The sequence below is a fragment of the Rhodococcus sp. IEGM 1305 genome (genome assembly GCF_030058635.1).
GTDB lineage: Bacteria > Actinomycetota > Actinomycetes > Mycobacteriales > Mycobacteriaceae > Rhodococcus_F > Rhodococcus_F opacus_D.
Genome location: NZ_JASHKX010000048.1, coordinates 1 through 52,019 on the forward strand (window position 1 = coordinate 1; position 52,019 = coordinate 52,019).

Sequence of the window (52,019 nt, forward strand, 5' to 3'; positions counted from 1 at the left end):
TCTCACGTGAGGCAACGAAGGGGCTCACGCGGGCATTTCGGATGAGTCAACGCGCGCTCTTGACATCGAGTGTGATCGCCCTCACGATGATTCATAACTGGCCCACCAGCCAACTATCCGACACCCTCTGTCCTGTCATCCGCGAGGAGCGTTCATGAAGACTGTGCACGATGGATCGACCACGGAGGACACGATGATGTCCTCGGCGGGAAGCACCGACGCCGAGGACGGTCAGCTGCCGCGCGGAATCCTCCCGACGTGGGCAGTGTTCGGCGTATCGCTCGGCATTCTGGCGCCCGCGTCCACGCTTGCCCTCGCGATCGGTGTCGTCGTCACGATCGCCGGCAACCTCAGCTGGATCACCTGGGCCGTGACCTCGGTGCTGGTCCTCGGGTTCGCCGGGGGCATCGGCTGGCTGGCCAAACGCTTCACCACCACCGGCGGAACGTACGGACTCGCGGCTCGCGCGGCGGGCAAACCGGCCGGATTCTTCGTCATGGTCACCCACCTCGCGTCGTCACTCGTCGCGGGACCCGCGTGCGTGATCGGCTCGGCGATCTACCTCGACGCATTCCTCCAGAAGGTGGGTCTGCCCGCGAGCACGTGGACGCTGGGCATCTGCGCCGGGGCCGTCGCGGTCGCGGTGACCGCCCTGAACCTTCGTGAGGTGAAGCTGTCCGCGAAGCTGCTGCTGGTGATCGAATTCTTCACGGTGGCAGTGATCGTCGTGCTCCTGATCGTGGTCCTCGCGAATTCGGACACCGGTCCGATCGACAGCAGGCAGTTCGACTTCCACGGCTTCAGTGCCACAGCGATACTCGCGACCGCGGGCTTCTCCGTGTTCTCCCTCGCCGGATTCGACCACGCCGCCACCTTGGGTCGGGAGGCGCGTCATCCCAAGCGGGCCATCAGCTTCGCCGTTGTCGGGTCGGTCCTGGCCTGCGGGGTGCTCTACATCGTCGCCACCTACATCATCGTGCTCGGCTTCCGCGGGTTGCCGATCGACAACATGAACGCACCCCTCGACACCCTGGCCGAGCACAACGGCGTCGGATGGCTCGGCTACCTGATCGACATCGGTGTCGCCATCAGCTTCTTCGGATCCACTCTCGGAGTCATGGCAGGCACCAGCCGGACCGTGTACACCCTGGCCCGCGACGGTCTGCTGCCCGCTCGCCTCGGCAAGGTCAGCGCCCGCCACGGAACTCCCGTCGGTGCGGTGACCACCCTCGGCGTCATCTACCTGGTGGCCGGGCTCCTCGGCGTGGTGGTGACCGCGGCGGAGACGTCGTACGGCCTGCTCGGGACGTACGCCGGCTACATGCTGATCGCCGCCTACGGACTCACAGCACTGGCGGCCGGCTACTGCGCGATCCGGTCGCGGTCGCTGCGCCTGGGTATCGGACTGGCGACCGTCCTCGCCGCGATCGGGTCCGTGCTCGTGTACTGGTACAGCTTCAACCCGTTCCCGTCCGGAGCGCGAGGTGTGGTCGCGTGGATCTTCTTCGCGACCGTGCTCGGCTACATCGCCCTGTACTGCTACCTGCGGCTCCGCAAGCCGCTCGTCTTCGCGCGGATCGGTGAGTCCGACCGGAAGACGACTCTCGAGGTCGATGCCGACGAGCACGCGGGCGCGGTGCGCTGACGTTGCTTCCCCGGACCTTCCCCGGACGAACGGGACGCTCGTTGTGTCAGATCGAACGAGCGTCCCGTTCGTCCGGGCGGTGGCAGGTGTCAGGCGCGTCCGGAGTCGTGCTCGGCGAGTGCCGGCGCGACGAACTGCTCGAGCATCGTGCGTTCGTCGGTGTCGTCGACGCCCGGGACGGTGAGCAGAGAGACGATGATCCGGACGAGCCACCGTGCCTTCCGGGACGTCTCCTCTCCGGAGAACCCCGCCTGCCCCAGGAAGGCGGTGCCCAGCGATTCGATGACGTCCGACGAGTGCGCGATCTGCGCGGCGAGGCCGGAGTCGCCGAGCTGGAACCAGGCGGCCAGAATCGGGTCGGCGCGCACCAGCCGGATCGCGGCCAGCATCGCCTCCACGATCACGTCCTTCGGGTCGCCGGCCGCGGACACCTCCTCCGCGACCAGCGCGCCGATGCGCCGGGCCTCGCGGTGAACGAACGCCAGCTGCAACGACTGCCTGCTGTCGAAGTAGCGGTACAGCGTGGCCCGGGAACATCCGGCCGCCCGGGCGACCTCGGCCATACCGACGGCGGCGATGCCGTTCTCGACGTACAGCTGGGCCGCGACGTCGAGGATTCGCTCGGCGGCGAGGCGGGGGCGCTCGTCCCGCATCCAGTCGGCGGTCATGCTTCGCGCACCCGGAACGGAACGCTCGTCGGGCGGCGCACGTAATTGCCGTCCGCGTAGACGACGGCGTCGATGTCGACGGTGAAGTCGGGGCACCGGGCCAGCAGTTCCTCGAGCGCGATCCGCGCCTGCATCCGTGCCGCGGCCGCACCCAGGCAGTGGTGGGCCCCGTGGCTGAACGTGAGGATCTGCTTCGGACTGCGACGCACGTCCAGGACCTCGGAATCCGGTCCGAACCGGCGCGGATCGCGGTTCGCGGAGCCGTACAGCAGGAGTACCTTCCGTCCCTCGGGAACGACGGTGCCGTCGATCTCGACGTCGCGGGTCACCGTGCGGGCGAGGCCCTGGACGGGGGCGGTGAGCCGGAGCAATTCTTCGACGGCTTCGCCGACGAGCTCCGGATGTTCGATCAGATCGCGGCGCTGATCCCGGTGTTCGGTGAGCAACTGGACTGCGCCGCCGAGCATCCCGGTGGTGGTGTCGTTGCCGCCGGTGACCATCGTGAACGCGAAACCGAGGATGGAGAGCAGGCCGGTGATGTCGCCGTCGGCTCCCATCCCGCCCGCGACGAGGTGCGAGATCGTGTCGTCTCCGGGGTCGGTGCGCCGCCGCTCGATCAGTCCGGTGAAGTAGCCCATCAGTTCGGTGACCGCACCCGTCGCCTGCAGCGTGTCGCCCTGCGCATTGGCCGCGACGATGGCCTCGGTCCACCCGTCGAACTGCGCCCGGTCCTCGTCGGGGACACCGAGGTAGTGGGCGACGACCATGCTCGGCAGCGGCTTGAACAGTTCCTTCACCACATCGCCCTCACCTGCCTCCCGCAGTCGTTCGATGCGCTCCACCACGAACGCCCGGACGTCCGGCTCGACGGCGGTGACCTGCCGAGGGGTGAATCCCTTCGACACTTGACGGCGGAACGCGGTGTGGTCGGGCGGGTCGAGCATCACCAGCGGCGGATTGTCCTGCAGGCCGATCTTCTCCAGCTCGCCGTATGTCGTGGTGAGGCCGGCTGCGGAGGAGAAGGTCTCGGCGTCCCTGGCCGCCGCGTAGACGTCGGCGTGCCGGGACAACACCCAGTAGTCGTCGCCGGGTGCGCCCTCGGGGACGACGTGATGGACGGGGTCGTGGTCGCGCAGGCCTGCGTACATCGGCCACGGGGCGCGCCACGACTGTCCGGACCTCGGCACGAACGAGACACTCGACACATGTGCGGTCATGTATCGATGGTGAGACACATTGACCATTGTGTCAATGGTGCGGCTGTGACCTCTCTAGCCGAACAGGGCGAATGCCACGACAGCGAGGACCAGCACGAGTACCGGGGTGAGGATGAGCAGCAACCCGAGCAGCCCGGGATTCTTCACCGGCCGATGGTCGATGGCGCCCTTGCTGAAACTGCTGAACGGCGACGCGTAGTACACCGGGGGAGCCGGGTGGTACCGGTTGTCGACGGTGATCTGCGCCCTGCCCTGCTCCCAGATCCACGGGACCGAGATCTGGATGTGGTGCACGCCCGGCGGTGCCGGAATTTCGTTGTGTCCCCACCGAAGCGGCACGGGATGGCCATTGATGCGGGCATTGGGGGTCACCAGCATCGGGCCCATCGGCGGCTTCTTCGCGTCGATGACGAGCGCGGTGGGTGAGGAGGCGGGCTGCATGAAGGGCGAGAGTATCACCCGGCCGCAGCCCGAAAAGTATGGCCTACTGGCCGGCTGCGATCCGGGCCTTCTCCAGAGCCGCGAGGGTGCGGAGCACCGTGGCGCGCTGCTTCTCGAGATCGCTGATTCGAGCACGCGCGGCGAGGCCGGCGGGCTCACCGATCAGGTTCATCTGGGCGTCGATGGCCGAGAGCTGATCCAGCAAGCCCGTGACACGCGATTCGAGTGCGGCGACGTCGACGACATCGGTGCGCACCGGTGCCACCGGCGGGGTGGCCGACGTGCGGGACGCACTCGGGCGGGTCGACGCGGCGGCAGACGACGTTCCGGAATGAGCGGTGCTGCGCGGCTCCGACACCACACTGGCCGCCCGGGGACGAAGGGCCTTGCGCACCGCGGCCGGGTCCGGGAGTTCCGCGAGCTTCATCTCGTTGAGTTCGCGGCGGGCATCGCGGGCGTTGACCCGGTGCTCACGCTCCTCGTCGTCGTCCGACTGCAACGTTCCGCCGAGCGGACGCAGACCGTACATGCCCAGGAAGCGGCGGGCCTCGTCGATGACCGATTCCTTCTCGCGGCAAGTGCCACAGCGAGGTTCGTTACGGAACATCTCGACGGCGTTGTCGTCTCCGCACCACACGCACGCCCCCGGCGACCAACGCCGGACGTTTCGAATTGCAGCGATATCGATAGGGCCGGAGAGAGTCTGCGCGTCGATCACGACGAGCCACAGTAGGGGAATTCGGGCGTGCGAGTCACATCGCCGTAAGTACGACCTGCGGTTCTGCGGCCGAGCGTGACGAAGATCATGCCGAGGCGCGCAAACTGCTCCGCAAACGCTGTGTGCCACACCTGTTTTCCCGACCGGTAAGTTTCATTCTCCGGCACCGATGACGGTGGTCAACCACTCTACGAGCGGCCGCATCGAACGCCAGGCGGTGCGCACTTCGTCAGCGGCGCGGGGAGTTTCGATCCAGTCGGGGGAGAGGTAGGTCCGGCTGGCCGTGAGCGACTTGTGACGCATCAGGTCGAGTCGCGGGTGGTCCTCGGCGACGCCGCGAGGGCGGGTCTTGAGTGTGTCGCCGCCGATCTCGAATCCCGCCGACCGGACCTTCTTCACGAGCCGGACGAGTTCGCGGCCCTTGCGGTCGTCGTCGACGGCGTCACGGAAACGCCCGACCTGCAGCGGGGTATGCGAGTAGAAGCCACCCGCCACGAACAGCCCGGCGGCATCGATCTGCACGTAGTAGCCCACGCCGGGGCGAGTTTCGACGAATCCACCCTGATGGGTCTTGTAAGGCGTCTTGTCCTTCGAGAACCGGACGTCGCGGTAGGGGCGAAACACCTTGCCCGCGCCGAACTCCGATTCGAGTTCCGCGAGCAGGGCGGTCATGGGTGCGCGCACGGAGTCGTCATAGACGGATTTGTGCGCGGTCCAGAAGCTCTTACTGTTGTCTGCCTCGAGGTCCTCGTAGAAGTCGAGAGCAGCGGTGGGGATCCCGGTGAACACAGGGAAAGGCTACGCCCGTGCGCCTTTCTGGTCGCTTCAGCTACCAAAAAGGCGCACGGGTGCGAAGCGCCTAGGCGTTGCCGTTGAACAGCGACGTGACCGAGCCGTTCTCGAAAACTTCCTTGATGGTGCGAGCCAGCAGCGGCGCGATGGACAGAACCGTGAGAGTCGGGAACTTCTTCGACTCGTCGATCGGCAGGGTGTTGGTGACGATGACTTCCTTGGCACCACACGCGGCGAGACGCTCGGCCGCCGGATCGGACAGGACACCGTGGGTGGCGGCGATGATCACGTCGCCCGCGCCGGCCTCCTTGAGGATCTTCACGGCGCCGGCGATGGTTCCACCGGTGTCGATCATGTCGTCGATCAGGATGCAGGTGTGGCCTTCGACGTCACCGACGACGCGGTTGGACTTCACCTGGTTGGGCACCAGCGGGTCGCGTGTCTTGTGGATGAATGCCAGCGGCGCGCCACCGAGGGTGTCGGCCCACTTCTCGGCGACCCGGACGCGACCGGAGTCGGGGGAGACGACGGCGATGTTCTCGGTGCCGTAGTTGCCGCGGATGTACTCGGCGAGCTGACCCTGGGCGTGCATGTGGTCGACGGGGCCGTCGAAGAAGCCCTGGATCTGGTCGGTGTGGAGGTCGACCGTGATGATGCGGTCGGCGCCTGCCGTCTTGAGGAGGTCGGCGATCAGGCGAGCCGAGATGGGCTCACGGCCGCGGTGCTTCTTGTCCTGGCGTGCGTACGGGTAGAACGGCAGGACCGCGGTGATGCGCTTGGCCGATCCGCGCTTGAGTGCGTCGATCATGATCAGCTGTTCCATCACCCACGTGTTCAGCGGGGCCGGGTGGCTCTGCAGCACGAAGGCGTCGGAGCCGCGGACCGACTCCTCGAAACGGACGAAGATCTCGCCGTTCGCGAAGTCACGGGCAGTCTGCGGGGTGACCCGCACGTCGAGTTCCTTCGCTACCTGTTCGGCCAGCTCCGGATGCGCGCGACCAGAAAAAAGCATGAGGTTCTTCTGGTTGTCGATCCAATTCGCGGTCACTGCTCTATGCCATCCTTTAAATCTTGCTTCTCGGTTTCGTGCAGATCTGAACTGTGGTGCAGTCCCGCGGCGGCTGCCGCCTCGGCGGCGGCGGTACCGGGCCGATTTCGTTGCACCCAGCCGTCAATATTGCGCTGCTTCCCGCCGGAGACCGCGAGTGCCCCCGGTGGTACGTCGAAACGCAGCACCGTGCCGGCGCCGGTGTAAGCACCGTCACCGACCTGTACCGGAGCGACGAACATGGTGTCCGACCCGGTCCGGACGTGTGACCCCACCACCGTACGGCTCTTGGCGACGCCGTCGTAATTGACGAACACGCTCGACGCACCGATGTTGCTGTGCTCGCCGATCGTGGCGTCGCCCACGTAGGTCAGGTGAGGAACTTTGGAGTGCGCCCCGATGTCGGCGTTCTTCGTCTCGACGAATGCGCCGAGCTTGCCGGACGCACCGAGGACGGTGCCGGGACGTAGGTAGGAGAACGGGCCGACGGTGGCGCCTGCGCCGATCGTCGATTCCGAGCCGTGGGTGCGCACCACGCTGGCGCCTTCGCCGACCGTCACGTCGGTGAGGGTGGTGTCGGGACCGATCACGGCGTCCTCGCCGACGGCGGTGGTGCCGAGCAGTTGCACTCCCGGATGGATGGTGACGTCGCGAGCGAGCGTGACGCCGACGTCGATCCAGGTGGTCGACGGATCGACGACGGTGACTCCGGCCCGCATCCAGTTCTCGACGGTGCGGCGGTTGAGTTCGGCGGCCAGCTTCGACAGCTGGACGCGATCGTTGGCGCCTGCGACCTTCGCGGAGTCGGACAGGTGGGCTGCGAAGACGGGTGCGCCGGCCTCGCGGGCGATCTTGACGACGTCGGTCAGGTACAGCTCGCCCTGCGCGTTGTTCGCATTGAGCTGCCCGAGCGCGGAGCGCAGGAACTCGGCGTCGAACGCGTACACGCCGGCGTTGACCTCGGTGATGGCCGCCTGCTCCTCGGTGGCGTCGGCCTCTTCCACGATCTCGGCGATCTCACCGTCGTGGGGTTGGCGCACGATCCGCCCGTAGCCGCGGGGCTCGGGAGCGGTGAACGTCAGGACCGTGACCGCCGCGGGGGTGGGTTCGCTGCGGTGCTCGTCGACGAGAGCGTGCAGGGTGTGGCCGTCGAGGAGCGGGACGTCCGCGGCGGTGACCAGCACGGTCCCGCGGAAGTCGGCGGGCAGAGCGGACAGGCCGCATTCGACGGCGTGCCCGGTGCCGTTCTGCTCTTCCTGGACGGCGACCGCGATCGGGCGGCCAAGTTCGGTCTCGAGGGCGCTGACGGCGACCCCGACGCGTTCCTTGTCGTGCCCGACGACGGTGACGAGGTGCGTCGGATCGATCTCCGCGGCGGCGTGCAGGGAATGCGCCAGCATCGTGCGTCCGCCCAGTGCGTGCAACACCTTGGGGGTCTTCGACCGCATCCGAGTTCCCGCGCCGGCGGCGAGGACGACCACGGCGGTCTGCACTGGCATGAAGCTCCCTCTGGGTCGTTCTGCTCTTGCTGTTCTCGACAGCTCCACCTGCAGGAATTCGCTCCGCAGGCTCCGCTCCGCCGCCAGGACTCGAACCTGAACTATCTGAACCAAAATCAGAGGTGCTGCCATTACACTACGGCGGATTGCCACACACACGGGGTGTCACGCCCGTTTGCGCGAGAGAATCCTCGCATGCCGACCCGCCGCCCGTCGAACCGCTGCGGAAATTTGTCCCGAACGCCCCGATAGAGTGGGTGCTACCTGCAGTGTTTCGACGCTGCCCGCGGCGCTTGGTCGTCGCGAGTGTCAGGAAAGGATGGTGCCTCGGTGCCCCGACCCACGGACGTGGACGCGACCCCCGAGAGGGCGGTCCGCACCCGGATGACCGGTACGCAACGCCGGGAGCAGTTGATCGAGATCGGTCGTGCGCTGTTCGCCGAGCGAGGCTACGAGGCGACGTCGATCGAGGAGATCGCACAGCGGGCGCACGTCTCCAAGCCCGTCGTCTACGAACATTTCGGCGGCAAAGAGGGCCTCTATGCCGTGGTCGTGGATCGGGAGATGTCGAGGCTGCTGGAGATGGTGACGTCGTCGCTGAAGCAGAACCGCTCCCGGGTCCGGGTCGAGCGGGTCGCGCTGGCGCTGCTGACCTATGTGGAGGAGCACACCGACGGATTCCGCATCCTCGTCCGCGACTCTCCGGTGGCGGCACCGGACGGAACGTATTCGAGCCTGCTCAACGAGGCGATCGGTCAGGTCGGGCACATCCTCGCCGGCGATTTTTCGCGGCGTGGCTTCAATCCCGATTTGGCCCTGCTCTACGCGCAGGCGCTGGTCGGTATGGTGTCCACCACCGCGACGTGGTGGCTGGACGAGCGGACGCCTCCGAAGGAAGTCGTCGCCGCGCATCTGGTCAACCTGTGCTGGAACGGGTTGACCAATCTCGAGGCGGATCCCCAGTTGGGCACCGATCGGCCCCGCACGACACCTCAGTGAACGTGTTCTCGTTTTCCGACTCGCGGTTCAACTTCACTAGGGCTGCGCCTGTCAAGTGCTAGGGTTCGCTGGAGTTTGCGCGCCCCGTCGGGGGGGTTGTTCGGGAGGCAGTCGATGGCGAGACAGGTTCGAGCAGAGGTAACTCGGGCGTCGGTCCTGATGGCGGCGGCCGACGTATTTTTGCGCCTCGGGTACGCCAACGCGGGTCTCAACGAGATCATCGAGCAGTCCGTGTGACCAAAGGTGCGTTGTACTTCCACTTCAGTTCGAAGGAAGACCTGGCCCGCGGTGTCATCGACGAGGGCCAGATCCGGCTCACGGCCGGAATGACGTCCGTCAGTGACGGGCCGACGCCGGCGCTGGAAGCGCTCGTCGCTCTGTCCTACGTGGCGATCGAGGCGGCGAGTTCCGATCCGATCGTCGCGGCGATGTTGCGACTGCAGCACGAGATCGGTGACTATCAAGGGACGCACGGCAACGTGGTGGCCTCGTGGCAGCAGGGTTTCGAACGACTCGTCGCACGTGCGGTCGAGGAGGGCGATATTCTCGCGGAGGACGACGTCTCCACGGGGACGCTTTCCACCTTTCTGCTCGGGTCGTTGCTGGGAGCGCATGTGGTCGCGACCGCGACCGGCGCCTTCGACGATCTTCCGCGCCGCATGGAGCGGGTCTGGTACTTCATTCTTCCCGGGCTTGTCGAGCCGTCGAAGCTGGTGTATTTCAGGCAGTTCGCCTCGCGGCGTCTTCTGCGCTAGAAAACCGCCTCCGCGGAAGAGGTTTCCGCGATAACTGCTCGATCGACGCCACATTGTTAGGTGTATGACGGTCTGAAGTCGACGCTTCGTGTTAACACACCTTGAATCTAAGAAAATCCCTTAAAAAAGACTTTGAGTATGTACTTTGCCAGACAAAACTGTTTCGGACCCGAGTTGAATGGAATGCGACGGCACGGTCAGGGTTTGCCCAGTTCGACGCTGCGCTTTGCGACACCAATGACCCCGTCTCCGGTTACCGAAGGATGTATTGTGAAATCTCGTCCCCTGAATTACCGGGTGGTCGAAAGATAACTGCCATTGCAAACCCAATGAGCCGATGACATCGGAGGGTGCCCGATGCCGTTCGTCATTGTCGAACGCGAAGAGACTCTGGTCGCTGGACTGGCCGTCCGTAGCCCCAAGCGGGCGCTCGGAGAAGCCCGCGACAAGGCTCTCGAAAAGACGTGGTCGACTCTTCTCGCGCAGAACGTGGATCGGCCTCTGGCGTCCGCTTATGTCGACCACGCGCCCGAGATCAATTCGTACTACACGCAAATCGTGGGCTACGAGTGCTCCACCATCGACCAGGTCGGACGCGGGCACCTGGTGTCGCGGATACCTGCGGGGACGTATGCCAAATTCTCCTCGGTCGGAACGTTTCCCGATCTCTTCGACGCCCTCTGGGGGCAGATTCGTGACGCGGAGGAATCGCATCAAATTCAGCGGTCCTACACCGGCGATTTCGAGTTCTATCCGCACGCATTCGGCATCGATCTGTACGTGGCGATAGTGCCACCCGCCACCAGGCAGGGGCAGCAATGAGTTTCGAGATCGTCAAGCGTGAGTCCGCCGACTTCGGGGGACTCATTCTCCCGCGTATCGAACTGGGTCCCTCGGCGCACGCCACCGACCTGATGAAGTTCACGCGTGAGCGTGTCCAGCAGCGAGGTGTCGAGGAACTGACCACCGTCTACGTCGCGGTCCCCGATCTCGGGTGGACTGCGGTGATCGGATACCGCTGTATCGACCTCGATCATCTCGAGATCGGCGACGTCCTGGTGCGTGTCCCGTCCGGGTATTTCGCCAAGTTCACACCCGACGGGCGATCGTCCGACCCGATCGAGGACGTGTGGATTCAGGCCGAGCTGGCCGAGAAGGAAGGGCGCATCGAGCGAGCCTACGCGGAGGAGATCGAGGTCTTCCGCGCACCGAGCAGCGTCGAGCTGTTCATTTCCCTCACCTAATTGCAGGCGGAAATTACCGACCTGAAGTTTGTTTTTGGGCCCATTAGTGGCATCACAGGTGACAAATCCGGAGTAAACGCGGAAAATAGGTAGCCGCGGGGCTGTGACCGGGTGTTCGTGTGTCCAGTTCTTGGGGTCTTTACGTAACCCGTGAGTCCCCGGAATTGCCGCACCGACGCCCGATGGGAATACCAATGTCTGTTGAACAGCTGACGAATCCGCAGATAGACGTACGGTCGACGGAGACCATACTCGATCGAACTCTGAGTGTGTGGGATCCGCGGTCGGAGTGTCGCTTCGTTGTCGCCCGGCCCTCCGACGAGCCGACGCTCTGGGAAGAGTATCTCGAGGGAGCACTCGCGGGCTATCGCAAGTACGGCGCCGAGAAGGCGCTCGAGTACCGCCGGATTCAGGCCGGCGACACCACCGCACTGTTCTTCGTCGCCATCGATCCGAACGGTTCTGTCGCAGCCGGCGTCCGCGCCCAGGGGCCATATCTTGTCGCTGATCAGGCGCATGCGATCACGGAATGGGGAACGGATCCCGGAGCTCCCGCCGTCCGCCGGATGATCGAGGACCGGCTGCCGTTCGGTGTCGTGGAAGCGAAGGGCGCATGGGTGGCGGACGCGGCCGCACGGCGAGGTGAACTCGTCGGCGCACTGGGTCGCATCGCCACCTTCTCGATGGATCTGCTCGACGTCCAGTTCATGCTCGCGACCGCCGGGTCCCACGTCCTGGACACGTGGCGAACCACCGGTGGCGTGGTGGCCGACCACATTGCTCCCGTGCCCTATCCGGATGACCGCTACGAGACCCGGCTGATGTGGTGGGATCGGAGTAGGCGCAGGGGCCGCGCCGAATCCATGCAGCTGGCCCAACTGTTACTCACGACGTCCCGACCGACGCCGTCGGCAGGCATCGCGACGGGGACGGGAGGAAACGTCGTCCGGCCGATGCGGAGCGTCTCGTGACCGAAACCCACGGTGAGTACACCGCACTGCTGCTCGACGAGGGCCACTCCGGGGACGCGGCGGTACTGGACCGTCTCCGCCGCGACCCCGCGGTGGTCTTCGTCGATCGGCTCGACCAACAGATCGAGAGCCTCCGTTCCCTCGTCCCCACACCGGGACCTGGTGCGCTGGACGAGGCTCCGGTGTGGGCGTACTACTCGTGGCGACGGACCGTGGTGCGTCTGCTCGGACCCGCATCGTTCCGGTTGCTGCGGCTGGACCGGAATCGGAACAAGATCACCGCGCAGGAACAGGAACGCCTCAGGAACGTGACCGTGGGGATCGTCGGACTGAGCGTCGGTCACGCGGTCGCGTTGGCTCTTACGCTGGAAGGTGCGTGTGGCGGCCTGCGGCTCGCGGACTTCGACACCCTCGAACTGTCCAACTTGAACCGGGTTCCCGGCACCGTTCTCGACCTCGGCGTGAACAAGGCCGTGGTCGCCGCCCGCCGTATCGCGGAGATCGACCCCTACGTCACTGTGACGTTGTGGGAGGACGGTCTCGACGTCGAGTCGGTGGCCGAATTCCTGGACGGCACGGACGTGGTGATCGACGAATGCGACTCCCTCGACGTCAAGGTGTCCCTGCGACGGGAGGCCAGGCGAAGGGGATTGCCGGTGCTGATGGCGACCAGTGACCGGGGTCTGCTGGACGTCGAGCGATTCGACCTCGAACCCGACCGGCCCGTCTTCCACGGAGTAATCGGTGACGTCGACGTGGAGTCGCTGGCGGGGCTCGGCTCGCGGGACAAGATTCCGCTCGTCCTTCGGATTCTCGACGCCGGTGAGCTGTCGGCGACGATGGCCGCGTCGTTGGTGGAAGTGGACGAAACCATCTCCACCTGGCCTCAGCTCGGGGGCGAGGTGCTGCTCGGCGGTGCGCAGGTCGCGGCGGCGGTGCGGCGCATCGGGCTCGGACAGCCGCTCGCACCAGGTCGGTGCCGCATGGATCTGGACCAGCATCTCGATGCCCTCACCGATCCGCCGAGACCGCACGATCTGCCGGAGGAGCCCGCGGATCGTGCGGTGCCCGCACCGGTCTCGCACGACGCCGTCGACGCCGTCGTGCATGCCGCAGCCCGCGCGCCGTCCGGCGGCAACGTCCAGCCGTGGACGATAGCGGCGGATGACGCGGGGCTGACCATCTCCGTGGCCCCGGAGCACACGACAGCGATGGACGTCGGGTACCGCGGCAGTTGTGTCGCCGTCGGCGCCGCGCTGCACAACGCCCGGATCGCCGCGTCGGCCGCCGGACTGCTCGGCGCCGTGACGGTCCACGACGGCGACGAAGGACTTCCCGTCGCCACGATGACGTTCGGCAGCGGGAACGCCCGCGAACTCACCGACCGCTACGAGCACATGCTCGACCGGACCACCAATCGCAGGCCGGGCGTGCCCCGGCCCTTGGACGACACGCAGGCGGGACTTCTCGCGGAGGCGGCCTCGCGCGAGGGCGCACGCCTCTGCCTGGTGACCGACCGGGACGACATCGCGACGATCGGAGCGATTCTCGCGGAGTCGGACCGCATCCGATTCCTCACACCGACCCTGCACCGCGAAATGATCGGCGAGTTGCGGTGGCCGCCGCTGGATTCGGTCGAGACCGGCATCGACGTTCGCGCACTGGAACTTGATTCGGCGGAACTGTCGACCCTCGCGCTGCTGCGAAGACCCGACGTCATGGAACGACTCGGCGAACTGGACGCGGGACGCGCGCTGGGCAAGTCGACCGCGGACCGTGTGGCGTCGAGCTCGGCTGTCGCGGTCGTCGCCATTCCGGGCAGCACCCCTCGGGACTACGTGCGCGGCGGTGAGGCGACCGAGAGCGTGTGGATCCACGCCCAGGCTCTCGGGCTCGCCGTTCAACCGATTTCGCCGGTGTTTCTCTACGGTGTGGAAAGTGCGGAACTCGAACAACTCTCACCACGGTATGCGGCACCATTGGAGAGGCTGCGGGAGGAACTGTTCGACGTCGTCGGCGCGAAGGCAGGTGAAGCGCTCGCCATGGTGTTACGGCTCAGCCACGCGCCTGGCCCGTCGGTTCGGAGCGAGCGCCTCGCCGACCGGCTTCGCAGGCGGATATCGTAACGACAGGAGGGCCCGTGAACACCGAGAAGCAAACCGAAAAGCTCGAGACCCTGGTGACAACCGTGGCGTCCCGGCTCACGCCTGTCGATGCGGTCTCGTTCAAGCCCGTGGCCACCCGCGTGCTGCAGGATCTCGTGGAGCACTTCGAGGTCGACACCAGCTTCCTCCGGTTCACCGACCACGAGATCGCGGCGACGGTCCTGGTCGCCGAATACCCGCTCCGACCATTCATCCCCGACCCCGACCCGCTCGGCGTCGTCTACTTCAAGGACGCCGACTCGACGTTCGCCCAGATCGAGCACCAGAAGGAAGTGGCCATCTTCCGTCCGGAGGTGTCCGGTCCGGATTACAACGAGCGGGTCCGCGAGGCGTCCGGGGTGCCGCAGGTGTCGCTCGCAGCCGTTCCACTGCTGTCCGGTGACACGACGACGGGCACGCTCGGATTCATCAAGTTCGGCGACCGCGACTGGACGCCCCCGGAGGTCGACGTCCTCAAGGCGATCGCCGCCCTGCTCGCCCAGGTCCAGGCGCGCATCGTCGTCGAGGAGCAGTTGCGCTACTCGGCCGACCACGATTCCCTCACCGGTCTCAGCAACCGGCGCGCACTCTACCACCACCTGGACACTCGCCTCGCCGAGTCCGAAGCCGGGTCGGTCGCGATCCTGTTCCTCGACCTGGACCGGTTGAAGCCTCTCAACGACTTCTTCGGTCACGGAGCCGGTGACGGGTTCATCTCGACGATCGCGGACCGGCTCAGATCGACCAGCGAGACCGACGACCTCGTCTCCCGGCTGGGCGGCGACGAATTCGTGCTCGTGCTCGGCGGGTCGGTGGGCCTGGAGGAGGCGGAGGTGCGGGCGCAGCACATCCGCGACGTCGTCACCGAACGGGTGCGTCTCGGCCGCGAGGTGGTCAGCCGCAGTGTCAGTATCGGCGTCGCGGCCGGAATTCCGGGCAAGGCCACCACCAGTTCGCTCCTCAGCCAGGCCGACCAGGCCGTCATGGTTGCGAAGACCAAGGGCGGTAATGCGATCAGCGTGTTCACCGACGAGATGCAGGAGGAGAGCGAGAAACGCAACGTGATCGAGCTCAGTCTGCGTGCGGCCATCGCGGACGAGTCGCTGTTCCTCGAGTACCAGCCCGAGGTCGACCTGCGGACCGGTCGGATCATCGGCGTGGAGGCCCTGGTGCGGTGGAATCACCCGCTGCTCGGGTTGCTGCAGCCGGCGTCGTTCATCGACGTCGCCGAGGCGACGAATGTGGCCGGAGAGCTCGGGCGCTGGGTGATCCGGAAGGCCTGCCGGCAGTGGGCCGACTGGCGGTCGCAGGTACCCGAGCTGGATCTGGATCTGCGCGTCAACGTCTCGCCGGGACAGTTGGCCGGTCTGGACTTCCTCGACGTCGTTGCCAGTGCGTTGACGGAATTCGACCTTCGGAAGGGCGCGCTGTGCCTGGAGATCACCGAGAACGCAGTGCTCAGTGATCTGACCTGGACGCGTGAAGCGCTCGAAGGTTTGCACGCGATGGACGTGGAGGTCGCGATCGACGACTTCGGCACCGGGTTCAGCTCCCTCAGCCACCTCAAGGCGCTGCCGGTGGGGACGCTGAAGATCGACAAAGGCTTCGTGATGAACCTGGACACCAACCCCGAGGATCGGGCGATCGTGAAGTCCATCATCGGGCTCGCCGAATCGTTCGGCCTGGAGTTGGTCGCGGAGGGCGTCGAGAACGTCGAGTCGGCCCGGCAACTTCTCGACATGGGATGCCATCGGGCGCAGGGCTTCCTGTTCAGCCGGCCGGTCTCGGCGGAGAAGATCGGCACGTTGCTGGCGGCCGGAGCCATCGAGGTCGGGTTGTAGCTCGACTACGAGCCCGGCGTGTCGGTGAGTTCCAGACGAATCGCGTGCGTCGGATTTGCTGCTTGATCGCGTTGCCAGGACACCGTTACAGACTCAGGGTATGTTTATGCCCACACCGCAGTACCTCTTGTCTTGAATTGCCGGTGTGCGGTAACTTTCCGAAGGGTTTGCTGGAGAGTCGCTGAGCGCGGCTTCCGGTGCAGAACGTGGGACTGTCGAAGACTGGAGCAGGGGGATCGATGTCTGGTGGTTCTGTCTTGTCGATCCCCGAGTCCCGTATCGGGTGCGACGTGATGACGGTGGGGCACGTGAGAAGCAGCGTCGAGCGGTTCGGCGACCGCTACCTGACGAGAATCTTCACACCCCACGAACTGGAAACCTGCGAGGGTCCTGCGCGGGCCCAACGGCTGGCTGCCCGGTTCGCGGCCAAGGAGGCCGTGGTCAAGGTGTTGCGACCCGGGGACGTCGCCTTGCCGTGGCAGTCCATCGAGATCCGGCGCGAGAGCTGGGGCGGATGCGGAGTGCGCCTGTCCGGCAACGCATCGGCCCTCGCCGAGCGGCAAGCGCTCGGCGGATTCGACGTCTCGATCTCGCACGAGGCCGACGTCGCGATCGCGATGGTCACCGCGTCCCGGCTCGGCACCCCACCCCATCACCAAGGAGAACGCCACCCATGAGCGAGCAGACCATCCGCAAGGTTCTCGGCGACCACGCCCGGCTGTCCGTCGATGCCGCGAGCATCGCCGTCGGAGCCGATCTCTACGAACTGGGTTTGACGTCGCACGCGAGCGTCAACGTCATGCTGGCGCTGGAGGATTCGTTCGACATCGAGTTCCCGGACGAGCTGCTGCGCAAGAGCACGTTCGCGAGTGTGGATTCCATTCGGGGCGCACTCGTCGAACTCGGAGTGGCATGAGCATCGCTCAGGTGAGCGACGCCGGGATCGAGTCCGCGCAGTCGTGGGGACCGGCGGCGCGGGCCGAGAGGGTCGTGGCCGAGGTGGCCGCGAGCTGGGCCGTCGACGTCGATCGGGACGCGCGTTTCCCGCAGGAAGCGATCGACGCACTCCGGGACCAGCGGTTGCTCTCGTGTGCCGTTCCCCCGGAACTGGGTGGCGAAGGCGCGACGCTTCGCGAACTGTGCACGATCGCCCGGACTCTCGGGCGCCATTGCGCCGCGACGGCGATGGTGTTCGCGATGCACCAGACCCAGATCCTCTCGCTCGTACGACATCCGGGTGGCGACGGTGTCACCGCCTTCCTGCGTGACGTGGTCGCCGGGCAGTTCCTGCTGGCATCGGCGACGACGGAACTGGGCATCGGGGGCGACGTCCGGCGCAGCACGTGCGCGGTGGAGCAGTCCGGCGGGGTGGTGTCGCTGGTCAAGAATGCCCCCGTGATCTCCTACGGCGAGTACGCCGATGCGATCCTCGCGACCGCGCGGCGCACCCCCGACAGCCCGCCGAGCGACCAGGTGCTCGTCGTCTGCCGGCGTGCCGACGTGACGCTCGAGCGCACCGGTGACTGGAACACGCTGGGACTGCGCGGAACCTGCAGTCCCGGTTTCGTGCTGCGTGCCACCACCACCCCCGATCTCGTCGTCGCCGACTCCTACGCGGAGATCTCGGCGGCGACGATGCTCCCGGTGTCGCACTCGGTGTGGTCGGCCGTGTGGCTCGGCATCGCCGACGCGGCGGTGGAGAAGGCGCGGCGGTACGTGCGAGCGGCAGCGCGTAAGCAGCCGGGCGTGGCCTCACCCGCGGCGTCGCGTCTCGCCGAGGCGGCCGCTGTGCACCAGCAGTTCTCGGATGTCGTGTTCGCGGCGGCCCGCCGGTTCGACGACGCCGATGCGGCGCCCGCCGGTTCGCCGGAGGCCGAAGTCGCGGGTGGAGTGGGCTATTCGCTGGCGATGAACAACCTGAAGGTGACGGCGTCGACCCTGGCCGTCGACCTGGTCGGCAGAGCCCTGCTGATCTGCGGGATCGCCGGTTACCGGGAAGACACGGAGTACTCGCTCGGCCGGCACCTGCGCGATGCGCACGGAGCGGCCGTCATGGTCAACAACGATCGAATCATGGCCAACTCGGCGCAGATGGCCACGGCATACCGGGGGACGATATGAGTACGGATACAGCAGTGGAACGGGAAGAGACGAGCGAACTCGAGCGGGCCCGGCGTGCCTTCCGGGCGGAACTGCTGGACGCCGGACTCCTGGTGGACACGTCCGTCGCCGGCCTCTACGGACGGTCGGGGTTGTTCGAGGACATCGTCGACGGCATCGACGCGGTCGTGCGCGCGGCAGGGCCGGGCGCGTCCGCGGCCCGATTCCGGTTTCCTCCGGTGTTCCCGCGCACCAGTTTCGAGCGCACCGACTACATCGCGTCGTTCCCCGACCTGACCGGCGCGATCAACACGTTCACCGGCACCAACGCCGAGCACGCCCAACTGCTGGCGGCGCGAGCCGACGGCGAGAGCTGGGACAAGTGGCTCGAACCGACCGACACGATGCTGGTGTCGGCGGCGTGCCACCCCGCGTACCCGATGTTCACGGGTGTGTTGCCGGACGGCGGTGCGCTGCTCGACGTGTACGGCTACTGCTTCCGGCACGAGCCGGCGTTCGATCCCGCCCGCATGCAGGCGTTCCGGATGCACGAGTTCGTGCAGATCGGCACGGCGGACCAGGCCGCGACCCACCGTGATTCGTGGATCGAGCGTGGGCTCGAGGTGCTGTCGGACCTGTGGCTGGACGCTACGCCGGTGATCGCCAACGACCCGTTCTTCGGCAGGGTCGGACGCATGCTCGCCGCCAACCAGCGTGAGGAGAACCTCAAGACCGAGCTCACGGTGCGCCTGTACGGCGATCTCGACGAGGGCACCGCCGTGGTCTCGTGCAACTGCCATCAGGACCACTTCGGTGTCACGTTCGACATCGCCACCGCGGACGGCGGCATCGCCCACAGCGCGTGCGTGGGATTCGGGATGGAACGCATCGCGCTCGCGATGCTGCGGACCCACGGCATGGATCCGTCGCGCTGGCCGAGTGCGGTGAAATCCCGGATGTCGCTGTGACATCCCGGCTGATCGACATCTCGCCGGACGGATACGAACCGCACACCATCCACTCCGACGAGCGGACGTGGACCGAGACCAACTGCTACCTCGACCTGTGGGTGGAGGTGCTCCACTCGCTCGGGCTCGATCCGGTGCCCGCCGCCGCGTGCGCGTTCGGCGCCCGGTTCGACGGGTCGCAGTGGACGTTCCTGAAGTTCAAGCCGGAGGATCTGTTCGCGCTGTACGGGATCGACGTGGGGGAGATGAACGTCTGGCGCCGGGTCCTCGACCACGTCCAGGACAATCTCGCTGCGGGAATGCTGTCGATCGTCGAGGTGGATGCGCACTGGCTCCCGGACACGGTGGGCACCGGGTACCGCGAGAGTCACACCAAGACGACGATCGTCGCGAACTACATCGACCGGGAGGCCGGTGTGCTCGAGTATTTCCACAACAGCGGGTATCACCGGTTGGCCGGTGACGACTTTCGCGGGTTGTTCGGGCTCGACGTCACCGGGTCGGCGACCTTCACCCCCTACGTGGAGCAGGTCCGGTTCGACGGGGACCCGGGGTACCGTCCGGCGCGCTTCGAGGCGGTGTTGCGCCATCATCTCGCCACCCGGCCGGACGGAAATCCGGTGCGCGATCTCGGCGAACGGGTGGTCGCCGACGTGCCCTGGATCCGCGAGGCCGGCATCGACACCTTTCACCTGTGGACGTTCGGGGTGTTGCGGCAGTGCGGTGCCACCGCGGAACTGGCCGCCGACGTCTGCGAGTACCTCGAGCGCAACGGGTTCGCCGGGGCGGCGGCGTTCGCGCCAGGCTTCCGGGCGGTGGCGCAGGGCGCGAAGAGTGTGCAGTTCCAGATGGCGCGGGCCGCTCGTGGACGCAGTGTCGACCCGTCGGCGCAACTCGACGGCATGGCCGAGGCGTGGGAACGGTCGGTGGGCGGTGTGGCGCGAGTGGTCGGACGCGCGTAGTGGATCTTCTCGCCGGCGCGCGGTGGCGTTGCGTGGCAACGGAACCGGGCTCGGTCACCGATCCGTCGGGTCTGAAGGGGGTGCCGGGCCCGTGGTATCCCGCGCAGGTGCCGGGTACCGCGGCAGGCGCGATCCGGGCGACCGACGGAGCTGCGGCGGCGCGGGCGACGAAGACCGATGCGGTCGACTGGTGGTTCGTCACCGACGTGTCGGGCGGCGGCCCGGGGCCATGGCGGCTCGAGTTCGACGGCCTCGCCTCGTACGCGCAGGTGTGGGCGGGCGACGACCTCATTCTGTCTTCGGAGTCGATGTTCGTGCCGGCCTCGGTCGAACTCGCCTCCCGCCCCGGCGCGGTCACGCTGGCGATCCGTTTTCCGTCGCTCGATGCCGCGCTGCGCCGCCGGCAACCGCGCGGACGCTGGCGGTCGTCGCTGGTCAGCGCGCAGGGCCTGCGCTGGGTTCGCACGAGCCTGCTCGGCCGCGCCCCGGTCTTCGGTGGTGTGCCGGCCCCGGTGGGCCCGTGGCGGGCGGTGCGACTGCACGACCGCACCGCGCCCGTCCTGTCGGACGCTCACGTGGTCACCGCCGTGGAGGACGGCACGGGCGTGCTGGACCTGGTCGTGCGCGTGCATCGTTCGGCCGGACCGGCCCCCTTCGTGCGGCTCGGCGACCTCACCGTGGACGCGACGATCGTGGGCTCCGGGCCGGGCGCGCAGCAGGTCCGCGCCCACCTGCGCGTCCCCGACGTCCGGTTGTGGTGGCCCCACACCCACGGCACCCCCGCGACGTATTCGCTGAGCATCGTCCTGGGGGAGCACGTCGTCGACCTGGGTGCGGTCGGATTCCGCACCGTGCGCGCGGCGCAAAGCGACGGCGGATTCCGGCTGTCGGTCAACGGCGTCGACGTGTACTGCCGCGGCGCCGTCTGGACGCCCGTGGATCCGGTGGGGCTGGGCGGCCGGGATCAGACTCGGGCCACCCTCGAGCGGGTGGTCGAGGCCGGCCTCAACATGGTCCGCGTGCCGGGCACGGCGGTGTACGAGGACGCCGCGTTCTGGGACGACTGTGCTGAACTGGGTGTCATGGTGTGGCAGGACGCCATGCTGTCGACGTTCGACCCGCCCGACGATCAGCGGTTCCTGGACCTGCTGACCGCGGAGGTCGAGGCGGTGCTGCGACCGCTGTCCGGGAACCCCGCGCTCACCGTGTTCAGCGGAGGCAGCGAGACCGAACAGCAACCGGCGATGCTCGGACTCGCTTCGCCGCACATGACGGCGGTGCACGACGTGATTCCGGCGGTGGTCGGTCGGACGGCGCCGGGGGTGGTGCGGGTGTCGTCGTCACCGACCTCGCCGCCGGGCTGCGACGCGCTCGCGACCCACGTGGGGACGGGTATCGCGCACTACTTCGGGGTCGGGGGCTATCGGCTTCCGCTGTCCGACGTCCGCCGGGCCCGGGTGCGGTTTGCCGCCGAATGCCTCGCGTTCTCGATCCCCCCGTCGGACGCGGCGATCGAGGCCGAGTTCGGCAGCCTCGCGGTCGCGGGCCACCACCCACGGTGGAAGGTGGCGGTGCCGCGGGACAACGGGGCGCCCTGGGACTTCGAGGACGTCCGCGATCACTACGTGCGGACGCTGTTCGGCGAGGAGCCGTCGACGGTCCGGTGGAGCGACCCCGAGCGGTACCTCGCCCTCGGCCGGGCCGCCGTCTGCGAGGCGTTCGCGGCGACTCTCGGATACTGGCGGCGGCCCGATTCGGGATGCGACGGCGTGCTGGTGCTTGCGCTCCGCGACCTCGAACCCGGCGCCGGGTGGGGGCTGCTCGACTCCGACGGCAGGCCGAAGGCTCCGTGGTTCGTGATGCGGCGGATGTCGCTGCCGGTCGCGGTCCTCCTCGCCGAGGACGGATTGGACGGACTGCGGATCGACGCGGTCAACGACTCCGACCACGAGGTCGCGGGGGAGTTGCGGGTGCAGGTGCACACCCGCACCGGTGCCCGGGCGTTCGACGTCACCGAACCGGTGACCGTCGCCGCGCACGCGGCCCGCCGGTGGTCGCTCGACACGGTGCTCGGGCGCTTCACCGACGCGACCCACGTCCACCGCTTCGGCCCCCGCGGCTACGAGAGCGTGACCGTCACCCTGTCGAGTGAGGACGGTGTCGTCGCCGAGTCCGTTCACCTCGTCGGCGGACCGGCGCGCGCCCTCGAACGCACCGTCGGCCTGACTGCGGTGGCGCGGCAGACGGCGTCCGGGAACTGGGTCGTCGACGTCGGCACCGACGGCGCTGCGCAGTACGTGCACCTCGAACTCCGCGGCTTCGAACCGGAGGACTCCTGGTTCCACCTGCCGCCCGGCGGAGCACGGATCGTGCCGGTGCGCAGGACCGGGACAGCGGACGCGGTGACCGGGCACGTGCGGGCGCTGAACTCGATGACCGTCGCACCGGTCGTGCAGGCCTCCACCTGATACGGACCCCGGTCCGTCCTTGTGCGATATCGACTAGGCTGGCTCAGTCCGCAACTGGCCGCTCGTCCCGGCCCGAGCTGTTCGCCGGCAGTTCGTCATCACTGCTCAGGAGTGCGTCGTTGTCTTCCCCGCTCATCGCTGCCGAGCCCTCGTCCGACACCCCGCTCGCCGGTCTGGCGAAGATCGCGCTGGGCGACGCAGTCATCGCGCAGGTGACCGAGGCTCTCGGACGCCATCACCTCGACATCGTCGCGCCCGCACCCGCCCGGCCGTTCGTGGCCGCGGCCCTCGCCGAGCGCACCCATCTGCTGCTGGTCACCGCGACCGGCCGCGAGGCCGACGACCTCACCGCCGAACTGCAGGAGATGATCGGCGACGCCGTCGCCCAGTTCCCGTCGTGGGAGACGCTGCCGCACGAACGGCTGTCGCCGAGCGCCGACACGGTCGGTCGGCGCGTGGAGGTGCTCCGCAGACTCGCGCGGCCGGACGACCGCTCGTACGGGGCGCCGCTCCAGGTCGTCGTCACCACCGTCCGTTCGCTGGTGCAGCCCATGGCGCCGGGGCTCGGTGAGATCGAACCCGTCACGCTGCGCGTGGGCGTCGAGCACGACTTCGACGGGCTGATCCAGCGGCTCGTCGAAATGGCGTACACGCGCGTCGACATGGTGGGCAAGCGCGGCGAGTTCGCCGTCCGCGGCGGCATCCTGGACCTGTTCTCGCCCACCGCGGATCATCCCGTGCGCGTCGAGTTCTGGGGCGACGAGGTCACCGAACTGCGCGCGTTCTCCGTCGCGGACCAGAGGTCGCTGCCCGAACTCGACATCGACGCCGTGATCGCCCCGCCGTGCCGCGAACTGCTCCTCACCGAGGACGTCCGCGACCGGGCCGCGCAACTCGCGGTCGACAACCAGGCAGACGCCGCGCTCGTCGAGATGCTCGACAAGATGTCGGCCGGCATCCCGGTGGAGGGCATGGAGGCACTGCTGCCCGTGCTGCGGCCGGGGCAACTGCAGCTGCTCACCGACGTGCTGCCCGAGAGCGCACACGTGCTGCTGTGCGATCCGGAGAAGATCCGGACGCGCGCCACCGACCTGGTGCGCACCGGTCAGGAGTTCCTCGAGGCATCGTGGACGGCGGCTTCGATCGGCGGCGCCGCCCCGCTCGACACGTCGGTGCTGAAGGGTGATGGCATCGACCTCGGCGCCTCCGCCTACCGCTCGCTCAGCCAGGTCCGCGAATCCGCGGAGGCCACGGGCCTGCCGTGGTGGACGCTGAGCCCGCTCGCGTCGGGCAACGGTGAGGAACTGGAGCTGGCGGTCACGCCGGCGCCGCAGGTCCGCGGTTCCGACGACCTGCTGTCGGAACTGTTCGTGAGCCTGCGCGCCCACGTCACCACCGGCGGGCGCGCCGTCATCGTGGTCGCGGGCGCCGGCACCGCGCATCGCGTGCTCGAGCGTCTGCGCGAGGCCGAGGTGCCGGCGGCGGAACTCGCGCCCGGTACCGAGCCCCCGCGGGGCCAGGTCGGGGTGCTGCGCGGTTCGCTCCACGACGGTCTGGTCTTCCCCGGCGACGACTCCACTGCCGGACTCGTCATCGTCACGGAGGCCGATCTCACCGGCAACCGGGTGGCCGCGGTCGGCGACGGCAAGAGGCTGCCGGCGAAGCGCCGCAACCAGGTGGACCCGCTGGCCCTGACCGCCGGGGACATGGTGGTGCACGACCAGCACGGCATCGGACGATTCGTCGAGATGGTCGAACGCACCATCGGCGGCGCCCGCCGCGAGTACCTGGTGATCGAGTACGCCGCCAGCAAGCGCGGACACCCGGGCGACCGTCTGTTCGTTCCGATGGAGTCGCTCGACCAGCTGTCGCGGTACGTCGGTGGCGAGCTGCCCGCGCTCAGCAAGCTCGGCGGTTCCGACTGGGCCAACACCAAACGCAAGGCGCGCAAGGCGGTTCGTGAGATCGCCGGTGAGCTCGTCCAGCTGTACGCGGCGCGGCAGGCCGCACCCGGACACGCGTTCGGCCCGGACACCCCGTGGCAGAAGGAGATGGAGGACGCCTTCGCGTTCACCGAGACCCACGACCAGCTGACGGTCATCAGCGAGGTCAAGGCCGACATGGAGAAGGCGGTCCCGATGGACCGCGTCGTCATCGGCGACGTCGGCTACGGCAAGACCGAGATCGCGGTGCGGGCGGCGTTCAAGGCCGTGCAGGACGGCAAGCAGGTGGCCGTCCTGGTGCCGACGACGCTGCTCGCTCAGCAGCATCTGCAGACGTTCACCGAGCGCATGGCAGCGTTCCCGGTGACGGTGGGCGGGCTTTCCCGCTTCACGGATGCGGGGGACTCCAAGGAGATCATCGCCGGTATGGCCGACGGCGAGATCGACGTCGTGGTCGGCACGCACCGGCTGCTGCAGACCGGGATCCGGTGGAAGGACCTGGGCCTGGTCATCGTCGACGAGGAACAGCGCTTCGGTGTGGAACACAAGGAGCACATCAAGGCCCTGCGCACCCATGTGGACGTTCTCACGATGTCGGCCACGCCGATCCCGCGAACGCTGGAGATGAGCATGGCCGGCATCCGCGAGATGTCCACGATCCTCACGCCGCCGGAGGAGCGGCACCCCATCCTCACCTATGTCGGCGCGTATGCCGACAAGCAGGTGGCGGCGGCCATCCGACGGGAACTGCTCCGCGACGGGCAGGTGTTCTACGTCCACAACCGGGTCAGCTCGATCGACAAGTCGGCCCAGCGGATCCGCGAACTCGTCCCCGAGGCGCGGGTCGTGGTGGCGCACGGGCAGATGAACGAGGACACCCTGGAGCGGACCGTGCAGGGCTTCTGGGAACGCGACTACGACGTGCTGGTGTGCACCACCATCATCGAGACGGGTCTCGACATCTCCAACGCCAACACGCTCATCGTCGAACGCGCCGATTCCCTCGGCCTGTCGCAGCTGCACCAGTTGCGCGGGCGCGTCGGGCGGAGCCGGGAACGCGGCTACGCGTACTTCCTGTACCCGCCGGAGAAGCCGCTCACCGAGACGGCCTACGACCGCCTCGCGACCATCTCGCAGAACTCCGACCTCGGTGCCGGCATGGCGGTCGCGATGAAGGACCTCGAGATCCGCGGCGCGGGAAACGTGCTGGGCGCCGAGCAGTCCGGTCACGTCGCGGGTGTCGGGTTCGACCTGTACGTGCGGCTGGTGGGGGAGGCCGTCGAGGCGTTCCGGGCGGCAGCCGACGGCAGGCCGATCACGACGGAGGACGCCCCGAAGGAGGTCCGTATCGACCTGCCCGTCGACGCGCACATCCCTCCCGACTACGTCACCAGCGACCGCCTCCGGCTCGAGGGGTACCGCAAGCTCGCGGCGGCCACCGAACTCGACGGCATCACGGCCGTGGTCGACGAACTCGTCGACCGGTACGGACCGCTGCCCGAGGAGGTCCGCCGACTGGTCTCGGTGGCCAAGCTGCGCCTGCTTGCCCGCGAGTACGGACTCGAAGAGATTGCCGTGGTCGGGACGCAGCTGAAGATCGCGCCGATGGCCCTGCCCGACTCGAAGCAGTTGCGCCTCAAGCGGATCTACCCGAGCGCGCAGTACCGTGCCACCACAGGAATGGTGCAGCTGCCGCTGCCCCGGGCGGGGTCCGGCGGAATCGGCGCGGAGCGGGTGCGTGACGTGGAGTTGCTGCAGTACATCGCCGACTTCGTGGTGGCGCTGGACGGCAAGGCCGCCGGGTCCGTGGTGATGGAGGCCTGACCCGATGACGGTGGTCCTGCTCGACCCGTTGCGGCCCACGACGATCCCGATGGAGGCCGTCGGGGTGGTCGGTGACGGGGTGGAGTTCACCGACGAGGTACCCGACGGCGTGCGGACCCTGCTGACCGAAGCACCCGGGGCCGCCGTCCTGGTCAGTACCGACCCCGACCACCCCACGGTGCGCGAGTGGGTCGCGTCGGGGTCACGCGTCATCGCGGCACCGAAGGTCCCGGGCGACAATCTCGTCGAGGCCGCCGAGGTGATGGACCGATTGTGGAGTTACGGCGGCTGGGAAGTGACGCAGACGCACCGCACCCTGTCGCACTACCTCGTCGAGGAGACGTACGAGGTTCTCGACGCGATCGAGTCGTCCGAACCCGCTGACCTGCGTGAAGAGCTCGGAGACCTGCTGCTGCAGGTCCTTTTCCATTCACGCATCGCCTCGGCGTCGGGTAATTTCGACGTCGACGACGTGGCCGCGACCCTGGTGGCCAAACTCGTGCACCGCAGTCCCCACCTCGGGGAGGACGTCGTGGGACCGATCGACATCGCGGAGCAGGAACGGGCATGGGAGATCCGGAAGGCGGCGGAGAAGGCGCGGAGTTCCTGCCTCGACGGCGTCGCGATGAGTCAGCCCGCGGCGTCCCTCGCGGCGAAGGTGATCGCCCGCGCGAGCAAGGCCGGCCTGCCGCCGGAGCTCGTGCCCGTGGAGATCGAGTCCGGGCTGGTAGCTGAGGCGGAAGCCGGGACGAGACTCCGGGCGGCGGCGCAGGCGTTCGTCACCCGGATCCGGGCAGCCGAGAATGCGGCGCGTGCACAGGGCAAGTCCGCGCTCGGAGCAGCGGACTGGGCGCGTCACTGGCCGTCGTGAGAACGTCTGGTCCGCGCGATCGCTTCGGTTTGCCGAAATGTAACTGAGTTTTAAATCACTTCGCGTTAACTGGTGCGCAAGAAACAAACTTGAGATAGGTTTACCCCTGCAAAGAAGACCGATGGTCGAAAACATTGATGTTTTCTGAACTGCGGGGGTTCGAACGGTCTCTGCTTCCTTTGCACGCTGCACGTGGTGAGGACATCACTCCAGACACGGGGTGGTCAGTGCTCGCATGGGACGACTGTGATGCTGCCGGGCCATTCGCCCGACGAGGAAAGACGGACAAATGAGCCTCTACACGCCTGATCGCCTGGAACCCTCCGACGGTACCGACGTCGTGGGCGTCGACCAACGCAAAGGCGAAGACAACGGTCGCAGCGACGGGGACGGGTCGCAGCGGCCGACGGTCACGGTCGTCGTGCCTGCCATGAACGAAGCCAAGAACCTCCCGCACGTTGCCGCGCGGATGCCGGCCGACATCGACGAGATCGTCTTCGTCGACGGACATTCCGTCGACGACACGGTCGAGGTGGCCAAGAGTCTCTGGCCCGACGCCACGGTCGTGACGCAAAGCCGAAAAGGCAAGGGCAATGCCTTGGCCTGCGGGTTCCTCGCTTCCACGTCGGACATCATCGTGATGATCGACGCCGACGGATCCACGGACCCGGCCGAGATCCCGCTGTTCGTCGAGGCACTCGTGGCAGGCGCGGACTTCGCGAAGGGAACGCGCTTCGCCGCCGGCGGCGGAAGCTCGGACATCACGTTCAGCAGGAAGCTCGGAAACAAGGCGTTGAACGCCATCGTCAACCTCAAGTTCGGGGCGTCGTTCAGCGATTTGTGCTACGGCTACAACGCATTCTGGCGCCGCCACGTCCCGGTGATGGCACTGCCGTCCGTCGACGCGACCGAGGCGCAGTGGGGCGACGGCTTCGAGATCGAGACACTCATCAACGTGCGGGTCGCCAACGCGGGCCTGAAGATCACCGAGGTGCCGAGTTTCGAACAGGACCGCATCCATGGCGAGAGCAACCTCAACGCGGTACGTGACGGGCTCCGGGTGCTGCGCACCATCAGGAGCGAACAGCGCACCTCCGCACCGGACGTGTCCCCGACTCCCGTTGCGCGAGGTTGAGCAACCATGACGGTGTCCACCCTCGTGTCCTGCTCCGTCGTGATCTGCGCCTACACCACCGAACGGTGGACCGACCTGTGCGCCGCCGTCGACTCGGTGCTCACCCAGAACGTGCCCGTGCTCGAGGTGCTGGTGGTGATCGACCACTCCGAGGAGCTGTTCTCGCGCGCCGAACGGCACTTCGCCGAGCAGACCCGGGTGACCGTGCTGCATAACTCCGGATCGAAGGGGCTCTCCGGAGCCCGCAACACGGGCGTGCACGCGGCGCGTGGCGACATGATCGCGTTCCTCGACGACGATGCGCGCGCCGAACCCGACTGGTACCGCGTGTCCGCCGCCCACTATTCCGACCCCGACGTGCTCGGCGTGGGGGGATTCGCCAGTCCCGTGTGGCCCGCGGACCGCCCCGTATGGATGCCCGCCGAGTTCGACTGGGTGGTCGGCTGCAGCTACGTCGGCCAACCGACACGGATCGAGCCGGTGCGGAACTTCATCGGCTGCAACATGTCTTTGCGGCGCACGGTGTTCGACGCCGTCGACGGATTCAGCGACGGGATCGGCCGGGTCGGCAAGACACCGGTCGGGTGCGAGGAGACCGAACTCTGCATCCGGATCCGCGCCCACCAGCCCTCTGCGCAACTGCTGTTCGACCCCGCGATGAGGGTGGAGCACCGCGTCAGCGACGACCGCGCCACGTTCCGCTACTTCCTCTCGCGGTGCTTCCACGAGGGCGTGTCGAAAGCGCTGGTCTCCGATCTCGTCGGGGCCGGCGACGCGCTCAGCAGCGAGCGGGCGTACACCGCACGCGTTCTCCCGCGAGCTGTCGTCACGGGGATCGCATCCCCGCGGCACGGCGGGCTGGCCCGGGCCGGTGCCGTGATCGCGGGGCTCACGGCGACCACGGCCGGCTACGTCCGCGGTCTCGTCGGTCTGCGATCGAAGCGGGTGACGGCATGACCGGAACACTCGATCGCCGGATCGACCTGGTGCCTGCTCTCGTGAGCGATCACGCGCCGACGTGGGACGGGGCCGTCTGGGTCGGCGAACTACGCGGTCCCGTGCGAGACGACACCGAATACCGGCTGGAGCGTGCCGAGGGGTATCAGCGTGCCCGGCTGCTCGTGCGGGAAGACCGCACCCTGCTGGGATTCGTCGAAGTGGACATCGACGACGGCCGACTCGAGGCCGGCGCACTGCGGCGCGCACTGGACGGGCTCCTGCCGGGAGCGGCGGCCGAAAGCGCTGCCGCCACCGACGAATCCGGCCCGTCCGTCACCGTGGTGGTGTGCACCCGGGACCGGGTCGACAGCCTGAAGGTCGCCCTCGAATCGATCCTGTCGCTCGACCATCCCGACTACCAGGTGATCGTGGTCGACAACGCATCCCGAACGGACGCCACGCAGCGGTTCGTCGCCGAACTCGGTGACCCCCGTGTACGCGTCGTGACCGAGCCCCGCCCGGGCCTGTCCCGGGCGCGCAATGCGGGCGTCCGCGCGGCGAACACGGAGATCGTCGCGTTCACCGACGACGACGTCGTCGTCGACCCGCACTGGCTCACCGAACTCGTCGCCGGCTTCGGCGCCGGCAATGCGGTGGCGTGCGTGTGCGGAATCGTCCCGAGCGGGGAGATCCGCACACCCGCACAGGCCTACTTCGATCAGCGGGTGGGATGGGCGAGTTCCTGTGTCCCACGGTTGTTCGACCTCGCGCACCCGCCCGCCGACGTGCCGCTCTTCCCGTTCCAGGTCGGCGTCTACGGCACCGGTGCGAATTTCGCGGTCGATCGGCAGGCCGTGTTCGCGCTGGGTGGTTTCGACGAGGCGCTCGGGGCGGGAGCCCCTACCGACGGTGGCGAAGACCTCGACATGTTCTTCCGCGTGCTGCACTCCGGGCGGCAGCTGGCGTACCGGCCCGGGGCGGTCGTGTGGCATCGGCACCGGGCGGACAACGAGGCGCTCGCCGTCCAGGCGCGCGGCTACGGGCTCGGACTCGGCGCGTGGCTGGCCAAGATCGCCGTCGACCCCCGCACCGCCTGGCTCGCCGCGCGCATCGCCGTGCGGCAGGCTCCGACGTTTCTTCATCTGTCGCGGAAGATGTCCCGCGTCGCCACCCCTCCGGACGGTCTCGCCGACGACCTTCCCGTGGGGATCGGGGCCACCGAACTGCGGTCCATCGCGCGTGGCCCGTTCGCCTATCTGAAGGCCCGCGTGGAGGGCCGGGATCCGGCGCCGATGAGAGGGATGACCCATGACAGCCCATCCTGATCTCGCCGGCCGCAGCGACGGCACCCGGTTCGCCACCTGGTTCGGACCGGAGGACGCGCCGCTGTTCGGCGTCGTCGACCTTCCAGCCGACGGCCGCTGCCGCGGTGCCGTCGTCCTGTGCCCGCCGATCGGCAAGGAACAGGTCGACTCGTATCGCGGAATGGTCTACCTCGCCCAGCAGTTGCGGGCCCGGGGGCTTCTGGTGTTGCGGTTCGACTACCGCGGCACCGGTGACTCGCCGGGCGCCCAGGACGAGTCCGACGCGGTCGCCGGATGGCTCGACAGCATCCGGACGGCCGTCGACTTCGTGCGCAGCTGCGGCATCACTGACATCGGGCTGGTCGGCCTCCGGGTAGGCGCCCTGCTCGCCGCGCAGGTCGCCGCGACGTGCGGTCCGGTGCGGGCCGTGACCCTGTGGGATCCGGTGGTGCGCGGCCGCGCCTACCTGCGCAAGCAGACCGCGCTCCACCAGATGGTGGTCGGTCCCGAGGACACGGACGATCCGCGGGTCACCCTCATCGGTGTGGTGCTCGCACCGGCCGCGGCTACGGCCCTGTCGGCGATGAGTCTGCGAACCGCCACTCCGCCGCCGGGCGCGAAGGTCCTGATGGCGTTGCGGGACAGCGAGGTCGACTCCGTCGGGATGCGTGAGGCCGTCGCGGCCTGGACCGCCGAGCACTTCACAGTTCAGGACTACGAATCGTTCCTCGAGCCGGCGGACTTCGTGGTCCGGCTCCCGTTCGGCGACATCGACCGGATCGCCGACTGGATGTCCGCGTCCTTCGGCAACCACCACACCGGTGCCACACTCGATCTCCGCGCCACCGCCGTCGTGGATCGGACCGTCGACGGCAGGCAGGTCACCGAGACTCTGGGCTTCGAGGGGGCGTCCGAACTCTTCACGATCCGCACGTCCGTCGCGGCCGAGCGGGATGCGGTGCACACCCCTGCGGCGCCGACGGTGATCTTCCACGGCACCGCCGGCGAGCACCGCGTCGGGCCCGTCCGGCTGTGGGCCGAGACTGCCCGCGAACTCGCGGCCCACGGGATCGTCAGCGTTCGCTTCGATCGCCGCGGCACCGGCGACACCGGCACGGTGCAGCACGGAGAATCCACCACCATCTACACGGACGAATCCCGGGACGACGCCGTCGACATCATCTCCGTCAGCGGTGCGCAGCCCGAATCGGCTGTGCTCGTGGGCATGTGTTCGGGGGCGTGGAACTCGAGTTACGCCGCCCTTCGCCGTCCGGTCCGGGCGGTGGTCCTGGTCAACATGGCGGACTGGACCATTACCCGTAAAGCCTTCGTGAAGCAGTCGACGATGGACGCCGGCCAGGGTTCCCTGAAGGGTGCCGCGCTCGCGCTACTCCACGGGCACGCGGCGACGGCGAAACAGTACCTGCGGGTGTGGATGCCGTACCGCGGCTGGTTGTGGCTGGGCCGGGCCGGGTTGCTGCAGGTGCCGGAGGTCATGCTCGCTCCGCTGAACGACCGTGGCGTGCACGCCACCGTCCTCCTCTCACCGATCGACTACGCCGCGTTCGTCGAGAACCAGGGAGAGCGCAGCCTTCGCCGGCTCCGGCGCGCCGGGTGGAAGGGACGCCTGGTGACATACCCGTCCGGCGATCACTCGCTGTACAGCACCGCCCTGCGGGACAGGGTCCTGCGGGACGTCCTCGCCACCGCGCTCGGTGAATTGACCGTGGACAGCGTCGACGACACCCGTGACGATTCCCGGCCGGAGTTGGTCGGGTAATCATGGGATCCCCGACAGCGACGCAGTCGCACCTACGCGCGAAGCACCGTGCCGAGCAGGCACCGCGCTCCGCGGGGCGGAATCTGCAGCTCAACTCGATGGCACTGATGCTGTCGAGTGTCGTCACCGGTGTACTCGGCCTCGCGTTCTGGGGTGCGGCCGCGCGATTGTTCCCCGCCGATCAGGTGGGCGTGGCGTCCGCACTCATCTCGACGGCGATCATGCTGTCGACGCTGTCGAATCTCAGCCTGGGCTCGATGTTCGAGCGCTTCCTGCCCGTGGCGGGCCACCGCGCGGGACCGTTGCTGGTCAAGGGTTTCGCCGCCGTGGCCACGCTGGCCTTCGTGTCGTCAGTCGGACTCATCGTCCTCGGTCCGCGGGACACGCTGTTCGATAACAACCTGGAAATCGCGATCTATCCGGTGTTCGTCGTCGTGCTCGCGCTCTTCGCCCTGCAGGATCAGACCGCCTCCGGGCTGGGTGTGGCCCGCTGGGCGGCGTCGAAGAACGTCTTCCACGCGCTGGCCAAACTTCTCGCGGTCGTGGTGCTCGCGGCGTCGGGGTCGGCGCTCGCCATCGTCGCGTCCTGGGGGGTCACCGCGGCGATCGCCGTTGTGGTCGTGTTGACGTCGATGGGCCTGCGCATCCGGTCCGACCCTCGATACCGGCAGGTGCCCGCTCTGCCCTCCAACAAGGAACTCGGTGTGTACTTCGGTTCCTCGTACGGCATTTCGGCGCTCGGGGCCATCGCCCCGCTCGTCGTCCCGCTGATCGTCGTCACCCGGGTCGGCACCGCGGCGAACGCGTACTTCGCAGTGACGTGGTCGGTCGTCAGCGCCCTCTACATCATGGTGAACCTCATGGTGGGCCCGTTCGTCGCCGAAGCCGCCGCGCATCCGGACAAGATCGTCAGCCTGTCCCGCCGGTTCGTCCGCACCATTGCCGTGGTCGCGGTGGTGGGCGGATTCGGGCTGGCCTTCGTCGCGCCGCCGGCGCTCGGATTCATCGGCGACGAATACCGTGCGGAAGGAACGCCTCTGCTCCATCTCGCCGCGGTGTTCGTGCCTCTCACCGTCATCGGTGCCGTCTACGACGGTCTCGCGCGGGTGTACCGCCGACTGACACTCGCCGTCGTCACCCAGTGCCTGGCCACGGTGGTCATCATCGTCGGCAGCCTGGTCTTCAGCGCGTCGATCGGGGTCGCGGGGGTGGGCTGGGCGTATCTCGCCGCGGAGACGCTCACCGCCGTGATCCTCGCCGGACCGCTCATCTCCTGGCTCCGCCGACTCCAGAACCGTTCCAAGTGGGAGCGGTGGCTGGCGAAGAAGAGCATGAACCAGAAACCGATGTGGCAGGTGTCCGATGTCGACGCATAGAGCAAGTTCCCGCGACCTGATGCGCAGCGGGAGCCGGATGATCACCGCGATCGGTCCCGTCCGACTGCCGAGCGTCGGCGAGATCCGGGACACGCTGACGCTGCTCGCGCACGCGGGCGGGCGGCACACCCCGATCGGCCTCGTCCCGACCACCGAGTCACGCCGGTGGGAGCACCGACCGCAGGACTTCCTCGGGCAGGTACGGGAACTCGGACCCTGTACCCGGGAGGAGGTGCCGCAGCTGCTGACCCGGCTGGCACGGTCGGGTGCGTCCGCATACCCGCTGAACGTCGCGGTCGCGGGCGATTTTCTCCTGCTCGACATTTCCCACGGACTCGGCGATGGCAGGCTCGCGCTGTCTCTCGTCCGTGCCGTTGCCGGTGGACGCATGGGGACGCCGGTTCCGGAATGGGCGCGGACACGCGACAGCGCTCTGCCGCTCGCGTGCGCCCTGGCCCGGACCTTCGCGTCGTCCCCCACGCGTGTCGCGAGGCTCCTCGAATCCCGGCCCGCTGCCGCGCACGGTTCCGGATCGGCCGAGGTGGTCGTGCCGTGGCACGGCGCGCCCACCGCGGTCATCGCGTCGACAGCGCCCGGCACCACCGCAGAACTGCGTCGCTGGCGGGATCGGGAAATGCCCCGGGCGTCGGTGTCGTCGTTGCTGTTCGCGGCCGTCTCGCGGGCGATGCGCAGTTGTGGCCTGGCGATCGACGACGAGGTCGACGTTCTCTTCGACTGCCGCCGGTACCTCCCGGAGGCGGCGACGGTGAACGGCAACTTCGCTGCCCTGGTGCGGTTCTCACTGTCGGACCCGGGTGATGCCGCCGAGATGAGTGCGGCGATCGCGCAGGCCACGGCGTCGGGCCGGCCGCTGGCCTCGCTCGCACTCAGCACCGCCACGTTCCGCAGGCGGGTGCGTGCCGGTGTTGCGCACGCGCGGGCCACTCACGTCGCGGCGGACCCCCGGGCGAGGCTCGTGTACTCCGACATGGGACAGGCCGCGCTGCTGGCCGATCTCGACTGGACCGACGGGCCCGGCCGGCGTCTCGTCACCGCGCTGAGCGAACCGGCCGACCCTGCGTCGATCGTCTTCACCGCGGTGCGCCACGGTCCCGACCTGGACGTGTCGGCGTCGCTGCACGACAACGTCTTCGACCCCGAACTCGTCCGCAGCGCCCTCGCGGACGCACTGTGCGACCCACTGTCTCTACTGTCTCGAAGGATGTTCTGACCATGCCCTCACACGTCCTCGAGACCTCGAAGCGGACTCCGCTGTACCTCACCGTTGCCGTACTGCAGTTCTTCGTCGTCGAATTCCTCGTCGCCGGCACGTGGCGCGGTCACTACAGCTACTCTGCCAATTTCGTCAGCGACCTCGGCGTCCCGTTCTGCGGCACGGACGGAAACGCGCCGTGCAGCAAGACATCCCTGCTGATGGACGCGTCGTTCGTGGTGACCGGACTCGCCTATGTGGTGGCCGCCGTCCTGTGGCACCGCATCGAACGGGTGCTGCCGCCGGCCCCCGTCGTCTTCCTGGTGGTGGCCGGGATCGGCGGAACAGTGGTCGGTCTCGCGCCGTCGAACACGCACTGGGAAGTGCATTCGCTCGGTGCCACGCTGTTCCTGATCTTCGGCAGTCTCTTCACGCTCACGACGGCACTCACCGTCTGGCCTCAGATGTCCGGACCGGCAACGTACGTCGCCCTCGCACTGGGGGTGCTCGGACTGGTGGGGTACTTCTGCTTCACCTACTCCTGGGACCTCGGTCTCGGCGTGGGCGGTATCGAACGGGTTGCGGCCTACTCGGCGATCCTCGGGTTCGTCGTGTGCGTCCACCTCGTGACGCAGCTGCAGTCGGTTCGACGTTCGGCTGTCGTCCCGGTCGGAGACGGTGCCGGTGCATAGGCAGCTGAACCGTCCACGCAGGACCCGCGCCGTGTCTGCGGTGACGGTGTTCCTCGCGCTCGTCTGCATCGGCGCCACCGGGTGGTACGCGTCGAGCGATGTCGCGCAGGCGTCGAGGAAGGGTGAGTCGGTGCTCATGTTCGACGATTTCGTCGGGCCCGCCGGAACGTCGCCCGACCCCCGCTACTGGGGACACGCGGTCGGGGGAGGCGGCTGGGGTAACGACGAGGCGCAGGTGTACACGGACGATCCCGTCAATTCCAGGCTCGACGGTGAGGGCAACCTCGTGATCGAAGCCCGTCCCGACGGATCGGGGTACACGTCCGCCCGGCTTGTCACCCTCGACCGCTTCGCATTCCAGTACGGACGGGCCGAGGCCCGCATCAAGCTGCCGAGCGGACAGGGCCTGCACCCGGCGTTCTGGTTGATGGGCACGGACGTCAACCGTGTGGGCTGGCCGCAGTCGGGGGAGATCGACGTGATCGAGACCATCAACGACGCGTCGTTCTATCACAGTGCGCTGCACGGCCCGTCCGCGGACGGCACACCCTGGGAGGTGAAAGCCGAAGGCAGCGGAACCATGTCGGACGATTTCCACGACTACTGGGTGGAGCGGTCGCCGGACCGGATCACGTTCGGCATCGACGACGCGGTGACGGGCGAGTTCTCGCGTGCCGACGTGGACCCGGGGCAGGAGTGGGTGTTCGACAAGCCGTTCTTCCTGTTGCTGAATGTCGCCGTCGGTGGACGGTGGCCGGGCGACGTCGGAGCCGACACAATGTTTCCGGCCGCGATGCTCGTCGACTGGGTGCGGGTGACCGATGAGTGATCTCCTCACTGCGGAGCGACTCGACGCGAGGGCTCCGGAGCTGACCCGGTACTACGACGTCGCCGCGCTGGCCTCGGCGGTCGCGGGACTGACGTCCCTGGCGCCGCTTCCGTCGTCGGTGAATGCGGTACTGCTGACGGTATTCGTGTTGATCGGACCGGGGCTCGCGATCGTGACGTGGTTGCGGATACCGCTTGCCGCAGCCGTCGCGGCCGTCCCCGTTCTCGGGCTGTCTGTGGTGACTGCGGCCACGACCGTCCTGGCCTGGTTCTACCGATGGCCCGCGACGGGTCTGCTGCTGGTGATGGTCCTGGCCGTCGTCGCGTCCGCGCTGCGGCATCGCTGGCAGGACACCGGCGCCGAGCCGGTTCGCGCGGTGACCGTGCAGCAGGTGTCGTTCCGTCTGTCGCAATGGTGGTATGCCGCTCGCCGAAACCGGCCGCTGATCCTCGTTGCCGTGGCCCTTGCCGCGTGGGTGGTGGTGCTCTTCGGTCTCGGCTCCACCGCGTATTCACAGTTCGGTCTGCTGTTCGTCGGAAGTGGGCCCGGCCTCGTGGTGTGCGCCGTGATGATGCTCGGCGCGTTCGGCTGGGCTCTTCGCGAGAGGGCTGTCGGGACCGCTGCCGTTGCCGTGCTGGGCGTGATCGGGGTGGAACGGCTCACCCCGACCCTCGTCACCGACGTTCCCATCTACGGGTGGACGTACAAGCACCTCGGCGTGGTCGACTACATCCAGCAGTTCCAGACACTGCCGCCGAAGGGCGTCGACATCTACGGCGAGTGGCCGGGCTTCTTCACCGCATTCGCGTGGTTCGGCGACATCACATCCGTGGACATGATGTCGATCGCCCACTGGTTCGCGCCGGTGATCCACGTGCTGCTGGCCGTCGTGATCGCCGCGATCGCCCGGCTCCTCGGGTTCGGCATGCGGGTGGCACTGACGGCCGCGATGGTGGCGGAACTCGCCAACTGGGTGGGGCAGGACTACTTCTCGCCGCAGGCTGTCGCCCTCGTCATGGCATTGGGTGTGGTGGCACTGCTCGTGGTGTCGACGGAGCACCGCTCTGCGGCGTACCTGTCGATCCTCGTGTTCGCTGCCCTGGTGCCCACCCATCAGCTGACCCCGTACTGGCTGTTCGGCGTGACGGTTGCCCTGGCGGTGACGCGGAAGATCCGCCCGTGGTGGCTCCCCGTTCCCTACTTCGCGATCCTCGTCACCTATCTCGTTCCCCGGCTGGACATCGTGGCACCGTACGGGTTGCTGTCCGGTTTCAACCCGGTCGACAACGCCGCCAGCAACGTGACCGCCGTCGGCACGTTCGGGAAGATCTTCACCTCCGCCGTGTGCCGCTCCCTGTCCGCGGGCATCATCCTGCTCGCCGTGGTCTGTGCGATCCTCCTCTGGCGTCGCAAGCGTTCCGCCTGGGTCGGGACCGTCATGGCGTTCAGTTCTTTCGCGCTGCTGGCCGGTCAGAGCTACGGCGGTGAGGCGATCTTCCGGGTCTATCTCTACGCCGTGCCCGGGTGCGCGATTCTCATCGCGCCGATCCTCGTGGACGCTCTCACGGTCAGGTTCCGGTCCGGAGTGCTTCGCCGAGTCGTCCCGGTCGGACTCTCGAGCGGACTGGCCTACGTGACGTTCGCCGGCCTGCAAGGCTATTTCGGGTTGTGGTCGCTCGTCATCGGCTATCAGTCCCAGGTGACGTTCGCGAAGGACATCCTCGCGAACGAGAAGCCGCCGGTGACGATCATGTCCCTCTATCCCGCCGGCCTCCCCACCCGGATCAGCGCCGACTACATCAAATTCGCCGTCGTCGACAAGGATTTCGATCAGCCCTTGCTGGCCTTGCCCCCGGCCGTGCTGGAGGGCTTCCCGCACGGGGGCCAGATCGAGATGCTCACCGCGGATGCGGCGGAACGCGACGGCGACACGTATCTCGTGTTCAACACGCAGGGCACTGCCGCCATCCGCTATTACGGTTATCTGCCGGACGGATCCGTCGAGAACTTCGAGGACCAGATGCGGTCCGGCCCCGACTGGTCCGTGTACGCGCAGGACGACAACAGCACGATCTTCCGTTACACGGGGCCGCGCCGGTAACGGCCACGTCGCGTATTCGGTCACGACCGATCGCGGCGACACTTAGTATCGGCACATGCAGCGGATGCGCTCGGCCCTGGTCGAGATTGCGTTGACGTGCTCGGTGGCGCTGTGCGCGCTGTCCCTCACCCCGGCTGCTGCCGCTGCCGCGCCCGGCGGTGGAGGCGTCCGGACCGCCTACCCCGGATACACCGTGATCGGCAGCGACGAATTCGACGGACCCGCAAACGCGGCGCCCAATCCACTGTTCTGGGGTTACGACCTCGGCGGCGGTGGGTGGGGCAACAACGAGAAGCAGGTGTACACCGACTCCCGCCAGAATTCGCGACTCGACGGTAACGGTCGTCTCGTCGTCGAGGCCCGCAGAAACGGTGGCGGCTTCACGTCGGCTCGGCTGGTGACGCGTGGAAAGTTCGAATTCACGTACGGGGTGATCGAGGCCCGGATTCAGGTACCGTCCGGCCCGGGAATCCATCCCGCGTTCTGGACGCTCGGGAGCAACATCACCAGCGTCGGGTGGCCTGCCTGCGGGGAGATCGACATCCTCGAGGTGATCGGGGACGGTTCCCGATACCACGCGGGAGTGCACGGCCCGACCGTCGGCGGCGGGCACTGGGAACGCTCGACGGACGGTTCGATCGGTGCGAACCTCAGCGCGGGTTTCCACGACTACGCCCTGATCAAAGCGCCCGGCCGCATCTCGGTGGGCATCGACGGGAACATCGTCGGCACGGTCACCACAGCGGATCTGCGACCCGAGGAACGCTGGGTGTTCGACGCCCCGGCGTACCTGCTGCTCGATGTGGCCGTCGGCGGGAACTGGCCAGGCCCGGTCACGTCGTCGACACGTTTTCCGGCCACCATGCTGGTGGACTGGGTGAGGTTCTCCCAGTGACGTCCGGGACGAGTTTCGGGTGTGAATAGAATCAGGTTCATGGCCGTGTCGAAGTCAGAGTGCCGCTGCGGCCACCCATTCGCCGCTCACGAGCATTACCGCCAGGGCACGTCCTGTGCTCTCTGCGACTGTCCGCGGTTTCGGCGGCGCCTTCCCCGGTTGATCCGGAAACTCGTGGGCCACTGACCGATCTCGAACGCGCGCCGGCTGGAGCTCGGGATTCGGCAGCGTTGAACGTGCGTGCGGAGTGACGAGTACCGACATAGGGCAGCCCATAAACAAACCATAGGTTTGTTTATGGGCTATATTTCAGTATGCATGTCGTGCAAAGATGGACTTCTGGAAACTTTGAATCCAATTCTTCCTGACGGCAGGCGGCAGTTCGGGTGGTGGCGATGGAACATCGGACAGCCGCGCGGGTGGGGACGTCGTCAAGCGCCGAGGCCCTCTGGAAAGGCGGTCTGTGGGCGATCGCGGTCGTATTCATCGTCCCAGCGCTGCTGTTCGCGCTGGCGCTGTGGCGAGGGTGGGGTGGCACGTTTACGACCACGGTGGTTGTCGACGTGGGCCTGCTGGTGTTCGCTCTCGTCGCGACCGGGTGTACCGCGTGGGCTGCCTGGAGAGGACGCGGCAGCCGCCGCCGCAGCTGGCTGGCGTTGGCGGGTGGGCTGGCGGCCTGGTCGGTCGGCCAAGCCATCTGGTGCTACTACGTGGTGTGGCAGGGAAGTGATCAGATACCGTTTCCTTCCTCGGCGGCTGCTGCGTACCTGCTGTTTCCGGTCGGCGCATGCGCGGCGCTGTTGCTGTTCCCGACCGGCGACAGCGGACAGTCCCGTACCCGGCTGATTCTGGACGGAATCATCGTGGCCGGTTCACTGTTCGTGATGTCGTGGGTGAGCGTGCTCGGCAGCGTCTACCGCGCGGGGAGCGCCACACCGGTCTCCCTCGTGTTATCCCTCGCCTATCCTGTCGCGGACCTGGTGATTGCGACGATGGCGATTGTGGTGCTGACCCGAGCGCGGGCCGGGCAACGCTTGACCATGGGACTGCTGTGCATCGGGATCATTCTGATGGCGTTGTCGGCCAGCGCAGTCTCGTACCTGACCGCGCTGGGCACGTATCACAACGGCGGCGTTACCGACCTGGGCTGGGTGGCCGCCTTCGCCGCGATTGGTCTGGCGGCGCTGTCGAGCACCCGCGAGCCGTCACCCGAACCGGTTCCGGCCCAGATTCCGTCTCGAACACGGTTGTGGTTGCCGTACCTTCCGTTGCTGCTGGCCGCCGCCGTCGGCCTACAGCAGGAGCTGCCCAGCCTGGGCTCCGGGCCGATTCCCGCTGCGATCATCGTCCTGGTGATCGCCTTGCTGGCACGGCAGTTCATCGTCTTGGCCGAGAACCGACGGTTGTTGCTCACCGTGGCCCGGCAGGCCTTCCGCGACCGACTGACCGGACTGGCGAACCGTGCCTTGTTTCTCGACCGGCTCGACCAAGCAGTGCAGCGCCAGCGCCGGGAACTCACCCCGATCGTGGTGCTCTGTGTGGATCTCGACGATTTCAAAACTGTCAACGACAGCCTCGGCCATCCCGCCGGGGACGAGCTGTTGATCCGCGTCGCCGAACGGCTCACCGGGTGCATGCGGAGCACCGACACCGTCGCCCGGCTCGGAGGCGACGAGTTCGCGGCACTGGTCGAAGGCAGCGTCCAAGATGCCCTGTCGGCCGCGGATCGGGTACTGGAGGCATTCACCCCGCCGTTCATCATCGACGGTGTCGTGCTCTCCATCCGCCCCAGCATCGGGCTCACCATTTCCACTGTCGCCGGCGCGACGACCGAGAGCCTGCTCAAACAGGCAGATCTGGCAATGTATGCGGCCAAGCGCTGCGGTGGTGGTTGCCTGCGCAGTTACGTGCCGGACCCGGCCGACTCCGACGCGAAGGACGCGCTGACCTGCGACGACAATCCGACTCACAGCCTCGGACCCGGGGAAGCCACGAACACACCGCGACACGCACGACCCGTGACGGATCAGGTTGTAGCCGGAGGGGACGTCGTGTCGGTGCCGAGGTCTGCACACAACCGACACCGACCGGCTCGGGTGAGCTGGGTGTCGCCATCCGATCGGGCGCGGCGTGGCGTCATGGCGGGGCTGGGGATTCTGCTGATCGGTGTGGTCCTGTTCGGGATCGTGCTGGGGGCAGGTGATCAAGCGGGTTGGATCGTGCTGCACGGAGTGCTCTACAACGGACTGGCTTTGTCGGCCGCCTTTCTGGTTGCGGCTCGCGCGTGGTGTATTCCGACCGAGCGGCGGGCGTGGTGGCTGATCGCGCTGGGAATGACCAGCTGGTGTGTGGGCGATGTCGTGTCGATGTCGTGGCTGCCTGACGGCCAGTCACCATCGGTGGCCGATCTGCTGAAACTGGCGTTCTACCCACTTGTGTACGCCGGGTTGGTGGTGCTCCTGCGCTCGCGAGCGCGGCGGTTGCCGACCGAGATCTGGTTGGACGCCATCACCGCAGGGTTGACGCTGGCGGCGCTGGCAACGGCCGTCGCATTCGGTCCGATCGACTCGGCCGCCGAAAGATCACCCGCGGCGGTGATCGTCGGGTTGGCCTACCCGGCGGGAGACGTGCTGCTGTTGGCACTCGCGGTCGGGGCACTCGCGGTGCTGGGGTGGCGGGCCGAGCCGCGGTGGGTGCTGCTGGTCGCGGGGTTCGTGCTGTTCGCGGTGGCCGACACTGTCAACCTGTTCCGCACTGCTGCCGGTCACGTGGAGGTCACGTGGATCGATGCGCTCCCGTACGTCGCCGCGATGCTCGTGGCCGTGGCCAGTTGGCGAGCCCCCGGCCGAAGACAGTCCGGTCAGCTACCGGGACTGGGTATCTGGGTACCTCCACTGGTGTGCACTGCCGCTTCGGTGGGGCTGCTGGTCCTCGACCACGATGCACGGTTGCCTGGGCTCGCGGTGGTGCTCGCCGCGCTCAGCCTCGTCACGGTCGCAGCCCGATTCGCGGTGACGTTCCGGGAAGTCGTCGTCCTGGCCGACAGCCACCGCCAGGCGAGCACCGATGACCTCACCGACCTGGCCAATCGTCGGGCGATCATGGCGGCGCTGACGGCCGCATACTTCGACCAGGCGGCACAGCCTGGGACGGGGCAGGGGCCGGGGCCGGGCCTGCTGCTGATGGATGTGGACCGCTTCAAGGAGATCAACGACTCGTTCGGACGTAACGTGGGCGATCAATTGCTGTGCCAGATTGCCGACCGGCTGGCTCGGTCCGTGCGACCGGGTGATCTGCCGGCACGCCTCGACGGAGACGCCTTCGCGGTCCTGCTGCCGGCAGGGATCGACCTCACGGACGCCCGGGCACTGGCCGGTCAGCTCCTCGAGGCAGTAAACGAGCCCTTCGACCTCGACGAGGTCACGGTGCGCGTCGAGGCGCGGATCGGGATCGCCCTCTGCCCCCAACACTGCACAAACCCTCAGGATCTGCTGCAGTGCGCCGGAGTGGCTGTGTATCGGGCCAAGTCCACCCGCCGCACGATCGCGGTGTACGACACCGCCGAGTACCAGCGCAGCATCGAGGAGAGGCAGACCATCGACGAGCTGCGCACGGCGATCGATGGTGGCGAGCTCACGTGCTACTACCAGCCGAAGGTCAGTGCCTGCGACGACCAGGTGCACGGCGTCGAGGCTCTCGTTCGGTGGGAGCATCCCCTCCGCGGCTTACTCCTCCCCGATCAATTCCTTCCTCAGGCCGAGCAGTCAGGATTGATGCGTCCACTGACAGCGAGAGTGCTGGAGCTTGCGCTGGGTCAGGCGCGGAGCTGGCTCGATCACGGTATATCGCTGACCGTCGCAGTGAACCTGTCGGTCACGAATCTGCTCGACGCAGACCTGGTCGCGGAGATCGACCGACTCCTGGACGACCTTCGGTTACCCGCCGACACGTTGATCCTCGAGATCACCGAAAGCGTCCTGATGACCGACTACCGGCGCGCCAGAAGGGTGGTCGAGGCGCTGCAGGGTCTGGGAATCGGATTGTCGATCGACGACTACGGCACCGGCTGGTCCTCTCTTGCCTATCTGCAGGACCTCGCCGTCGATGAGCTCAAACTCGACAGGGTCTTCGTCGCCCGCCTCGCCAGCGATCCTCGATCGGTCGCGATCGTCCGATCGACCGTGGAGCTCGCACACAGCCTGGGCGCGTCTCTGGTCGCGGAAGGCGTCGAAGACGAAGACACCCTGCGTGCCTTGCGTCGATACGGCTGCGACGTCACCCAGGGGCATTACCACGGCCGCCCGCTGCCCCCCGACCAGCTCGACCTTCGGTTGCTCGGCCGACACCGTTGATGCATACGCGGTGTCAGGTGCGCGGGATCGGGAGGCTCTACGTGAACAGGCCCTGACCCCAGTACTGCCCCTCGGCGAGGCCGGGCGGGCAGGCGAAGAGGGCGGACCCGACGTGCTGGATGTACTCGTTCATCGCGTCGGTCCTGGACAGGTTGAGCTGCATCGGCACGAACTGTTCCTGCGGGTTGCGGCAGTAGGCGATGAAGAAGAGTCCGGCGTCGAGGTGGCCGAAGCCATCGGAGCCGTCGGTGAAGTTGTATCCGCGACGCAGGATCTGGATGCCGCCGAGTTCCTGAGCGGACGCCAGTCGCACGTGCGCGTCGACGTCGATCACCGGGTCGTGACCCTTCTTGGAATCGAGGTCGAGTTCGTCGAATTCCGCCTTGCCGCTCAGGGGAGCGCCAGTGCCCTTGGACCGTCCGATCACGCGTTCCTGCTCGCCGAGCACGGTGCGGTCCCACTGCTCGATGAGCATGCGGATCCGCCGCGCCACGAGGTATGCGCCGCCGCCCATCCACGCCTGGTCGTCGCCGGAGCCCACCCAGACGTGCTGGTCGAGGACGCCGGGTTCCTCGGCCTTGATGTTGTTCGTTCCGTCCTTGAACCCGAACAGGTTTCGCGGCGTGTCCTGAGTGGTCGAGGTCGACGAGGTGCGGCCGAACCCCAGCTGCGACCACCGGACCGAGGCCGTGCCGAACGCGACGCGCGCCAGGTTGCGGATGGCGTGCACGGCCACCTGCGGGTCGTTGGCACACGCCTGGATCGCGATGTCGCCGCCGCTGCGCGCCGGGTCCAGGTTGTCCGCCCGGAAGTGCGGAAGGTCGACGAGCGCGGCAGGCTTCTTGGCCGCGAAGCCGAACCGGTCGTCGAACAGTGAGGGCCCGAACCCGATGGTGAGGGTCAGCTGGGACGCCGGCAGGCCGAGCGCCTCCCCGGTGTCGCTGGGCGGAACGTAGATGCCGTCGCCGATGGCACCGTCCGGGGTGGCCTCCTCGCCGGCGGTCATCCGCTCGGCCATCACGGTCCACTTCTTCAGCAGCGCTTCGAGCTCCTCACGGGACTTCGTGGTGACGTCGAACGCCACGAAGTGCATCCGGTCCTGCGCGGGCGTCACGATGCCCGCCTGGTGTTCGCCCCGGAAGGCGACGACGTCGGCGTGCGAGAGCGAGGGTTCGGCGGCGGTGGCGCGCCCGACCAGTGCACCGGCGCCGGCGAGGGCGGCTCCCGCCCCGACGGCGCCGAACAGACGTCGTCGGGACATTCCCTTGCGCTCGTCCACCGAGGTGGTCGTGTCGGTCGTACCGGTTGGATCAGTCATGATTATGCGCCTGCTACCACGCCTTGAACCTGGCTGACCTCGGCCGAGAGGGCGTCGATCTTGCGCGAGAGTTCTTGGCGCTGTTGTTCGTTGACAGTGTCGTAGAAGACGAACCCGTCACCCTGGCGGTATTGAGCGAGTTCGGCATCGAGGTCCGCGAAACGCTGGGTGATGTTCGCGGCCAATTCGGGATTGCGTTCGTCGATGATCGGCTGCAGTGCGGCGACCGCGGCCTGCGAGCCGTCGACGTTGGCCTGGAAGTCCCACAGGTCGGTGTGCGAGAAGATGTCTTCCTCACCGGTGATCTTCGACGTGGAGATCTCGTCGAGCAGCCCCTGCGCGTCGCCGGCGATCTTGGTGGGGTCGATCGTGTAGTCCTCGGCGTTCACCTGGTCGGCGAGGTACTGGACGTCGACGACGAGTTGGTCGGCGATCGCGTTGGTGTCGGGTTGGGGACCGGTGACCCACAGATCCTTCTCGAGCCGGTGGAAGCCCGTCCATTCCTGCCCGGGTTCGAGGTCGGCCTCCCGCAGGTCGAGCTTGGGGTCGAGTTCGCCGAAGCTCTCCGCCTCGGGCTCGATGCGCTCGTAGTAGGTGCGGGAGACGGGGAAGAGGGCCTTGGCCTGCTCGACGTTGCCCGCCTTGACGGCGTCGACGAACTGCTGCGTCGTGTCCTGCAGGGCGACGACCTGGCTGCGGATGTAGCGGCGGTAGCCGTCGGCGGCCTCGGCGAGCTGTCCGCTCTCGTCGTACGCGCTCATCGAGTCGCCGGTGACGGTGAAGTCCTGACGGATGCCGTTGCCGACCATGCCGGGCTTGCACGCGAGCTGGTAGGTGCCTGCGTCGGGCAGCGACACGATGAGCTGGCGGGTGAGCCCGGGACCGATGTTCTCGACCTCACCCATCGCACGGTCGCCCTCGGCGAATACGTAGAACTCGGTGACCTTGCTGCCGTTGTTCGTGACTTGGAACGTGCTGTTCCCGGTGGTTCCGGAGTCGGCGCTGACGTCACACGTGTCGTCGTTCGCGGTGACGGTGATGTCGTCGGTGCTCGCGGTCGACTTCTCGGTGCAGCCTGCGAGCGCCAGCGGCAGCAGGGCGGCCGAGGCGAGGGCGAAGGTGGTTCGGCGCGTGGTCTTCATGGGCGGAAGGTGCCTTTCATGAAACGGTCTCGTCGGGGGTGGGGGAGGCGGTGCGCTCGGGTGCCGTATCGGTTGCAGGAGCCGCGGGGGCCGGTGTGGGTGCGGAAACGGGCCGGAGGAACAGGAACAGGACCACGACGACGTACACGACCCAGGCGACGGCCTGCAGGACCGTCGGGTCGGGCCGGAAGTTGAAGATCCCGGCCAGGACGGTGCCGTACCAGCTGGACGCGTCGTAGCCGTCCGAGATGTCGAAGGCGAGTGCCGAGCCGCCGGGCAGGACTCCGCCGATCTGCAGGGCATGAATGCCGTACCCGAGGATTCCGGCGGCGACGATGATCAGGAAGATGCCGGTGTACTTGAAGAATTTCGCGAAGTCGAGCCGGACGGCGCCGAAGTACAACAGGACCGTCACTATCGCGGCGGCGACGATACCGAGCAGGAGGCCGACGAGAGGCCAGGCGCTACCCGCTGTGTTCTCGGCGTACCCGACCATCAGGAGCGCCGTCTCGACGCCTTCCCGGCCGACGGCGAAGAACGCGAGGGTGAGCACCGCGATGGGCCCCGCGACCAATGCTTTCTCCATGCCCGCCTTGAGGTCGTGGGAGATGGTCCGCGCGGCCTTGCGCATCCACAGCACCATGACGGTGACGATCGCGACCGCGACGAGGGACGCGACGCCGGCGATGACCTCCGCGGTGAGTCCGGTGACGGTGGACGTTCCGTAGTGGATGACGAGGAAGATCGCGGCCACCATCGCGACGGCGATGCCGACGCCGAGCCAGACCCACTTGAGTGCGTCCTTGCGCTCCGCTTTCACGAGGAACGCGGCAAGGATCATGACGACGATGCCTGCCTCGAGGCCCTCGCGCAGACCGATCAATCCACTGCCGAACAGCTGTGTGGCGATCGACGGCGCGGTCCCTGCGGCGAGGACGGACATGCACACTCCTGGGCGAGGCGGGGTCGAGCCGAGTGGTCCGCAAGGTTGGGTAGGCAACCTTGCGATAGGCAAGGCGAACCTTAGGCCTGTGGAAAACATACACCGCGCCTCCTTGTCCGAAGAAGCCCTCACCAGCACTTTTACAACCCTTTACCTTTGGTGTGTTGTCACGCCGTGACCCGGCTCGGTGTGGGAGCGGTCTCGGGTGGCCGGGATCGACGAGTTTCGTGTGGATGATGGAGACGTGAACCGATATCCCGTGCGTCCGAAACGTCGTTCCCGATGGCCCGGACCGCTGTTCGCTCTTCTCGCGGCGACGGTGGTCGTGGTTCTCGCCTACGGCGCATGCTCGCGGGAGCAGCAACCGAGGATCGCGATTCCGGAAGGCATCCCACCCGGGCCCGGCGCGGCGACCCCGCCGATCGACATCGACGCACCCGGGCGTTCGGCGGATCAGCTGCACGGATGGTCTGCCGGGCTGGCCGACTCGATCGGCGTCGGGAGTACCGCGCTCGAGGCGTACGGCTACGCGGCGACGGTGATGGCCGAGACGAAGCCGGAATGCGGAATCGGGTGGACCACCCTCGCCGGAATCGCGAGTGTGGAGAGCCGGCACGGCACCCACGCCGGTTCGGCGGTCGGGCCCACCGGTCAGGTGACGCCCGAGATCCGGGGCATCCCCCTCGACGGGGGACCCGGTGTCGCCGAAATCCCCGACACCGACGGCGGGGCGATGGACGGCGACCCGGTGCACGACCGCGCGATGGGTCCCCTGCAGTTCATTCCCGAGACCTGGAAGCGGTGGGGGGTCGACGCCAACGGTGACGGCGTGGCCGACGCCGACAACATCGACGACGCAGCGCTGACCGCCGCCCGCTACCTCTGCGAGCGGGGCGGCGACCTCACCGCTGCGGAGGGCTGGCAGTCGGCGCTGATGGCCTACAACCTGTCGGGCGAGTACCTCACGCTGGTACGCGACCGTGCGTCCGCCTACTCGGTCGGAGTGCGCCCGTAATCCTTCCGCCGCCGGTTCGTGACGTGATCGACGCCACATCGGTAGGCGCCCCGCGGGCGGCTCGCCGTCCGCGGGGCGCGCCATCCCGCGCCGGTTTCGGTGTGCCGTTACGCTGTGTGCTGGCACGATCTGGTGTCCCTGGCACGATCGGACCGGTCGGTGCACAGTGCGAAGCCCATATAAGGAGAATCAGCAAGTGGCCATCATTGAGCAGGTCGGAGCCCGTGAGATCCTCGATTCCCGTGGAAACCCCACGGTGGAGGTCGAGGTGCTGCTCGACGACGGAAGTTTCGCTCGCGCCGCGGTTCCGTCGGGCGCATCGACCGGTGAGCACGAGGCCGTCGAATTGCGAGACGGCGGCGACCGGTACGGCGGCAAGGGTGTCGAGAAGGCCGTCGAGGCCGTCCTGAGCGAGATCGCTCCGGCCATCATCGGGATCGACGCCACCGAGCAGCGGACCGTCGACCAGGCCCTGCTGGACGCCGACGGCACCCCGGACAAGTCGCGTCTGGGCGCCAACGCGCTCCTGGGTGCGTCGCTGGCGGTGGCCCGCGCGGCCGCCGAGTCGTCGGGTCTGGATCTCTTCCGTTACGTCGGCGGCCCCAACGCCCACGTCCTTCCCGTCCCGATGATGAACATCCTCAACGGTGGCGCGCACGCCGACACCGGTGTCGACGTCCAGGAGTTCATGGTCGCCCCGATCGGTGCCGCCACGTTCAAGGAGTCGCTGCGCTGGGGCGCCGAGGTGTACCACGCCCTCAAGGCGGTGCTGAAGGAGAAGGGCCTGGCCACCGGTCTCGGTGACGAGGGCGGCTTCGCCCCCGACGTCGCGGGCACAAAGGAAGCACTGGACCTGATCAGCGTCGCCATCGGCAAGACGGGCCTGGTCCTGGGCACGGACGTGGCACTGGCACTCGACGTCGCCGCCACCGAGTTCTACACCGACGGCACCGGCTACAAGTTCGAGGGCAGCAATCGGACCGCGGCCGAGATGTCGGCGTTCTACGCCGAGCTGGTCGACGCGTACCCGATCGTGTCCATCGAGGATCCGCTGGACGAGGACGACTGGGACGGCTGGGTCGCCCTGACCGATCAGATCGGCAACAAGGTCCAGCTCGTCGGTGACGACCTGTTCGTCACCAACCCGGAGCGCCTGGAAGAGGGCATCGTCAAGGGCGCCGCGAACGCTTTGCTGGTGAAGGTCAACCAGATCGGCACGCTGACCGAGACCCTCGACGCCGTCGACCTCGCGCACCGCAACGGCTACAAGACGATGATGAGCCACCGGTCCGGTGAGACCGAGGACACCACCATCGCCGACCTCGCGGTCGCCGTGGGCAGTGGTCAGATCAAGACCGGTGCTCCCGCCCGCAGCGAGCGCGTCGCCAAGTACAACCAGCTGCTGCGCATCGAGGAGAACCTGGGCGACGCCGCCCGCTACGCCGGCGAGGTCGCGTTCCCGCGGTTCGCGTTCGAAGGCTGACGTTCGACAGTCGAGTAAGGGGTGTTGGAGTAGGTGGCACAGCGCGGCAGGCCGCGGTCGTCCGGAGCAAGTCCGGGCGGCCGGGGCTCCGGGCGTGGTGAACGGGCCCGCGGAAACCGGGCGGACGGCACTCCCGGCGGAGCGCGGCGCCCCCGCACCACCAAGTCGACGACGCCGGGGCAGGCCGACGGCAAACCGGACGCCGTCGACGGCTCCGACACCGGCAAGGTGCTCCCCGGTCGCGCCCACCCGAGACGGGTAGGAGCGGCCGGGGCCGCCCGCGCAATTCGCTCCGAGCACACGATCCTCGGACTGTCGACGGGCAAGGCGCTCGTCCTCGTCATGGTCGTGCTGCTTCTCGCGCTCACCCTCGCGGTCCCGCTGCGCAACTACCTCACCCAGCGTGGGGAAGCGGATCGTATTGCGGCGGAACAGGTTCAGCTCGAGAAGGATCTTCAGGAGCTGCGGATCCTCGAGGAGCGCTACTCCGACCCCGCCTACATCGAGGCGCAGGCACGCGGCCGGCTCCGGTGGGTGAAGCCCGGCGACACCCCGTTCCAGGTGCAGTTGCCCGGCGACTACAAGGAGCCGGAGAAGCAGGAGGAGAAGGACGCCGAGATGGCAGGCCCCTGGTACTCCGACCTGTGGAAGACCATTTCAGAACCGCCGGCCGCGCCCGAGGTGCAGCCGGCACCGGCTCCGGCGCCCCCCGTGGTGCCGCCGCCCGTACCGCCAGAACCAGGAGAACCCACCGGGTGACTAATTCGTCCGACCCGTCCAGCCCCGTGCCGCAGGAAGACCTCGACGCCGTCGCCGCCCAGCTGGGCCGCGAACCGCGGGGAGTGCTCGAGATCGCGTACCGCAGTCCCGACGGCACGCCCGGCGTCGTGAAGACCGCGCCCAAACTTCCCGACGGAACACCGTTTCCGACGCTGTACTACCTGACCGATCCGCGACTGACCGCGGAGGCCAGCCGGCAGGAGTCTGCCGGGGTGATGCGTGAGATGACCGAGCGTCTCGGACAGGATCCGGAGCTTGCGGCCGCGTACCTGCGCGCCCACCAGTCGTATCTCGCCGAGCGCGACGCCATCGAGCCCCTCGGAACTGACTTCACCGGCGGCGGAATGCCCGAGCGCGTCAAATGCCTGCACGTGCTGATGGCCCACTCGCTGGCGAAGGGGCCGGGCGTCAACCCGCTGGGCGACGAGTCGGTGGCACTCGCCGCGTCCGCGGCAGGCGGAAAGCTGAGGGGCACCGCGATTCCCGCGGACTGGCCCGGCATCGACGACGTCGAAAGTCCCGAGCAGTGACGCGCGTCGCCGCCGTCGACTGCGGCACGAACTCCATCCGTCTGCTCGTCGCCGACGTCGACGAGCAGGGCGCACTGCACGACGTGTGTCGCGAGATGCGCGTCGTCCGGCTGGGACAGGGCGTGGACGCCACCGGGCGCCTGGCGCCCGAGGCCATCGAACGCACCCGAGTCGCGTTGAGCGAGTACGCCGGAATGATCGCGGACGCCGGCGCCACCGCCGTCCGCATGGTGGCCACGTCCGCCACCCGCGACGCATCCAACCGGGAAGACTTCTTCTCGATGACCCGCGAGGTGCTGGGCGCCGTAATCCCCGGCGCCGGGGCCGAGGTCATCACCGGCGACGAGGAAGCACGGCTGTCGTTCAACGGGGCCGTCGGGGAACTCGATCCGTCGCAGGGACCGTTCGTGGTCGTGGACCTCGGCGGCGGTTCCACCGAAGTGGTGCTGGGCGACGAATCCGGCGTCCACGCCGCCTTCTCCACCGACATCGGGTGCGTGCGCATCACGGAGCGCTGCCTCCATGACGATCCGCCGACACCCGCACAGGTCGAGGAGGCCCGCGCGTTCGCGCAGGACCGCCTGGACGAGGCGTTCGCGCGTGTCCCCGTCGAACAGGCCCACACCTGGGTCGGCGTCGCCGGAACGATGACCACCATCGCCGCGCTCGCCAAAGAACTGCCTGAATACGACGCCGAGCAGGTGCATCTCTCCCGCATCCCGATGCCCCGGCTGCGGGAGGTCTGCAACTCGCTGATCGCCATGACCCACACCGAACGGGCCGCCCTCGGCCCGATGCACCCGGGGCGGGTCGACGTCATCGGCGGCGGCGCGATCGTGACCCTCGCACTGGCCGACGCATTCGAGAAGAAGGCCGGCATCGACCAACTCGTCGTCAGCGAACACGACATCCTCGACGGAATCGCATTGTCGATCGCCTGAGCTAGGGTGATCTGCGCACGGTCGCCGAGCGACACCCTCGGCGACCGGTAGCCCCTATAGCCCAATTGGCAGAGGCAGCGGACTTAAAATCCGCACAGTGTCGGTTCGAGTCCGACTGGGGGCACAGGTCAGA

General features: G+C 67.7%; 41 protein-coding genes, 2 tRNA genes and 1 pseudogene. 33 read left to right on the plus strand and 11 right to left on the minus strand.

The window, feature by feature from the left end:
* Positions 1-154 precede the first annotated feature (154 nt).
* A complete protein-coding gene (locus QM693_RS33890; RefSeq protein ID WP_283331463.1) occupies positions 155-1,645 on the plus strand; it encodes an APC family permease in 1,491 nt (496 codons plus the stop codon).
* Positions 1,646-1,734: 89 nt separating this feature from the next.
* Here the strand turns inward: QM693_RS33890 and QM693_RS33895 are convergent, their stop codons facing one another.
* From QM693_RS33895 to QM693_RS33930, 8 genes are all read right to left on the minus strand, one after another.
* Positions 1,735-2,313, minus strand: coding sequence for a TetR/AcrR family transcriptional regulator (locus QM693_RS33895; RefSeq protein ID WP_105413262.1), 579 nt, complete (start codon positions 2,311-2,313; stop codon positions 1,735-1,737).
* Positions 2,310-3,530 carry a cytochrome P450 gene (locus tag QM693_RS33900; protein ID WP_283354511.1) on the minus strand — a complete coding sequence of 407 codons (1,221 nt, stop codon included), beginning with the start codon at positions 3,528-3,530 and terminating at the stop codon, positions 2,310-2,312. Before QM693_RS33900 ends, QM693_RS33895 begins: the two co-directional genes overlap by 4 nt.
* A gap of 54 nt (positions 3,531-3,584) precedes the next feature.
* Positions 3,585-3,971, minus strand: a complete 387-nt coding sequence (locus QM693_RS33905) for a hypothetical protein (RefSeq protein WP_105413260.1) — start codon at positions 3,969-3,971, stop codon at positions 3,585-3,587.
* 43 nt (positions 3,972-4,014) lie between these two features.
* Entirely contained in the window at positions 4,015-4,689 is a 675-nt protein-coding gene (locus tag QM693_RS33910; RefSeq protein ID WP_280781418.1) for a hypothetical protein, read from the minus strand.
* Between the two features lie 153 nt (positions 4,690-4,842).
* Positions 4,843-5,478: a DUF2461 domain-containing protein gene (locus tag QM693_RS33915; protein WP_283354512.1), complete on the minus strand. Its 636-nt coding sequence runs from the start codon at positions 5,476-5,478 to the stop codon at positions 4,843-4,845.
* A 70-nt stretch (positions 5,479-5,548) separates the two neighbouring features.
* Positions 5,549-6,529 (minus strand): ribose-phosphate diphosphokinase, encoded by a 981-nt coding sequence (locus tag QM693_RS33920; RefSeq protein WP_005255561.1) that lies wholly within the window; start codon positions 6,527-6,529, stop codon positions 5,549-5,551.
* Positions 6,526-8,028, minus strand: coding sequence for a bifunctional UDP-N-acetylglucosamine diphosphorylase/glucosamine-1-phosphate N-acetyltransferase GlmU (gene glmU, locus QM693_RS33925; RefSeq protein WP_283331460.1), 1,503 nt, complete (start codon positions 8,026-8,028; stop codon positions 6,526-6,528). Before glmU ends, QM693_RS33920 begins: the two co-directional genes overlap by 4 nt.
* A gap of 75 nt (positions 8,029-8,103) precedes the next feature.
* Positions 8,104-8,174: transfer RNA gene (locus QM693_RS33930), tRNA-Gln, on the minus strand.
* Between the two features lie 238 nt (positions 8,175-8,412).
* Here QM693_RS33930 and QM693_RS33935 point away from each other — a divergent pair.
* From QM693_RS33935 to QM693_RS34060, 26 genes and pseudogenes are all read left to right on the plus strand, one after another.
* Positions 8,413-9,027, plus strand: a complete 615-nt coding sequence (locus QM693_RS33935) for a TetR/AcrR family transcriptional regulator (RefSeq protein ID WP_206031502.1) — start codon at positions 8,413-8,415, stop codon at positions 9,025-9,027.
* A gap of 114 nt (positions 9,028-9,141) precedes the next feature.
* Positions 9,142-9,782: pseudogene (locus QM693_RS33940) on the plus strand (ScbR family autoregulator-binding transcription factor).
* 357 nt (positions 9,783-10,139) lie between these two features.
* The gene (locus tag QM693_RS33945) at positions 10,140-10,604 is read left to right on the plus strand and encodes a GyrI-like domain-containing protein (RefSeq protein ID WP_283331458.1); all 465 of its coding nucleotides are present in this window, start codon (positions 10,140-10,142) and stop codon (positions 10,602-10,604) included.
* Positions 10,601-11,026 (plus strand): hypothetical protein, encoded by a 426-nt coding sequence (locus QM693_RS33950; protein WP_283331457.1) that lies wholly within the window; start codon positions 10,601-10,603, stop codon positions 11,024-11,026. Before QM693_RS33945 ends, QM693_RS33950 begins: the two co-directional genes overlap by 4 nt.
* Before the next feature lie 194 nt (positions 11,027-11,220).
* Positions 11,221-11,997 (plus strand): hypothetical protein, encoded by a 777-nt coding sequence (locus tag QM693_RS33955; protein ID WP_283331456.1) that lies wholly within the window; start codon positions 11,221-11,223, stop codon positions 11,995-11,997.
* Positions 11,994-14,123, plus strand: coding sequence for an Rv1355c family protein (locus QM693_RS33960; RefSeq protein ID WP_283354513.1), 2,130 nt, complete (start codon positions 11,994-11,996; stop codon positions 14,121-14,123). Before QM693_RS33955 ends, QM693_RS33960 begins: the two co-directional genes overlap by 4 nt.
* A 14-nt stretch (positions 14,124-14,137) precedes the next feature.
* Positions 14,138-15,982, plus strand: coding sequence for a putative bifunctional diguanylate cyclase/phosphodiesterase (locus QM693_RS33965; protein ID WP_283331454.1), 1,845 nt, complete (start codon positions 14,138-14,140; stop codon positions 15,980-15,982).
* Positions 15,983-16,221: 239 nt separating this feature from the next.
* Positions 16,222-16,659, plus strand: coding sequence for a holo-ACP synthase (acpS, locus tag QM693_RS33970; RefSeq protein WP_283354514.1), 438 nt, complete (start codon positions 16,222-16,224; stop codon positions 16,657-16,659).
* Entirely contained in the window at positions 16,656-16,898 is a 243-nt protein-coding gene (locus QM693_RS33975) for an acyl carrier protein (RefSeq protein WP_005238830.1), read from the plus strand. Before acpS ends, QM693_RS33975 begins: the two co-directional genes overlap by 4 nt.
* Positions 16,895-18,103 carry an acyl-CoA dehydrogenase family protein gene (locus QM693_RS33980; RefSeq protein WP_283354515.1) on the plus strand — a complete coding sequence of 403 codons (1,209 nt, stop codon included), beginning with the start codon at positions 16,895-16,897 and terminating at the stop codon, positions 18,101-18,103. Before QM693_RS33975 ends, QM693_RS33980 begins: the two co-directional genes overlap by 4 nt.
* A complete protein-coding gene (locus QM693_RS33985) occupies positions 18,100-19,050 on the plus strand; it encodes an amino acid--[acyl-carrier-protein] ligase (RefSeq protein ID WP_283354516.1) in 951 nt (316 codons plus the stop codon). Before QM693_RS33980 ends, QM693_RS33985 begins: the two co-directional genes overlap by 4 nt.
* Positions 19,047-20,012: a DUF1839 family protein gene (locus QM693_RS33990; RefSeq protein WP_283331450.1), complete on the plus strand. Its 966-nt coding sequence runs from the start codon at positions 19,047-19,049 to the stop codon at positions 20,010-20,012. The genes QM693_RS33985 and QM693_RS33990 overlap by 4 nt, the downstream gene beginning before the upstream one ends.
* Before the next feature lie 32 nt (positions 20,013-20,044).
* Positions 20,045-22,480 carry a glycosyl hydrolase 2 galactose-binding domain-containing protein gene (locus tag QM693_RS33995; RefSeq protein ID WP_283354517.1) on the plus strand — a complete coding sequence of 812 codons (2,436 nt, stop codon included), beginning with the start codon at positions 20,045-20,047 and terminating at the stop codon, positions 22,478-22,480.
* A gap of 119 nt (positions 22,481-22,599) precedes the next feature.
* A complete protein-coding gene (gene mfd, locus QM693_RS34000) occupies positions 22,600-26,247 on the plus strand; it encodes a transcription-repair coupling factor (RefSeq protein ID WP_283354518.1) in 3,648 nt (1,215 codons plus the stop codon).
* A 4-nt stretch (positions 26,248-26,251) separates the two neighbouring features.
* Positions 26,252-27,118 (plus strand): nucleoside triphosphate pyrophosphohydrolase, encoded by an 867-nt coding sequence (locus QM693_RS34005; protein WP_283354519.1) that lies wholly within the window; start codon positions 26,252-26,254, stop codon positions 27,116-27,118.
* Positions 27,119-27,407: 289 nt separating this feature from the next.
* Positions 27,408-28,253 carry a glycosyltransferase family 2 protein gene (locus QM693_RS34010; RefSeq protein WP_283354520.1) on the plus strand — a complete coding sequence of 282 codons (846 nt, stop codon included), beginning with the start codon at positions 27,408-27,410 and terminating at the stop codon, positions 28,251-28,253.
* A gap of 6 nt (positions 28,254-28,259) precedes the next feature.
* Positions 28,260-29,210: a glycosyltransferase family 2 protein gene (locus tag QM693_RS34015; protein ID WP_280781451.1), complete on the plus strand. Its 951-nt coding sequence runs from the start codon at positions 28,260-28,262 to the stop codon at positions 29,208-29,210.
* Positions 29,207-30,517, plus strand: a complete 1,311-nt coding sequence (locus QM693_RS34020) for a glycosyltransferase family 2 protein (protein ID WP_283354521.1) — start codon at positions 29,207-29,209, stop codon at positions 30,515-30,517. The genes QM693_RS34015 and QM693_RS34020 overlap by 4 nt, the downstream gene beginning before the upstream one ends.
* Positions 30,501-32,276 (plus strand): serine aminopeptidase domain-containing protein, encoded by a 1,776-nt coding sequence (locus tag QM693_RS34025; RefSeq protein ID WP_283354522.1) that lies wholly within the window; start codon positions 30,501-30,503, stop codon positions 32,274-32,276. The genes QM693_RS34020 and QM693_RS34025 overlap by 17 nt, the downstream gene beginning before the upstream one ends.
* A gap of 2 nt (positions 32,277-32,278) precedes the next feature.
* Positions 32,279-33,652: a lipopolysaccharide biosynthesis protein gene (locus QM693_RS34030; RefSeq protein ID WP_283354523.1), complete on the plus strand. Its 1,374-nt coding sequence runs from the start codon at positions 32,279-32,281 to the stop codon at positions 33,650-33,652.
* Positions 33,639-34,883: a hypothetical protein gene (locus QM693_RS34035; RefSeq protein ID WP_283354524.1), complete on the plus strand. Its 1,245-nt coding sequence runs from the start codon at positions 33,639-33,641 to the stop codon at positions 34,881-34,883. Before QM693_RS34030 ends, QM693_RS34035 begins: the two co-directional genes overlap by 14 nt.
* A 2-nt stretch (positions 34,884-34,885) precedes the next feature.
* Complete coding sequence (locus tag QM693_RS34040) at positions 34,886-35,557, plus strand: DUF998 domain-containing protein (protein ID WP_283331440.1); 672 nt, start codon at positions 34,886-34,888, stop codon at positions 35,555-35,557.
* Positions 35,558-35,588: 31 nt separating this feature from the next.
* On the plus strand, positions 35,589-36,386 hold the full coding sequence (locus tag QM693_RS34045) for a glycoside hydrolase family 16 protein (RefSeq protein ID WP_283354525.1): 798 nt from the start codon (positions 35,589-35,591) through the stop codon (positions 36,384-36,386).
* Positions 36,379-38,487, plus strand: a complete 2,109-nt coding sequence (locus tag QM693_RS34050) for a hypothetical protein (protein ID WP_283354526.1) — start codon at positions 36,379-36,381, stop codon at positions 38,485-38,487. The genes QM693_RS34045 and QM693_RS34050 overlap by 8 nt, the downstream gene beginning before the upstream one ends.
* Before the next feature lie 55 nt (positions 38,488-38,542).
* Positions 38,543-39,382: a glycoside hydrolase family 16 protein gene (locus tag QM693_RS34055; protein WP_283354527.1), complete on the plus strand. Its 840-nt coding sequence runs from the start codon at positions 38,543-38,545 to the stop codon at positions 39,380-39,382.
* A gap of 395 nt (positions 39,383-39,777) precedes the next feature.
* Positions 39,778-43,734 carry a diguanylate cyclase domain-containing protein gene (locus tag QM693_RS34060; protein ID WP_283354528.1) on the plus strand — a complete coding sequence of 1,319 codons (3,957 nt, stop codon included), beginning with the start codon at positions 39,778-39,780 and terminating at the stop codon, positions 43,732-43,734.
* Between the two features lie 37 nt (positions 43,735-43,771).
* Here the strand turns inward: QM693_RS34060 and efeB are convergent, their stop codons facing one another.
* The 3 genes from efeB to efeU are packed head-to-tail and all read right to left on the minus strand — an operon-like array spanning position 43,772 to position 47,137.
* Positions 43,772-45,052, minus strand: a complete 1,281-nt coding sequence (efeB, locus tag QM693_RS34065; RefSeq protein WP_283354529.1) for an iron uptake transporter deferrochelatase/peroxidase subunit — start codon at positions 45,050-45,052, stop codon at positions 43,772-43,774.
* 2 nt (positions 45,053-45,054) lie between these two features.
* The gene (gene efeO / locus QM693_RS34070) at positions 45,055-46,194 is read right to left on the minus strand and encodes an iron uptake system protein EfeO (RefSeq protein WP_283354530.1); all 1,140 of its coding nucleotides are present in this window, start codon (positions 46,192-46,194) and stop codon (positions 45,055-45,057) included.
* 16 nt (positions 46,195-46,210) lie between these two features.
* Positions 46,211-47,137, minus strand: coding sequence for an iron uptake transporter permease EfeU (gene efeU, locus QM693_RS34075; protein WP_280781463.1), 927 nt, complete (start codon positions 47,135-47,137; stop codon positions 46,211-46,213).
* Between the two features lie 244 nt (positions 47,138-47,381).
* Between efeU and QM693_RS34080 the strand changes: the two genes are divergently transcribed.
* From QM693_RS34080 to QM693_RS34105, 6 genes are all read left to right on the plus strand, one after another.
* The gene (locus QM693_RS34080) at positions 47,382-48,152 is read left to right on the plus strand and encodes a lytic transglycosylase domain-containing protein (RefSeq protein ID WP_283354531.1); all 771 of its coding nucleotides are present in this window, start codon (positions 47,382-47,384) and stop codon (positions 48,150-48,152) included.
* 196 nt (positions 48,153-48,348) lie between these two features.
* Positions 48,349-49,635: a phosphopyruvate hydratase gene (eno, locus tag QM693_RS34085; protein WP_280781465.1), complete on the plus strand. Its 1,287-nt coding sequence runs from the start codon at positions 48,349-48,351 to the stop codon at positions 49,633-49,635.
* A 33-nt stretch (positions 49,636-49,668) separates the two neighbouring features.
* Positions 49,669-50,394, plus strand: a complete 726-nt coding sequence (locus QM693_RS34090; protein WP_283354532.1) for an FtsB family cell division protein — start codon at positions 49,669-49,671, stop codon at positions 50,392-50,394.
* On the plus strand, positions 50,391-50,945 hold the full coding sequence (locus QM693_RS34095; RefSeq protein WP_280781467.1) for a DUF501 domain-containing protein: 555 nt from the start codon (positions 50,391-50,393) through the stop codon (positions 50,943-50,945). Before QM693_RS34090 ends, QM693_RS34095 begins: the two co-directional genes overlap by 4 nt.
* Complete coding sequence (locus QM693_RS34100; RefSeq protein ID WP_280781468.1) at positions 50,942-51,886, plus strand: Ppx/GppA phosphatase family protein; 945 nt, start codon at positions 50,942-50,944, stop codon at positions 51,884-51,886. Before QM693_RS34095 ends, QM693_RS34100 begins: the two co-directional genes overlap by 4 nt.
* 50 nt (positions 51,887-51,936) lie before the next feature.
* A tRNA-Leu gene (locus QM693_RS34105) sits at positions 51,937-52,010 on the plus strand.
* Positions 52,011-52,019 lie beyond the last annotated feature (9 nt).

Excerpts from the sequence above, each read along its gene's own strand:
- QM693_RS33890 (WP_283331463.1), top strand. The coding sequence starts at position 155 with ATGAAGACTGTGCACGATGGATCGACCACGGAGGACACGATGATGTCC.
- QM693_RS33895 (WP_105413262.1), bottom strand. The coding sequence starts at position 2,313 with ATGACCGCCGACTGGATGCGGGACGAGCGCCCCCGCCTCGCCGCCGAG.
- QM693_RS33900 (WP_283354511.1), bottom strand. The coding sequence starts at position 3,530 with ATGACCGCACATGTGTCGAGTGTCTCGTTCGTGCCGAGGTCCGGACAG.
- QM693_RS33905 (WP_105413260.1), bottom strand. The coding sequence starts at position 3,971 with ATGCAGCCCGCCTCCTCACCCACCGCGCTCGTCATCGACGCGAAGAAG.
- glmU (WP_283331460.1), bottom strand. The coding sequence starts at position 8,028 with ATGCCAGTGCAGACCGCCGTGGTCGTCCTCGCCGCCGGCGCGGGAACT.
- QM693_RS33935 (WP_206031502.1), top strand. The coding sequence starts at position 8,413 with ATGACCGGTACGCAACGCCGGGAGCAGTTGATCGAGATCGGTCGTGCG.
- QM693_RS33945 (WP_283331458.1), top strand. The coding sequence starts at position 10,140 with ATGCCGTTCGTCATTGTCGAACGCGAAGAGACTCTGGTCGCTGGACTG.
- QM693_RS33950 (WP_283331457.1), top strand. The coding sequence starts at position 10,601 with ATGAGTTTCGAGATCGTCAAGCGTGAGTCCGCCGACTTCGGGGGACTC.
- QM693_RS33955 (WP_283331456.1), top strand. The coding sequence starts at position 11,221 with ATGTCTGTTGAACAGCTGACGAATCCGCAGATAGACGTACGGTCGACG.
- acpS (WP_283354514.1), top strand. The coding sequence starts at position 16,222 with ATGTCTGGTGGTTCTGTCTTGTCGATCCCCGAGTCCCGTATCGGGTGC.
- QM693_RS33975 (WP_005238830.1), top strand. The coding sequence starts at position 16,656 with ATGAGCGAGCAGACCATCCGCAAGGTTCTCGGCGACCACGCCCGGCTG.
- QM693_RS33980 (WP_283354515.1), top strand. The coding sequence starts at position 16,895 with ATGAGCATCGCTCAGGTGAGCGACGCCGGGATCGAGTCCGCGCAGTCG.
- QM693_RS33985 (WP_283354516.1), top strand. The coding sequence starts at position 18,100 with ATGAGTACGGATACAGCAGTGGAACGGGAAGAGACGAGCGAACTCGAG.
- QM693_RS34005 (WP_283354519.1), top strand. The coding sequence starts at position 26,252 with ATGACGGTGGTCCTGCTCGACCCGTTGCGGCCCACGACGATCCCGATG.
- QM693_RS34010 (WP_283354520.1), top strand. The coding sequence starts at position 27,408 with ATGAGCCTCTACACGCCTGATCGCCTGGAACCCTCCGACGGTACCGAC.
- QM693_RS34015 (WP_280781451.1), top strand. The coding sequence starts at position 28,260 with ATGACGGTGTCCACCCTCGTGTCCTGCTCCGTCGTGATCTGCGCCTAC.
- QM693_RS34020 (WP_283354521.1), top strand. The coding sequence starts at position 29,207 with ATGACCGGAACACTCGATCGCCGGATCGACCTGGTGCCTGCTCTCGTG.
- QM693_RS34025 (WP_283354522.1), top strand. The coding sequence starts at position 30,501 with ATGACAGCCCATCCTGATCTCGCCGGCCGCAGCGACGGCACCCGGTTC.
- QM693_RS34030 (WP_283354523.1), top strand. The coding sequence starts at position 32,279 with ATGGGATCCCCGACAGCGACGCAGTCGCACCTACGCGCGAAGCACCGT.
- QM693_RS34035 (WP_283354524.1), top strand. The coding sequence starts at position 33,639 with ATGTCGACGCATAGAGCAAGTTCCCGCGACCTGATGCGCAGCGGGAGC.
- QM693_RS34040 (WP_283331440.1), top strand. The coding sequence starts at position 34,886 with ATGCCCTCACACGTCCTCGAGACCTCGAAGCGGACTCCGCTGTACCTC.
- QM693_RS34050 (WP_283354526.1), top strand. The coding sequence starts at position 36,379 with ATGAGTGATCTCCTCACTGCGGAGCGACTCGACGCGAGGGCTCCGGAG.
- QM693_RS34055 (WP_283354527.1), top strand. The coding sequence starts at position 38,543 with ATGCAGCGGATGCGCTCGGCCCTGGTCGAGATTGCGTTGACGTGCTCG.
- QM693_RS34060 (WP_283354528.1), top strand. The coding sequence starts at position 39,778 with ATGGAACATCGGACAGCCGCGCGGGTGGGGACGTCGTCAAGCGCCGAG.
- efeB (WP_283354529.1), bottom strand. The coding sequence starts at position 45,052 with ATGACTGATCCAACCGGTACGACCGACACGACCACCTCGGTGGACGAG.
- efeO (WP_283354530.1), bottom strand. The coding sequence starts at position 46,194 with ATGAAGACCACGCGCCGAACCACCTTCGCCCTCGCCTCGGCCGCCCTG.
- efeU (WP_280781463.1), bottom strand. The coding sequence starts at position 47,137 with ATGTCCGTCCTCGCCGCAGGGACCGCGCCGTCGATCGCCACACAGCTG.